Consider the following 51,662-nt stretch of genomic DNA (forward strand, 5'->3'; position numbering starts at 1 on the left):
CGCCCTGCCCCCCCCCGGCCCCCCCCCCCCCCCCCCCCCCGCCCCCCCCCCCCCCCCCCGGGGGGGGGGGGGGGGCCCCCCCGCGCCCCCCCCCCCCCGCCCCCCCCCGCCCCTACGCGCTCTCGAGCCGCACGTAGGACTCCTTGAGGTACTCGTGCACCGCCTGCTGGGGCACCCGGAAGGACCGTCCGACCCGGATGGCCGGCAGCTCTCCGCTGTGCACCAGCCGGTACACCGTCATCTTGGACACCCGCATGACCGCGGCGACCTCCGCCACGGTCAGGAAGACGACTTCCTGAAGGGGGCGCTCGACGGAACTCATGACCATCACCCGACCCTTACCCGTGTGCAAGGCACCGGCTTCCCCTCCGGTGACTCCACCGGCACACGTGTATCCCCAGAGTAGTTATGGGTGGTACCAGTGGGAAGAGGGGAAGTGCAGTCCTCGTACGGTGAGAGATAGGACTGTTGCAGTACGTAGCCGATCGGCCGATGGCACCGCCCGACGTACGCACGGCCCTGCCGGGGCGGCGCCGGGGCGGCGGGTTCAGGCCAGCAGTCCGTGATGGGGGAACACCGCCCGGCGGGTGGCGAGGATGGCCTGATCGAGCCGGTCGGCCGGATCGTAACCCGAATCGAAGTCGCGCCAGGCCGGGCGGGCGCCGTCGGTCATCCGCAGCGGGGCGGGGCGGCGGGTGCGACGGTAGACCTCGGCGCGCCAGGACTCGGGGGTCTCGGTCGCCGGGTCGACGGGCCGGGCGGCGGCGGTGGCGACCAGGTGGGTCCAGGTGCGCGGGACGACGTCCACCACGGCGTAGCCGCCCCCGCCGGTGGCCACCCAGCGGCCGCCGGCGTGCTGGTGGGCGAGGTCGTGCAGCGCCTCGGCGATCAGCCGCTGGGCGTCCACGGTGACGGCGAGGTGGGCGAGCGGGTCCTCCAGGTGGGTGTCGGCGCCGTGCTGGGTGACCAGGACCTGTGGCCGGAACGCGTCGAGCAGTTCGGGCACCAGGGCGTGGAAGGCGCGCAGCCAGCCGGCGTCGCCGGTGCCCGCGGGCAGCGGCAGGTTGGCGGCGGAGCCGGGGGCGTCCTCGCCGCCGGTCTCGATCGACCAGCCGGTCTGCGGGAAGAGCGTGGCGGGGTGCTCGTGCAGCGAGACGGTGAGCACCCGGGGGTCGTTCCAGAACGCCGCCTGGACGCCGTCGCCGTGGTGGACGTCCACGTCGACGTAGGCGACCCGCTCGGCACCGAGTTCGAGCAGCCGGGCGATGGCCAGCGCCGGGTCGTTGTAGACGCAGAAGCCGGAGGCCTTGCCGGGCATCGCGTGGTGCAGCCCCCCGGTGAAGTTGACGGCGTGTGGGGTCTCGCCGCGCCAGACCGCCTCGGCGGCGGCCACGGACTGGCCCGCGATCAGCGCCGAGGCCGAATGGATCGCCGGGAAGGACCAGTTGTCGTCGGTGCCGAGTCCGTGCAGCGGGTCGGAGCGCTCGGGGTGGGCGGCGGCATCGCGGACCGCCTCGACGTAGTCCCGGGTGTGCACCAGCCGGAGGGTGGACTCGCCGGCCGGCGGTGCGGAGCGGACGGTCACCCCGGGCCCGGCGCTCAGCCCGAGGGCCTCGACCAGGCGCATGGTGAGGGCCAGCCGGGTCGGGTCCATGGGGTGGCCGGGGCCGAAGTCGTAGGCGGTGACGGCCTCGTCCCAGAAGAGGTGCAGGCCGCAGGGGGTGTCACGCTCGGCTTCGGGCATGGCCTCCACCGTAGCGGGTGGCGGCGGCCGGACCGCCTCCAGGGCGCGCCGGGGCGCAACGCCCGGGAACGCGCGGACGCCAGGTGCGCGATGAAACTACGGAAGTTGTGGGGCAACTGTGGAGGCGGGTGTTGAGGCGGTACAGACAAACGCGCCGCGACTCCATATCCTCTCCGCCATGAAGCCATTCAGCGTGCAACGCCTTGGGGTAATTCTCGCTGCAATACTGGGTTTTGGCGTGTTCTTCGCTGCCCAGCCGGCCTCCGCCGCGGTCAGCGGCACCACCTTCGCGGTCGACAAGTCGACGGCCAAGGCGGGAGACCAGCTGACCCTGACGCTGTCGCTCACCAACAGTGAGAACAGCCCGATCTACTTCGCCTACGAGGCCGTCCAGCCGACCTGGCCGGCCAACTCGCAGGCCGGAGCGTTCACCGTCGTCAGCTGCACCGGTGACACCTCCGACTGCGCGTTCAGCGGGAACAGCGCCAACTTCCACTTCAACGCGCCGATCGCGCCCGGAGCGACGAAGAGCGTCACGCTCACCGTCAAGATCACCGACACCCCGGCCTGGGGCTCCGCGCCGTACACGCTGAACTGGGCGCCGTACGTCTACTACGAGTTCGGCCAGGTGGGCGGCACCACCACGGCCAAGGACCAGGGCTGGACCTACGGGCTGCCCGAGCTCCAGACCGTGATCAGCTGACCCCACGTCCCGTCCACCGCCCCCGCCGTCACCCGACGGCGGGGGCCGCCGTTCGCGCGGGCTCCGGGGCGAAGCGGTCGGCCAGCGGCAGGACGGCGAGCACCAGCAGCATCGGGGCGAGCAGCGCCCAGCGGTACGAGCTCGCGTCCGCGATCGCCCCGACCAGCGGCGAACCGAGCAGGAAACCCACGTAGTTGAAGAGGTTGAGCCGGGCCACCACCGCGTCCGAGTCGGCCGGGAAGAGCCGGCCGCCGGCCGCGAACACCTGCGGGATGATCGCGCAGATGCCGAAGCCCAGCACGGTGAAGCCGGCGATGCCCGCCCAGGCGGCGGGCGCGACGGCGGCCAGCCCGAAGCCGAGCGCGGCCAGCGCGGCACCGGTGCGGACCACCGGGACGGCGCCGAAACGCTGCACCGCGCGGTCGCCCAGGGCCCGGCCGAGCAGCATCGCGACCATGTAGCCCAGGTAGGAGAGCTTGGCGAGGTCCTCCCGGCTGCCCAGCCCGTCGGTGAGGTACTTGACGCTGTAGTTGGAGACCGAGGCGTCCGCGATGTACGTGAAGGCCATCGCCAGGCAGAGCGGCAGCAGCGGACGCCAGGGGACGGGCCGGGCGGCGGCCCCGGCGGCCTCCCGGGTGGCGTCCCGGACGGCGTCCCGGACGGCGTCGCCGGGTTCGACCGGGCCGGCGGCGGGGATCCCCCCGGCCGAAGGCCGGGGAAGGGTGCCGGCCAGCAGCGCGAGCGGGGCGATCACCGCGGCGGCCGTGCCGAACAGCACCGGCAGCCCGAGGTCGTAGTGGGAGCCGAGGCCCGCCAGGGCCGCGCCGATGATGCCGCCGAGGCTGAACGCGGCATGGAAGCCGATCATGATCGAGCGGCCGTAGCGGTGCTGGAGCCCCACTCCCACCATGTTCATGCTGGCGTCCAGCCCGCCCACCAGCAGCCCGAACGCGCCGAGGGCCAGGGCGAGTTGCCACAGCCCGCCACCCAGCCCGACGGCCGCCAGGCTGAGACAGACGGCGGGCTGGACCACCCGCAGCACGGCCCGCGCGCCGGTGCGCTTCACCAGCTGCTCCGAGACGATCGAACCGACCCCGGCCAGGATCGGCACCGCGGCCAGGAAGACCGGCAGCAGCGCGTCGCTCAGCCCGTACCGGTGCTGGATCTCCGGGATGCAGGTGACCAGCAGGGCGAAGGTGGTGCCCTGGAGCAGGAAGCTGGCGGTGAGCGCGGCCCGCCCCGCGCGCAGGCCGGGCGCCGGGGCGGACGGGACGGACGGGACGGGCCGTGCGGGCGGTGCGGCACTCAAGCGGACCTCCAGGCGGACTCCACACGGACCTCGCCGACCTCGCCGGCCCCACTACCGGCCGGTAGGACGATGTTGGCGAGAGCGTAGGGGGTGCGCCGCGTTTGCGGGAGGGGTCGCGCAGCGGTCGTTCACCGCGGGGCCCGGCTCACTTGCCGCCGGAGGCCAGCTCCCGGGAGCGGTCCCGGGCCGCCTCCAGGGCGCCGAGCAGCGCGGCCCGCACCCCGTGGTTCTCCAGCTCGCGGATCGCCGCGATGGTGGTGCCGGCCGGGGAGGTGACCGCCTCGCGCAGCTTCACCGGGTGCTCGCCGGAATCGCGCAGCATCACCGAGGCGCCGATCGCGGACTGCACGATCAGGTCGTGCGCCACCTGCCGGGGCAGCCCGAGCAGGATGCCGGCGTCGGTCATCGCCTCGACCAGGAAGTAGAAGTAGGCCGGACCGGAGCCGGACAGCGCGGTGGCCGCGTCCTGCTGGGACTCGGGCAGCCGCAGCGCCTTGCCGACCGAGCTGAAGATCTCCTCGGCACGCACCAGGTGCTCCTCCCCCGCGTGCGAACCGGCCGAGATGACGCTCATCCCCTCGTCCACCAGGACCGGGGTGTTGGGCATCACCCGGACCACCGGGGTGCCCGCCGCCAACCGCTCCTCGAACCAGGAGGTGGGGACGCCGGCCGCGGCCGAGATCACCAGCCGGTCCGCGCCGACGTGCGGGGCCAGCTCCTCCAACAGGGTGCCCATGTCCTGCGGCTTGACCGCGAGGATCAGGGTGTCGGCGAGCTTGGCGGCCTCGGCGTTGGAGACGGCCACCACGCCGTAGCGGGCCGCGAGTTCGACCGCCCGCTCCGGACGGCGGGCGGTCACCAGGACGTCGGCCGGGTTCTTGCCGGCCCGCAGCAGACCGGAGAGCAGGGCCTCTCCGATCTTGCCGGTGCCCAGGAAGGCGATCTTCTGTCCGTGCGCCGCGCTGCTGCCCATGGTCCGCTCCTTGCCTCGGTACTGCGGCTATCCTCGCACCGCCCGGCGGCCCGCGCGGGGACCGTCCGCTCCGTGGTCGCCCCGCACCCGAACGACCCTGCCCCTAGGGAGAAAACTCGGGGTTTCCCCTATGGCCTCCCGGCCCCGGCGAGCGCACCGTGGAGGCATGGCACACGACGAAATGTCCCGACGTGAGAACCGGCAACTCGCCGTCGCCTCGGCGACCGTGGGCCCGTGGCGGACCGCCGCGGGGGTCGGTGCGGTGGTGGGGGCGACGGCCCTGGGGATCGAGGCGATCTCCGGGAACTGGTCGCTGAGCATGCTGGCCTCACCGGCCGGCTGGGGTCTGTTCTTCTTCTTCCTGGTCGGCACCGTCGGCGGGCGACTGCGGCGCGACACCACCGACCGGCGGCTGCGCCGCTGGGCGAACGAGCACCCGTGGCAGTCCGCGCTCCCGGCGGCCGGCGGCCTGCTGGCGCTGAACACGCTGGCCCAGCTGTTCCTCGGCGACGCGGGCCTGTTCGGCGCCTTCTTCGTCTCGCTGCTGCCGGCCGGCCTGCTGCTGGCGATCGCCGGGGCGGTCGGGTCGGTCAAGCAGGCCCGCGGCAAGGGCTGAGCTCGGGCTCCGGCTCGGGCTCGGGCTCCGGCTCGGGGGCAGGGCTCGGGGCAGGGCTCGGGCTCGGAGTGCGGGGCTCAGGACGCCGGCGAGGTTCCGGACGAAGCGGGGTGAACCGTCACCCGACTCGCGCGAGTTCACCACCCGGTGTGCCCCCGATCGGCACATCGTCACCCCCCGTCGTCATACTGGCGCGATGCCGATAGCCGAAGATCCGCAACCGCGCCCCTCCGGAGGCGACGAGCCGGGCGGGTCCGACCCGTCCGGAACGGGTGAGAAGGACCCGTTCGCCGGCCTCGTCCTGGACGACGAGTTCGTCCGCGGGGCCACCGTCAAGGAGCAGAGCGGGCGCACCCGCATGCTGTCCGCCCGGTGGAAGCACACTCCGCCGGTCGATCCGGGCGGCCGCCGCTCGGTCAACGACGGCCCGTCCGCGGCCAAGGGCCGGTTCGGCCGCAAGCCGAAGCCCGCCGCGCTCGACCCGTGGGGCAACCCGCGCCCGCGCCGCCGCGGCTGGCGCGCGCCGCTGCTCGTGGTGCTGACCGTCGCGGTGGTGCTCTCCGTCATGAACGTCGACGGGCTGCGCACGTGGTTTTCGGACCACGTCTGGAAGAGCTCCTCGGCCGCCCCCGTCCCGCTCCCCACCGTCGCCCCGGAGACCGCCAAGCCGACCGCGGCGCCACCGGCCACCCCGGACGACCAGCCGACCGTGGACCGCCCCTGGAAGGGCTCTCCCGCCGAGGGCTGGCCGAACGGCCAGGAGGCCTTCGTGCTGCCCGAGGCCAAGGCCGTCGGCGTCTTCTCGGCCGACGAGGTCGCCGACCAACTCCAGTCGGTCAAGACCTACCTGACGGCCGCCAACCTCGACCCCCAGGTGATCGCGGGTGCCCGGCCGGAGGCCTCGCTGGCGATGCTCGACCGCGCGGACCGGGCGAACGCCGGCGCCGCCCTCGACCACCCCACCAAGGAGACCGACCCGACCAGCTGGTTCACCCGTTTCGACCCGCGCGAGGCCGCCCTGGTGGGCACCACCGTCAAGGTCCAGGGCCGGATCAGCTACGAGGGGGACGGGGACGGGGGCGTGCTGGTGCACACCGACTTCACCTTCGTCTACCCGCTGCAGCCGGGCCCGGACGCGGAGAAGCTGGCTTCGTCCCGCCGCCGTACGCCGGGCACCGCGCCGGGCACCGCGCCGGGCGGCACCGCCAAGCCGGCCGGCCTCGCCTCCCGGGCGGCCGCCGCCAACACCGGCGACACCTGGACGACCCGCACCATCGTGCGCAAGGTCGACGACATCCGCTTCTACGACCCGAAGCACTACAAGGTCGACGCGAAGAAGCTGGTGTTCGACAAGACCCAGTGGGACGCCGGCAACAGCGCCTGCGACGTCTACGACGGCTTCCTGCACCCGCAGTTCCAGCAGTTCGAGAGCCACGACCCGGCGCCGACCGGTCCGACCACCGACCCGTACGACCGGAGCAAGGACATCGCCCCGGCCGACCAGTGCGGCAGCGTCAGCCGGACCTAGGTCCGTGCGCGGGAGGCGTCAGCGCTTGCGCTTGGCCCGGCCCGGCGCCTTGGCGTCGGGCCGGCGGCTACGGCTCGCCTGGCGCTTCTCGTGCTGGACGACGGCCCGCTCGTAGGCGGCCCGCTGGACCGCCTCGCCGGGGGCCTCGACCAGGCTCCGGGCGAAATAGGCGAGCAGTGAGCCGGCGCCGCCGATCAACCAGACCGCGCCGAGCGACTTGTCCTCGGCCATCCAGCCGGTCAGCTGGTCCTTGCCCTCGGTGAGCACCTTCCAGGTGCGCCGCACGGCCATCATCGAGCAGACCGCGATGGCGGCGGTCAGCAGCCCGTTGAGGAACGTGCCGCTGTCGGAGAGGGCGATGCCCTCCACGCCGAAGCGCAGCAGCAGCACCACGGCGGCCGCCGCGACCAGGGCGCCGATCGACACGGCGACCCGGCGCAGCCAGTAGCCGTCGTCCCGGTTCAGCCAGCTGGTGCCGAACCAGCGGATCGGCGCCGGCTCGGGGGCGGGGGCGGGGGCGGGGATGGGGGGCTGCTCACTCACGTCGTCGATTATCACCCGGTCGCCCCACACGGCGGAGGAGCCGTCCCGGCCGGTGGGACGGCTCCTCCTCGTCGGGTACGGGCCCGGCGTCGTTCCGTACGGGCCCGGCGTCGTTCCGTACGGGCCCGGCCGCCGTCAGCCGAGCTTGGACACGTCCCGGACGGCGCCCTTGTCGGCGGAGGTGGCCATCGCCGCGTAGGCGCGCAGGGCCTGGCTGACCTGCCGCTCGCGGTTCTTCGGCCGGTAGCCGCCCGCCGCCTCCAGGGCGCGGCGGCGCTCCGCCAGGACCTCGTCCGGCACCTCCAGGGAGATCCGGCGGCCGGGGATGTCGATGGCGATGGTGTCGCCGTCCTCGACCAGCGCGATGGTGCCGCCGGAGGCCGCCTCCGGGGAGGCGTGGCCGATGGACAGGCCCGAGGTGCCACCGGAGAAGCGGCCGTCGGTGACCAGCGCGCAGGCCTTGCCCAGGCCCCGGCCCTTGAGGAACGAGGTCGGGTAGAGCATCTCCTGCATGCCCGGGCCGCCCTTGGGGCCCTCGTAGCGGATGACGACGACGTCGCCCTCCTTGACCCGCTTGGCGAGGATCGCCTCGACCGCGTCCTCCTGGGACTCGACCACGACGGCCGGGCCGCTGAAGGTCCAGATCGACTCGTCCACGCCGGCGGTCTTCACGATGCAGCCGTCCTCGGCGAGGTTGCCGTACAGCACGGCCAGGCCGCCCTCGACCGAGTAGGCGTGCTCGACGCTGCGGATGCAGCCCCTGACGGCGTCGGTGTCCAGCGACTCCCAGCGCTCGGACTGCGAGAAGGCCTCGGCGGAGCGGACGCAGCCGGGGGCGGCGTGCCACAGCTCGACGGCCTCCGCGGAGGGCGAACCGCCGCGCACGTCCCAGGTCTTGAGCCACTCGGCGAGCGAGTCGGCGTGCACGGTGTGGACGTCCTCGTTGAGCAGCCCGCCCCGGTACAGCTCGCCGAGGATGGCCGGGATGCCGCCGGCCCGGTGCACGTCCTCCATGTAGTACGAGCCGTTCGGCGCGACCTTGGACAGGCAGGGCACCTTGCGGGAGATCGCGTCGATGGCCCGCTGGTCGAAGTCCAGCTCGGCCTCCTGGGCGGCGGCGAGCAGGTGCAGGATCGTGTTGGTCGAGCCGCCCATGGCGATGTCCAGGGCCATGGCGTTCTCGAAGGCGGCGCGGGTGGCGATCGCGCGCGGCAGCACGGAGTGGTCGTCCTGGCCGTAGTGGCGGTTGGCGATCTCGACGACGGTCCGGCCGGCGTCCTCGTAGAGGGCCTTGCGGGCGGTGTGGGTGGCGAGCACCGAGCCGTTGCCCGGCAGCGAGAGGCCGATCGCCTCGGTCAGGCAGTTCATAGAGTTGGCGGTGAACATGCCGGAGCACGAGCCGCAGGTGGGGCAGGCGTTCTCCTCGATGATCGCGATGTCCTCGTCGGAGACGTTCTCGTTGACCGCCTGGGAGATCGCGTCGACCAGGTCGAGCTTGCGCACGGTGCCGTCGACCAGGGTGGCCTTGCCGGCCTCCATCGGGCCGCCGGAGACGAAGACGGTCGGGATGTTCAGGCGCAGCGCGGCCATCAGCATGCCCGGGGTGATCTTGTCGCAGTTGGAGATGCAGATCAGGGCGTCGGCGCAGTGCGCGTTCACCATGTACTCGACCGAGTCGGCGATCAGGTCGCGCGAGGGCAGCGAGTAGAGCATGCCGCCGTGGCCCATCGCGATGCCGTCGTCCACGGCGATGGTGTTGAACTCGCGCGGAATGCCGCCCGCCCGCTTGATCGCCTCGGAGACGATCCGGCCGACCGGCTGGAGGTGGGTGTGCCCGGGGACGAACTCGGTGAAGGAGTTGGCGACCGCGATGATCGGCTTGCCGAAGTCCTCGCGGGCTACGCCGGCCGCCCGGAGAAGCGCCCGGGCGCCTGCCATGTTGCGACCGTGGGTGACCGTACGGGACCTCAGCTCGGGCACTGTGCTCCACTCCTTCGGGGCTCTCGCGGGCACCCCGCTGCTGGGAGGGTCCGGGGGCCGCTGTGGGTACCGAGCCTACGCCCGCCGTCCGGCCGGCGGACGGTCCGTCCGCGATGCGGGCAGGCGGCGGGCCCCCCGGTCAGTCCCGCTTGACGGCCACGGTGAGGTCGAGGCTGAACGGCTCGACCACGATGCCGTCCGGGAACGCGGCGACCATGGCCTCCCGTTCGGCGGCCAGCACCGGCGCGCGCTCCTCGGGGCCGAGCGAGGCCAGGTAGGAGCGGGAGGTGAGGTCGGTGAGCACGTGCTCGACGGTGACCCGCCGCTCCCAGTGCAGCACCGTCCGTTCGACCGCGAGGCCGGCCGGGGCGAAGTGGCTGACGTGCCCGCCGATCCCGCCGTAGCCGTGGAAGCGGCCGGGGAGGGCGGCGGCCATCCGCTCGTTCCTGGCCCGGACCCACGGCACGGTCTCGTCGTGCACGTTCCACCAGGCGGCGACGGCACCGCCGGGCCGCAGCACCCGGATCGCCTCGGGGACGGACTTCTCGGGGTACGTCCAGTGGAACGCCTGGGCGTAGGTGACCAGGTCGGCGGAGCGGTCGTGGAAGGGCAGGTCGTCACCGGTGCCGCGGACCAGCGGCAGGACGGGCGAGGAGAGCAGGAACCGGGCGGCCATGCCGGGGCTGGGCTCGACGGCGACGACCTCCGCACCCCGCGCGGCCAGCAGCCGGGTGGCGATGCCGGTGCCGGCGCCGACGTCCAGGACGCGGGCACCGTCCAGGCCTCGGCCCCAGAGCCGCTCCAGCGCGTCGAACAGCTCGCCGGGGTAGCCGGGGCGACCCTGCTCGTACTCGGCGGCGACCCCGCCGAAGCTCACGGCAGCCTCGCGGTAGTCCCGACTCTCCGTCATGCGTCCCCCTCCGTACGGCAGTTCGTGTCGTTCGTGTCCGGGCGGACCCGGCGACTCAGCGTACGCGCGAGGGGGTGGCGAGGTGCAAACGGGTGAAGGCGAGGGCCTCGGCCAGGTCGGCCTCGCGTTCGGCGGGGGAGGCCGAGCGCCGGGTGTTGACCTCCAGCACCACGTGACCGTCGAAGCCGGTGCGGGCGAGGTGCTCCAGCAGCTCGGCGCAGGGCTGCTTGCCACGGCCGGGGATCAGGTGCTCGTCCTTGCCGGAACCGCTGCCGTCGGCCAGGTGGACGTGGGCGAGCCGGTCGCCCATCCGCTCGACCATGGCGAAGGTGTCGATCCGGGAGGTGGCCGCGTGCGAGAGGTCGATCGTGAAGTGCCGGTAGTCCTCGTCGGTGACGTCCCAGCCCGGCGCGTACGCGAGCATCTCGCGGTCGCGGTAGCGCCACGGGTACATGTTCTCGACGGCGAAGCGGACGTCCGTCTCGCCCGCCATCCGGTGGATGCCCTCGACGAACTCCCGGGCGTACTGGCGCTGCCAGCGGAACGGCGGGTGGACGACCACGGCGCTCGCGCCCAGCTTCTCGGCCGCCGCCCGGGCCCGGACCAGCTTGGTCCACGGGTCGGTGGTCCACACCCGCTGGGTGATCAGCAGGCAGGGCGCGTGCACGGCCAGGATGGGCAGCTGGTGGGCGTCGGAGAGGCGGCGCAGGGCGTCGACGTCCTGGCTGACCGGGTCGTTCCAGACCATCACCTCGACGCCGTCGTAGCCGAGCTTGGCGGCCAGCTCGAAGGCGACGGCGGTGCTCGCCGGGTACACCGAGGCGGTGGACAGCACCACCTTGGTGTCGGGGATGTGCAGGGCCGGGTGCCGGGGCAGCACCAGGCGGTCGGTGGTGCGCAGCAGCGGCGGGCGGGCTGCGTCGCGCTTGGCGGCCTTGACCGAGCGGACGGACTGGACGGCGGCCTTGGCGGCGCCGGCGGCCCGGGCGGTGCGGGTCTCCTTGGGGGCGGCGGGCTTGGGGGTGGCGGGGTGCGGGGCGGCGGGCTTGGGGGTGGCGGGGTGCTGCCTGGTCCTCGCCGTCCTCACGGACTTCACCCCGGTCGTCTTCGGCCCGGTCGTCTTCGTTGCCGCCGTCTTCGCGGTCTTGGCTGCGGCCGTCTTCGCTCGGGTCGTCTCCGCGCGGGACGCCTTCGCTCCGGCGGTCTTCGCCGCCGCCGTCTTCGCGGTGCGCTGGGCGGCCTTGACGGCCTTCGCGGCCTGCTTGGCGGCCTGGGCGGCGGTGGCGGCCGTGACCGCCTTGCCGAGCCGGCGGCGCGGGGCGTCCGGCCGCGACTGCCCGTTCCCGGGAGTGCGGCCCTCCTGCGTTCCGTCCTCGCCCGCTGGTTGCACCACGGGAGACAGCGTAAGCGGAGCACGCTGCGAACGGAGCGGGATGACCGGCGCAGTGACCATCGGCACGTTGTCCCGGCGTGGTGTGCCGGGCGGTCGACCGGTGTGGGCCCGGGGCGCCCGGGGCGCCCGGACGGCTCGGACGGCCCGGGGGCCCGGGGGTGCCCGGGGCGCCCGGACGGCTCGGACGGCCCGGGGGCCCGGGGGTGCCCGGGTTACGGGGTGAGCGCCGGGCGGCGACGGTCGGCGGGGCTGTCCATGGTGTCCAGCCGGCGCAGGATGATGCCCTCGCGCAGCGCCCACGGGCAGACGTCCAGCTCCTCCAGGCCGAACAGGTCCATCGCGGCGTCGGCGACCAGCGCGCCGGCCAGCAGCTGCTTGGCCCGGCCCTCGGAGACGCCGGGGATCCGGGCGCGCTCGGCGACGGTCATCGCGGACAGCCGCGGCAGCCAGGACGCCAGCCCGCTGCGGGTGAGCCGGCGGTCGGCGTACGGGCCGGCGTCCGCGGGGGCGGCGCCGGTCATCCGGGCCAGCTGCTTGAAGGTCTTGGAGGTGGCGACCGCGTGCCGCGGCGGGCCGAGCCGGTTGATCTCGCTGACCACGGTGGCGAGCTCGGCCCGGATGTGGCGTCGCAGCTCGCGCAGCCCGTCCGGGTCGGCGACGTCACCCGGCAGCCAGCGGGCGGTGAGCCGGCCGGCGCCCAGCGGCAGAGAGCAGGCGACGTCCGGCTGCTCGTCCAGGCCGCAGGCGATCTCCAGCGAGCCGCCGCCGATGTCCAGGTTGAGCAGCCGGCCCGAGGACCAGCCGAACCAGCGGCGGACGGCCAGGAAGGTGAGCCGGGCCTCGTCCTGCCCGGACAGCACGCGCAGCTCGACGCCGGTCTCGGCGGTCACCCGGCGCAGCACCTCCTCGCCGTTGGCCGCCTCGCGCACGGCGGAGGTGGCGAACGGGAGGATGTCGACGACGCCCTTGTCCTCGGCGACCCGCAGCGAGGAGGCGACGTGGCCGACCAGTCGCTCGACGCCGGCCTCGCTTATCGCGCCGTCCGCGTCCAGCAGCTCGGCCAGGCGCAGCTCGGCCTTGTGCGAGTACGCGGGCAGCGGAGCAGCGCCCGGGTGGGCGTCCACCACGAGGAAGTGGACCGTGTTGGAACCTACGTCGAGCACACCGAGTCGCATAACTCTCCACGCTACGCGATCCGTGCCCTGGCGAGAGGGGGTACGGCGGTATTCCCGCTGGTCCGGGACCGGTCGGCGGGCTCGGCGGTGATCCGGTGGCCCGGGTCGTCCGCGCGAGTACCGACCGGGTGACCAGGGGCCTCGCGGGTTCACCGGTGGCGCGACCGGCGTGCCCGCTGTGCTCCGTGCGCCCGGTGCACTCCGTGTATCCGGTGCGCTCCGTGTGCCTGGTGCGCTCCATGCGCCTGGTGCAACCGGCCGGCCGTCACAGCAGGCCGTCCCAGAGCTGCTCCACGATGACGGCCCACCAGTTCTCCGGGTCGGCGAAGACCGTGCCGTCCGCCTCCGCCAGCGCGCCTTGCAGGGCGGCCACCGCCGCGCCCGCGGCCACCGGGTCGAGCCCGCGCAGAGCGGGCCACCAGCCGGCGAACACCTCCAGGCAGCGGACGAAGGCGCGCAGGCTCGCATTGCCGTGACGGGCGGTCGCGTAGTCCGGGTCCACCGCGCGGACGGCGCCGTCCACCGGGTCGAGGGCCAGCAGCGCCCAGCCGTCCGTCCCCAGCACCAGCTGCCCGGCGAGCGCCAGGCGCTCCCGCTCGGCCGCCCGGGTGCCGCGGCCGGACTCGGCCAGGTGCGCGGCGAGCGGGGGCAGGACAGTGCCCTGGCGGGTGCCGTCGGCGATCGCCTCCGCGCCCGGGTGGTGCAGCGCGAAGAACCCCGGCACGGCCACCGGGACGCCCACCGCCAGCAGCAACGCGGCCGCGTCCCCGGGCAGTTCGGCGCGGGCGACGTCGGCCGGCTCGAACCGCTGGACGCCGGCCGGGCCGAACCGCTCCGCGAGCCGGGCGGCGAGCGCGCTGTCGGGCTCGTCGGGCGCGTTCCGCACCGCACGGGGGAAGGGCACCCGGTTGCGGGCCGGACCGTCCGCCGGCGCGGGCAGCGCCCGCACGGCAGCCGCCCGGTGGTCGAAGCGCGGACCGTACGGGAGCTCGAAGTCGAGCCGGGTGTGGGGCAGTTCGGCGGCCAGCGCGTACGACCAGTAGCCGCCGGGCAGGGCGCTCATCCGCAGGTCGGTCCGGACGGCGAGCACGTCCTCGGCCGCCACGCCCTGCTCGCGCAGCCACCACCAGCCGCGCAGCGCCGGGTGCGGCAGGCCCGCCGCGGAGCGCAGGGCCAACGAGCGCTCCTCGCCGGTCCCCCCGTCCCGGTAGGTCAACTCGGCCCGGGCACCCCGGCCGGTTGCCGGCGGAAGGGTCGGGTCGTAGCCGCCGGCGCCGACGAAGTCCCGGTACAGCCCGACCACTTCGTCCACCGGCACCGAGGGCCACACCGTGAACCGTCCGCTCTCCCGGTCCACCACGGCACAGGCCGCCCCCACCTCCTCGGGCGCCCGCCGCTCCCCCGTCCGCGGGTCGACCACCGCCCGGGCGGGCTTCGCCCACACCACCCAGCCGAGCTCGAACTCGTGGGTGCACACCCGCCGCACCGCCCCGGCGCCCTGCGGCAGATCCCCGTTGATCCACCGGTGCCCCGCCTCCACCGCCTGCGCCCGAGAAATCACCCGGCCACCCCCGTCCCGTCCACTCCCCGCCGCCCGTCCCGGCCCGACCCGCGACCCTACGCCCCCACACCAACCACCAGCACCCACCCACGCCGACTCCCCACGCAACCCCCGCACGCCCCAGAAGCCGCCCCCGCCGACTCCCCACGCAGCCCTCCCCCGGCTGCCGCGCGCCCCTCTCGCACGAAATGTCACCCCCGCCGACTCCCCATGCGCCCAAGCGCCCGGGCTTCCTCCGTTCCGCGCTTCCACAGCTGCCGGGCCCCGTCGCAACTGCGCAGGAAGTCGACTCAGCCGACTTCCCGCGCTCCCCCTCGCGAGAACCGCACACGCCAAAAGTCAGCCCCGCCGACTTTCTGCGCACATGAGGGGAAATTATGTCGGTCGGTCTACTCATTTCCACCCCGGCCCGAGACCCGGCCACCCCGAATCCGCACAGAAAGTCGGACCAGTCGACTTCTCATGCGGACTCCTCCCATTCCGCACGCCCCACCATCGACGGGCAGCACAGGGGCCTGCACAGGAAGTCAACCCAGCCGACTTCCTGTGCAGGCCCCTCACGAGACCCGCACGCACCAAAAGTCGGCGCTTTCGACTTTCCGTGCACCACTGAGGCAAATTATGTCGGTCGGTCTACTTCTTTCCGCCCCAGGCCGGAGCCCAGCAACATCGAATGCGCGCAGGAAGTCGGACGGGCCGACTTCTCGTGCGACACCTCGCGCTTCCGTGCCCTCCGCCGCCGAGGAGCAGCGCAGCGACACGCAGGAAGTCAACCTGGTCGATCTCGTGCGGCTCTCTCCCGCTTCTGCACGCTCCGCGGCTGACGGGCACCGCAGCGGCCCGCGCAGGAAGTCGGACGGGCCGACTTCTCGCGCAGGCCCCTCGCGAACCGAACCCACGCCAGAAATGGCAACCGGCCAGCTCCGCGCGGGCCCAACGCCCAATGCGGCGGTTGGGGGTGAGAAGTCGGATGGGCCGACTTCTCGTGCGGGCTTCTGCCGCTTGCGGGGGCTGCGCGGTTCGGCGTTGAGGGGCCGGGGTCAGGGGGTGGACGCGAGGGGGCGGCCTTCGGGGGTGAGGGTGATGGCCCAGAGGCCTTGGGTGGCGGGGTGGAGGGGGGCGGGGGCTTGGCGGGCGAGTTGGTGGTCGAGGTAGGTGACGGTGTCCTGGTGGTTGACGGCGTTCCAGGCGTGCGGGCGACCGTAGGGGTCGAGGGTGAGGAGCACCGCCTGGGAGCCGTGGCCGGCGCGGCGGAGGTCGTCGGCGAGACGGTCGAAGGCGCGGACGCCGTCGCCCAGGTCCCGGAAGGGGGCGCCGAGTTCGCGTTCGGCGCGGTCCCGGCCGCCGCGTTCGCCGGCGTCGCCCTCGCTGGGGATGCGCGGCGCCGCGCAGGTCGGGCGGCCGGTGTAGGTCTCGACCGCCGAGAGGGCGATCTCCAGGCTGTTGTTGGCCCGGCCCGGTTCGCGGTAGCCGCCGTCGTTGACGGCCTCCGCCCAGCCGCCGGCCGCCGGATCGGGGTGACGGACGGGCAGGCCGTCCTCGTCCCGGGGCGCGCGGCGTTCGAGTTCGGCCTGGTGCTGCGGGTCGACCGGCGCGAGCCCGCCCGGCAGGCCGTACGGACGGCTGTCGGCGATGCTGCGCGGCCGGACCGCCCGATCCTCCGGCCGGGCTCCGCGCCGTGCGCGCAGGGCGAGTTGGAGGGCCATCGCGTGGGCGGTCGCGACCGGGACCGCACCCCAGGCGAGGGTGGGGTCGGCGACGCCCGCCGCGTGCTCCCGCCGCCGGGCCTCCACCGGGTGGGTTTCGGGCCGGCCGATCACCGGGCTGGTCCCGACGATCGGGGGCGCTGCCGGGGGTGGCGGCGCGGCGTGGGCGGGCGGCGGTCCGACGACCGGGTGCGGCGCCGCGCCTGCCGGGGTCCGGGCCGCCGGCGCACCCGGCTGTGACGCACCCGGCTGCGGCGCACCCGACTGCGGCGTACCCGGCTGCGGCGTGCCGACCGCCGACCCACCGCCCACCACGCCGCCCGGACTGCCGGTCGCGCCTGCCCCGACGCCGCTGCCGAACGGCGCCGCCACGTTCACGGGCCCGCCGGCGGCGCCCGCCAACGGCCCGGGCCCGACGGTGCCGACGGGCTGGTACCCGCCGTACCCGCCGCCGTACGCCGGGGTCCCGAACTGCCCGGGCACCGCGACCGGCCGGACCGTCGGCGGAGCGTCCGGCGTCGGGCCGTACCCGGGGCCGCCGGCGGAGGGCGCGGTGACGGGCGTGGTGGCCGGCGCGGCCGGCGCGCTCACCGAGTCCGTCCGCACGGTCACCGGCCCGCCGCCACCGCCGACGCCCGCAGCACCTCCGCCGCCGTGCGAGGAGGCCGCGGGCGCCTGGAGCGGGTAGTCCCCGTCCGACCGGACCGCCGATCCGCCGCCCGGCCGGACCGGCGCGGCCGCGGACGGCGCCGGCGGCGTCCAGTCGCCGCCACCACCGCCGCCACCCGTCGCCCGGTGCTGCCCGGGCGAGCCCCCGGCCGCGGACCCGCCCGCCGACGCCCCGCCCCCCGACGCGCTCGCCGTGACCGCCACGTCCGGCCCACCGACGACCGCCCCCGGATCCGCCACCGCGACCGAGGCCACCGCCACCGCGCCCGGCACCTTCGGGTCCGCCGGCCAGCCGGGCTTGTCACCGCCGGGCTTGTCACCGCCGGGCTTCTCGCCACCAGGCTTGTCGACACCCGGCTTCTCGCCGCCGGGCCCGTCCGCCCCCGCCGTCAGCCCGGCGAGCGGCACCCCGCGGACCGCCTTGCCGTTCTCGTCGGTGAGCTGCGGCTGCCCGTGCTCGTCCAGCCGGACGGCCAGGTCCGCCACCCCGACCACCGGCTTGCCGTCCGGCCCCGGGACGACCAGCAGCCCGGTGGCGTCGGCCACCGGTGTGCCGTCGGCACGGAGGATGACCGGCTGCCCGTCCCGGCCGAGGACGGGCTTGCCGTGCTCGTCCACCTGGACCGTCAGCCCGGGCACGCCGACCAGCGGCTTGCCGTCCTTCCCGGCGAGCAGGACCAGCCCGGAGCCGTCCGCGCCGAGCACGCCCGGTTCGCCGAGGGCGGCGGGCAGCCCGGCGGCGAGCGGGTCGAACGCGCCGCCGCGGTACGAGGCGGCGGTGATCCCCGTCCCCTGCGCGGTGCCGAGCTTCAGCAGGGCGACGGCGGCCGGCTCCTTGAGCACGCCGGACAGGGCGTCCTTCATGGCGCGGCCGAGTTCGGCGAGGAGGCCGCCGATCTTCAGCCCGGCGGCCTCGACGGCGACGGCCGCCATGCCCGCCGCGACCTGCTCGGTGGCGGTGTTCCCCACCTTGGACGCGAGACCGCCGACGGCCTTCCGCAGTCCGCCGACCACCCCGCTCGCCGGGTCGCCGTCGGCCGCCGCGGCGACCTCGGCGGCCGCCCGCTTGGCCTCGGCCGCCTGCTGCTCGGCCTGCCGGAGGTCGGCGGCGAGCTGCTGCAGGGTCGCGATGATCTCGGCCTTGCAGGTGTCCACGGCCCGCGCGGCCGTGTCGAACGCCCCGGCGACCAGCCCGACCGCGCTGTGCGCGTCGTCCAGGTGGCCCTTGCCGCCGCCGCTGAAGCCCTGCCAGTACGTGTCGAAGGCCTCGACCGCGTGGCCGGAGTTGTCGGCGGTGACCCGCCGGACGGACTCGCCGCAGCGACGGGTGAGCCGGTCGGCCTCCTTGCCGAACTCGCGCCAGACGCCGGCGGCCTTGCGCAGGCCCTCCTCGTCGGCCTGCGGCCACTGCTGGCCGGTCCGGGCCAGGACCGGGACCAGTTCCTCGGGCAGTTTCCGGGACACGCGCTTCCCCCTTCGAGCCGGGTCCGTCAGACCGACATGTCCGTGGGGACGGCGGGAGCCGCCCCCGGGGTTGCCCCCGGCGCCGTCGGATTCACGGCGGCGGATGTCCCCGCCGAGGCCCCCGTCACCCCCGGGCCCGCAGGCACCGCCGTCGCCCCGAACCCGCTCGCCGCCGAACTGTCCGCGTCGGCCGTCCGCGCGGCCATGGTGTGCAGCCCGGCCCCGACCCCGGCCACCCGCCCTGCCAACCCCCTCAGCCCGCCGACGAGTTCACCGCGAGCCTGCCCGTACACGGTGGCGAAGCCGCTGCCCGGCTGGTCGGCCCCCCAGGGGGCGCCGAGCGCGGCGAGGCCCTGCTCGAGGGCGATGACGGCCTTCGCCAGCTCGCCGCCGAGCTTCTCGAACTCCTTTGCCTCGCCGTGCAGTTCCCACGGCTTGAGGACGAACTCCCCGCCCGCCTTCCCGCCCGCGCGGCCGGACGCCCCGGTACTGCCGCCTGCCATCCCCGCACCTCCCCGTAGCGGCCCCGTGACGGACCGGCCGCCATCCTAGGCACGCCCCCGGGCCCGCCCGCAGGGCCCGACTGACCTCTTCACCCCGCCTTCACTCCGGTCGACCCCACCGCACCGGCCCCACCGCACCGGCCCCGCCGCACCGGCCCCGCCGCACCGGCCCCGCCACCGCCCCCACCACGTGCCCCGCCACCGACCGACCGACCCGCCACCGACCCCGCCACCGGTCCCGCCGCCGCGCCCCCGCCACCGAAAGCTCTACCCTTGCCGGGTGGCACCAGCAGAAACGTCCAAGAAGAAGGCCAAGGCGAATCCCAAGGCCTCCCCCGCCCCCGTCGACCTCACGATGCCGACCCTGCGGCGCGAGATCCCGCGCGACGAGGTCCCGCTCGACTTCGCCCGCGCCTGGGTCGAGTTCGCCGACCCCGCCGACGAGGAGCAGGTCTTCCGCTGCGACCTCACCTGGCTGACCTCCCGCTGGTCCTGCGTCTTCGGCCAGGGCTGCCACGGCATCCGCGAGGGCCGCGGCGAGTCGGACGGCTGCTGCACGCTGGGCGCGCACTACTCGGACGAGGACGACGAGAAGCGCGTCCTGGGGCACGCGGCCCGGCTGACCCCCGAGCTGTGGCAGAACTTCGCCGAGGGCACCGACGCCAAGGGCCGGATCAGGTCCGACGGCGGCATCACCATGCTCGACGAGGACGGTGACCGCCAGACCCGCCGGGTCAACGGCGCCTGCATCTTCGTGAACAGCCCGGGCTTCGCCGGTGGCGCCGGCTGCGCCCTGCACGCGCTGGCGCTCAAGGAGGGCCGCGAGCCGCTGGAGACCAAGCCGGACGTCTGCTGGCAGCTGCCGATCCGCCGCACCTACGACTGGATCGACCGTCCCGACGACACCCGCTACCTCCAGGTCTCGATCGGCGAGTACGACCGCCGCGGCTGGGGCCCGGGCGGCCACGACCTGCACTGGTGGTGCACCGGCGCCCCGGCGGCCCACCAGGGCGCGGAGCCGGTGTACGTCAGCTACCGCCCCGAGCTCACCGAGCTGATGGGACGGAAGGCGTACGAGGTGCTGGCCCGGCTGTGCGAGGAGCGGATCGCCACCAAGGGCGACCGCAAGGTGGCCCCGCACCCGGCGGACCCGGTCAAGAAGTCCAAGAAGGACTGACCGGGGCCGCACGCGTCGACACCGGCCCGCTCACCTGCACCGGCCCACCCACCCGCACCGGCCCACCCACCCGCACAGGGCCACGAGCCCGCCCAGGTCCACGAGCCCGCACCGGCCTACTTGTCGATGTCCCCGACCACGAAGAACATCGACCCCAGGATCGCCACCATGTCCGCGACCAGCGTCCCCGGCAGCAACTCGGTCAGCGCCTGGATGTTGTTGAAGGACGCCGAGCGCAGCTTGAGCCGCCACGGCGTCTTGTCGCCGCGCGAGACCAGGTAGTAGCCGTTGATCCCGAGCGGGTTCTCGGTCCACGCGTAGGTGCTGCCCTCGGGTGCCTTGAGCACCTTGGGCAGCCGCTGGTTGACCGGGCCGGGCGGCAGCGCGGCGAGCTTGTCGAGGCAGGCGTCGGCGAGGTCCAGCGAGTTGAGGGTCTGCTCCAGCAGGCACTCGAAGCGGGCCAGGCAGTCGCCCTCCTCCCGGGTGACCACGGTGAGCACCTGCCGCAGTTCCTCGGAGCCGTACGCGAGGTACGGCTCGTCGCGGCGCAGGTCGAGGTCGAGGCCGCTGGCCCGGGCGATCGGGCCGCTGACGCCGTACGCCTCGGCCTGCGCCCGGGTGAGGACGCCGACGCCGGCGGTGCGGGCGCGGAAGATCTCGTTGCCGAGGACGAGGTCCTCGAAGACCGGCAGCTGCGAGCGCACGGTGGCGACGGCGGCGCGGACCCGGCCGAGCCAGCCGGCCGGCAGGTCCTCCTTGAGGCCGCCGACCCGGTTGAACATGTAGTGCATCCGGCCGCCGGATGCCTCCTCCAGCACGTGCTGGAGGTCCTCGCGGCCGTTGAAGGCGTGGAAGACCGGGGTGATCCCGCCCAGCTCCAGCGGGTACGAGCCGAGGAACATCAGGTGGTTGAGCACCCGGTTGAGCTCGGCGAGCAGGGTGCGGATCCACACCGCCCGCTCGGGGACCTCCATGCCGAGCATCCGTTCGACGGCCATGACGACGCCGAGCTCGTTGGAGAAGGCGGAGAGCCAGTCGTGCCGGTTGGCCAGCATGATGATCTGCCGGTAGTCGCGGGCCTCGAACAGCTTCTCGGCGCCCCGGTGCATGTAGCCGATCACCGGCTCGGCGCTCACGATGCGCTCACCGTCGAGCAGCATCCGCAGCCGCAGCACGCCGTGGGTGGCCGGGTGCTGCGGGCCGATGTTGAGCACCATGTCGGTGCTGCCCGCCGCGCCGGTGAAGTTCTCGGCTCCCGCCCCGATGCCGACCGTGGTCTCCCTCATGCCCCCAGAGTCTGCCATCCCGGCAGGGCCGCCAAGCTCGCAGGTTCCGACATCCGGACGGCCTGTACCAGCCACCCGAACCCGCCCAGCCCGCCCGGGTCGATCAGTTCGGCCCCCTCCCCGGCCCCGCTCAGCGCCCGCAGGTAGCCGGCCGGGTCGCTGGTGGCCAGCGCGAGCGCCGGGCGTTCGCCGCTCACGCCGAGCGCGCGCAGTGCCTCGCGCTGGGTTGTCCACAGGCTGTGGAGGGCGGGCGCGGCGACGGAGTCCAGTGCGACGTGCGCGGTGACGTCGCAGGAGCCGTCCGGCACCGGGGCCACCTCCCGGCCGTCCCGGAAGCCGGCGAACGTGCCGAACGGCGGCCGCCTCCCGGCGGTGTGCCCGTAGTCGACGGCGACGGCCAGGCCCCGCTCCAGCCCGGCCACGGCCCGCGCCCAGGCGGCGTCCCGGGGGCCGCCGAACTCCACCGCCCCGCCGGGCTCCGCGACCGGCCACCAGCGGGCGGCCCAGGCCGCGTCGGCCTCCGACACCGGCTCGCCGAGCCGCTGCTCGCCCGTCGCGGTGTCCACCTCCACGTAGCGCAGCACCCCGTCCTCGTCGACCTCGCCGGCGTCCAGCGGGACGTTGTCCAGCCACTCGTTGGCGAACAGCAGCCCGGTCACCCCGCGCGGCGGTTCGTCCGTCCACAGGGCTGTGGACGGCAGGCCGGCCGGGCGCCCGGCGATCTCCACGCCGTACGGGCGCAGCCGCGCCAGCACCTCGGCGGGCAGCTCGGCCAGGACGCCGGTGAGCAGTTCGCCCCGCCCGGCCCCCACGTCGACCAGGGCCAGCTCCTCCGGACGACCGAGGGCCGCGTCAACCTCCAGCAGCAGCCGGGCCACCGCACGGGCGAACCTCGGGGAGGCGTGCACGGAGGTGCGGAAGTGCCCGGCGGGGCCCTCCGGCCTGCGGTAGAAGCCCCGCCCGGGCTCGTACAGGGCCTGTTCCATCGCGGGCGCCCACCGCATCCAAGTCATGGGGCGGGACGCTACCCGGCCGCGTCGTGGCCCACCCAATCGGATCAGGTGCTTCTCCGACCTACGGAGTAGGGCGGATCGCCCTACCGGCGGACCTGGGCACACGGAGCGACTGCCTACGCTGGACACGTGCATCGACTCAACGCCTGGCTCCGCCGTCACCCCATGGTGGTCGACGCCGCCTGGGCGTCGATCGTGCTGTTCTTCGGCCTGCTGCCGAACGACGCCTCCCTCGACGAGGGCTGGCTCTTCGACGCCTCGATCCTGATCGCGGTGCTGCTGCCGCTGCTGATGGTCTTCCGGCGGCGCCACCCCGACCTCACGGTGGCCGCCGCGGCCGGCATCGGCGTCGGCCAGGTGGTCGCGGGCGTGTCGCCGGGCGGCTCCTCGATCGCCTACCTGGTCTTCGCCTACACCGGCGCCGCCTTCGGCCAGAAGTGGACCTCCCGGCTGGCCCTGGCGGCCGGCCTCTCCGCCGGGCCGCTGGTGTTCTGGCAGATGAAGCCGGTGAAGACGGTCTTCGACCAGGCGGGCGACCCGCACACCCGCCCGTACACCTTCGGCGAGGCGGCGCTGATCACGCTGCTGATGAGCACGCCGTTCATCCTCTGCTGGGCCTGGGGCCGACTGACCAGGGTGCGCCGCGCCTACCTGACCGAGCTGGAGGACCGCGCCGCCCGGCTGGAGCGCGAGCGGGACGCCCAGTCCAAGGTGGCGGTCGCCGCCGAGCGGGCCCGGATCGCCCGCGAGCTCCACGACGTGGTCGCGCACAACGTCTCGGTGATGATCGTCCAGGCCGACGGCGCCGCGTACGTCCTGGACAACTCCCCGCAGCAGGCGAAGGAGGCGCTCGGCACGATCGCCTCCACCGGCCGCCAGGCCCTGGTCGAGATGCGCCGCCTGCTGGGCGTGCTGCGCACCTCCGACACCAGGGCCGAGGAGTACGTGCCGCAGCCGGGCGTCGAGGAGCTGCCGGAGCTGCTGGAGCAGGTCCGCACCGCCGGGCTCGACGTGGACTACGCCACCTCCGGGCAGCCGCGCGAGCTGCCGCGCGGCGTCGAGCTGACCGTCTACCGGATCGTCCAGGAGGCGCTCACCAACGTCCGCAAGCACGGCGGCCCCGACGTGCACGCCCGGGTCGCGGTCGACTTCGGCGAGCGCGAGCTGGCCGTCCTGGTGGAGGACGACGGACGGGGCAGCACCGACGAGCAGCTGACCGCGGGCGGCGCGGACGGCCTCGGCCACGGCCTGATCGGCATGCGCGAGCGCGTCGGCATGGTCAGCGGCCGGCTCGACGTGGGCCCCCGCCCCGGCGGCGGTTTCCGGATCCGCGCCGTCCTGCCGCTCAAGGCGGCCCACTAGCCCCGTCCGCCGTCCCCCCCTCCAAGGAGTCCCACCTTGACCATCCGCGTGATGCTCGTCGACGACCAGGAACTGCTGCGCACCGGCTTCCGGATGATCCTCCAGTCGCAGGGCGACATCGAGATCGCCGCCGAGGCGGGCGACGGCGCGCAGGCCCTCGAGCTGCTGCGGCGCACCGAGGTGGACGTCATCCTGATGGACGTCCGCATGCCGCGGCTGGACGGCGTGCAGGCGACCCGCCGGATCTGTCTGGCCGAGGACGGCAGCCCGCTGCCGAACGCCCCGCACGTGCTCATCCTGACCACCTTCGACCTGGACGAGTACGCCTTCGCCGCGCTCAAGGCCGGTGCCAGCGGCTTCCTGCTCAAGGACGTCCCGCCGACCGAGCTGGTGGCCGCGATCCGCGCGGTGCACGGCGGGGACGCGGTGGTCGCGCCGACCACCACCCGCCGGATGCTCGACCGCTTCGCCGAGGTGCTGCCCACCCCGCAGAGCGCGCCCGGCTCGGACGTCCTCGGCCCGCTGACCGAGCGCGAGCGGGAGGTGTTCCTGCTCGTCGCCCAGGGGCTGTCGAACGGCGAGATCGCGGCCCGGCTGGTGCTCTCCGAGGCGACCGTGAAGACCCACGTCGGCCGGATCCTGGCCAAGCTGGGCCTGCGCGACCGGGTCCAGGCCGTGGTGCTGGCGTACGAGGCCGGGCTGATCCGGGCCGGGGCCACGGACTGACGGACCGGGGGGCCGGCCGGCGGAGATCCGCCGGGCAGGCGGGGGCGGCGCCCGTACACTGGGGCGGTACGTCCGGTACCCGTCGAGGACTGGAACGGTCATTCAGGACAAGGGTGGACATGGGTTCGTCCGACTTCAGCGAGTTCGCCCCGCTCGGCGACCGGGCCTTCGGTGATCCCGGTGACCCCGGCAACCGTCCGGCCCGGCTGGCCGTCGGCGTGGTCGGCACCGGCCGGGTCGGTCCCGCGCTGGGCGCGGCGCTGCAGCTCGCCGGACACACCGTGGTCGCCGCCTCCGGGGTGTCCGCCACCTCCCGCCGCCGCGCCGAGGCGCTGCTGCCGGGCGTGCGGATCGTCACCCCGCCGCAGGTGCTGGCCGCCGCCGACCTGGTGCTGCTGACCGTCCCGGACGACGCGCTGGCCGACCTGGTGACCGGGCTGGCCGCCACCGGCGCGATCCGCCCCGGCCAGCTGGTCGTGCACACCTCCGGCGCGCACGGCGTCGCCGTCCTGGAGCCCGCCACCCGGGCCGGGGCGCTGCCGCTGGCCCTGCATCCGGCGATGACCTTCACCGGCACCTCGGTGGACCTGGCCCGGCTGGCCGGCTGCCCGTTCGGCGTGACCGCCCCCGAGGAGCTGCGGCCGGTCGCCGAGGCGCTGGTGGTGGAGATGGGCGGCGAGCCCGAGTGGGTGCCCGAGGAGGTCCGCCCGCTCTACCACACCGCCCTCGCCCACGGCTCGAACCACCTGGTCACCCTGGTCGCGCAGGCGATGGACCTGCTGCGCGCGGCCGGCGTCGCCGAGCCCGGCCGGATGCTCGGCCCACTGCTGGGCGCCGCCCTGGACAACAGCCTGCGCTCCGGCGACGCGGCCCTCACCGGCCCGGTCGCCCGGGGCGACGCGGGCACCGTGCGGCGCCACCTGGCGCAGCTCAGTACGGTGTCCCCGGACATCCCGGCGGCCTACCGGGCGATGGCCCGCGCCACCGCGCAGCGGGCGCTCGCCAACGGGACGATCGACGAAACGTCGGCGGCGGCGCTGCTGGACGTACTGAACGAGGAGAAGCGCTAGATGGCACGCGGTAAGCAGTCGAACAAGCCCCAGCGGACGCCGAAGGTCCACCGGGCCGTCATCACCCGCACCGTGGACGAATTCGAGGCCGCGTTCTGGCCGGACGAGCAGCCGGTGGACAACGCCGTCGTGATGACCATGGGCGCGCTGCACGAGGGCCACGCCGCGCTGATCAGGGCCGCCCGCAAGCAGGTCGGCCGGGAGGGCCGGGTCGCGGTGACGGTCTTCGTCAACCCGCTCCAGTTCGGCGCCGGCGAGGACCTGGAGCGCTACCCGCGCACCCTCGACGAGGACGTGCGGCTGGCCGAGGAGAACGGCGCCGACGTGGTCTTCGCGCCGTCCGTCGAGGAGGTCTACCCGAACGGCGAGCCGCAGGTGCGCCTGGTGGCCGGCCCGATGGGCGAGCGCTACGAGGGCGCCACCCGGCCCGGCCACTTCGACGGCGTGCTGACCGTGGTCGCCAAGCTGCTGCACATCACCGACCCGGACTTCGCCTTCTTCGGCGAGAAGGACGCCCAGCAGCTGGCGATCATCCAGCGGATGGTCGCCGACCTGGACTTCGACGTCGAGATCGTCGGCGTGCCGACCGTCCGCGAGGAGGACGGCCTGGCGCTGTCCTCGCGCAACCGCTACCTCTCGGCGCAGGAGCGCGCGCAGGCGCTCGCCCTGTCCGAGGCCCTGTTCGCCGGCCGGGACGCCGCCGCGCAGGGCCCGAAGGCCGTCCGCGAGGCCGCCTCGGCCGCCCTGGACGGTGCCGAGGGCGTCACCCTGGACTACCTCGCCCTGATCGACCCGCACGACTTCTCGGAGGCGGCGGACGACTTCCAGGGCGAGGCGGTGCTGGCCGTCGCCGCGAAGGTGGGCCCGACCCGTCTGATCGACAACGTCCGCATCATCGTTCGCTAGTCCGCCAGTCCGCTCCACCGTCCGCCGGGCCACCGGCGGCACCCCTCTTCCGGCATGCACTCACAGGAGGCGTGACCCGCAATGCTCCGCACCATGCTCAAGTCCAAGATCCACCGGGCCACCGTGACCCAGGCCGACCTGCACTACGTGGGATCCGTCACGGTGGACGAGGACCTGCTCGACGCCGCCGACCTGCTCCCCGGCGAGCTGGTCCACATCGTCGACATCAACAACGGTGCCCGGCTGGAGACCTACACCATCGCCGGCCCGCGCGGTTCCGGCGTGATCGGCATCAACGGCGCCGCCGCCCGCCTGGTCCACCCCGGCGACCTGGTCATACTCATCGCCTACGGGCAGATGGACACGGCCGAGGCCAAGGGCTACGAGCCGAAGATCGTCTTCGTGGACGAGCGGAACCGGATCACCGGCCTGGGCGGGGACCCGGCCGAGGCCCAGGAGGGCACCGGACTGCTCCGCGGGGACAAGGCGTACGGTGACGGCAACGGCGCGGCCGACGCCGCCTCGCGCTGAAGGAGCCACCCACGATGTCCACGCACCGCCTCACCGCCCCGGCCCCCGGCTGGACCGCCACCACCGACGTGGTCGTGGTCGGCTCCGGCGTGGCCGGCCTCACCGTCGCGCTCAACGCCCGCAAGGCCGGCCTGCGGGTCATGGTGGTCACCAAGGCGATGCTGGACGACGGCTCCACCCGCTGGGCCCAGGGCGGCATCGCCGCCGCCCTGGGTGAGGGGGACACCCCCGAACAGCACCTGGACGACACCCTGGTGGCCGGCGCCGGGCTCTGCGACGAGGAGGCCGTGCGCACCCTGGTCACCGAGGGCCCGGACGCCGTGCGCCGGCTGATCGCCACCGGCGCCGCCTTCGACCGCGGCGAGGACGGCCACGTCCTGCTGACCCGCGAGGGCGGCCACCACCGGAACCGGATCGCACACGCCGGCGGGGACGCCACCGGCGCCGAGATATCGCGCGCCCTGGTCGCCGCCGTCCGCACCACAGCGACACGAGCGGCCCTGGCCGCGGGGGAGATCGAGCTGATCGAGCACGCGCTCGTGCTCGACCTGCTGACCGACGCCGAGGGCCACGCCGCCGGGCTCACCCTGCACGTGATGGGCGAGGGCGCGCGCGACGGCGTCGGAGCCGTCCGGGCCCGCGCGGTGGTGCTCGCCACCGGCGGCATGGGCCAGGTCTTCTCGGCCACCACCAATCCGGCGGTCTCCACCGGCGACGGCGTGGCGCTCGCGCTGCGGGCCGGCGCCGCCGTCACCGACCTGGAGTTCGTCCAGTTCCACCCGACCGTGCTCTGGCTCGGCCCGGAGGCCGAGGGCCAGCAGCCGCTGGTCTCCGAGGCCGTGCGCGGCGAGGGCGCCCACCTGGTGGACGCGGACGGCGTCCGGTTCATGGTCGGGCAGCACGAGCTGGCCGAACTGGCCCCGCGCGACATCGTCGCCAAGGCGATCACCCGGCGCATGCAGGAGCAGGGCGCCGAGCACATGCTCCTGGACGGGCGGCACTTCGGCGCCGAGATGTGGGAGCGGCGCTTCCCGACCATCCTCGCCTCCTGCCGCGCGCACGGCATCGACCCGGTCACCGAGCCGATCCCGGTCGCCCCGGCCGCCCACTACGCCTCCGGCGGCGTGCGCACCGACCCGCACGGCCGCACCAGCGTCCCCGGCCTGTACGCCTGCGGCGAGGTCGCCTGCACCGGCGTGCACGGCGCCAACCGGCTGGCCTCCAACTCGCTGCTGGAGGGCCTGGTCTTCGCCGAGCGGATCGCCGAGGACCTCGCCGAGCGGCACCGGGCCGGCGAACTGCCCGAGCGCACGGTGGACGTCGAGGCCGCCCGGTCCGCGCCCGCGGTCCCGCTGCCCGCCTCCGAGGCGCGCGCCGAGATCCAGCGGCTGATGTCGCGCGGCGCGGGCGTGCTGCGCTCGGCCGCCTCGATGGCCGGCACCGCGGCCGGACTCGCCCTGATCTCCGAGTCGGCGTACGCGCACGTCGCCGAGGAGAAGCCGGCCGACCCCCGGGTGGAGACCTGGGAGGCCGCCAACCTGCTGCTGGTCGCCACCGCCCTGGTCGCGGCCGCCGCGCAGCGCGCGGAGACCCGCGGCTGCCACTGGCGCGAGGACTTCCCCGAGCGCGACGACGCCCACTGGCGGCGCCACCTGATCACCACCCTCGCCGCCACCGGCGGCCCGGTCAGCACCCCTGAGGAGCAGTAGAACCATGACCCACTCCCACGAGGAACTCCCGATGGCCGGCGGCTGCGGCGACGGCTGCGCCTGCGGGGACGGCGAGGGCTACGAGACCGGCCTGGACCCGCAGCTGGCCGAGCTGCTGGAGCAGGCCGGGCTGGACCCGGTCGAGGTCGAGGACATCGCCACCCTGGCGCTGGCCGAGGACCTGGCCGGCGGGGAGGACGTCACCTCGGTGGCGACCGTGCCCGCCGAGTCCGTCGCCACCGCCGACTTCACCGCCCGCCAGGCCGGCGTGGTGGCCGGCCTGCGGGTCGCCGAGGCGGTCGTCTCGCTGGTCTGCGAGGAGGAGTTCGAGGTCGAGCGGCACGTCGAGGACGGCGACCGGGTGGAGGCCGGCCAGGTGCTGCTCTCGGTGCGCTCGCGCACCCGCGACCTGCTGACCGCCGAGCGCAGCGCGCTCAACCTGCTCTGCCACCTGTCCGGCATCGCCACCGCGACCCGCGCCTGGGCGGACGCCCTGGAGGGCACCGGCGCGGTGGTCCGGGACACCCGCAAGACCACCCCGGGCCTGCGCGCGCTGGAGAAGTTCGCGGTGCGCTGCGGCGGCGGCGCCAACCACCGGATGGCGCTCTCGGACGCCGCGCTGGTGAAGGACAACCACGTGGTCGCGGCCGGCGGCGTGGCCGAGGCCTTCCGGGCCGTCCGGGCCGCGTACCCGGAGCTGCCGGTCGAGGTCGAGGTGGACACCCTGGAGCAGATCCCGCCGGTGCTGGAGGCCGGGGCGGACCTGATCCTGCTGGACAACTTCACCGTCGGGCAGCTGAAGGAGGCCGTCGCGCTGGTGGCCGGCCGGGCGAAGCTGGAGTCCTCCGGCGGACTGACCCTGGCCACCGCGCGCGAGGTCGCCGAGACTGGTGTCGACTACCTGGCCGTGGGCGCGCTCACCCACTCCTCGCCGATCCTGGACATCGGCCTGGACCTGCGCGCCTGACCGTCAGGTCGAGAACAGACCTGCCCCGACTCGCAGAAAGCGTCCCCGTGCTCCTCACCATCGACGTCGGCAACACCCAGACCACGCTCGGCCTGTTCGACGGCGAGGACGTGGTGGAACACTGGCGGATCTCCACGGATCCGCGCCGCACGGCCGATGAACTGGCGGTGCTGCTGCAAGGGTTGATGGGCAACCACACCGCGGTCCGGGAGGCCGCGGTGGAGGGCCTGGCGATCTGTTCGTCCGTCCCCGCCGTGCTCCACGAGCTCCGTGAGGTGACCCGCCGCTACTACGGCGACGTCCCCGCGGTGATCGTGGAGCCCGGCGTGAAGACCGGGGTGCACGTCCTGATGGACAACCCCAAGGAGGTCGGCGCGGACCGGATCGTCAACGCGCTGGCCGCCAACCACCTGTACGGCGGCCCGTGCATCGTGGTCGACTTCGGCACCGCGACCACCTTCGACGCCGTCAACGCGCGCGGCGACTACGTCGGCGGCGCGATCGCCCCCGGCATCGAGATCTCGGTCGAGGCGCTCGGCGTCCGCGGCGCCCAGCTGCGCAAGATCGAGCTGGCCCGCCCGCGCAACGTGATCGGCAAGAACACCGTCGAGGGCATGCAGTCCGGCATCCTCTACGGCTTCGCCGGCCAGGTCGACGGCCTGGTCGAGCGGATGGCCCGGGAACTCGCGAAGGACCCGGACGACGTCCAGGTGATCGCCACCGGCGGTCTCGCCTCCCTGGTCCTCGGCGAGGCCACCACCATCGACGTGCACGAGCCCTGGCTGACCCTGATCGGGCTGCGCCTGGTGTACGAGCGCAACCGACCCGCCGCGAGCTGAGCGGCGCTCAGCTGCCGGGGGTCGGGAAGCCCGGCAGGGTGGCCGGTCCGGACGACGGGGGCGTCAGGAGGCCCGGCAGGGCGGCCGCCGGACCGGTCGCCGCCCCCTCGGAGGCGGGCGGGGTGTCGATCGCCGCGGACTCCCCCGGCAGGGGCCGGGGAGGGGCCGGCCGCAGGGTCCCCTCGAGCGGCGCCGACGGCGGGAGGGTCGTCAGGCCCTCCGGCACCGGCGGCGGGACGGTGAGCCGGGTCCTTCCGGGCTCCGGCGTCGGCTTCCCCGCGTGCCGGTCCGGAATGGCCGCCATGACCTTGTTCCAGCGCGGGTCCTTCACCACCGCGGCGAGCTGGTCCGGCGTCAGCGGCGGGTCGGTGCGGGTGATCGGCGAGCCGTTCTCCAGCGGCTTGCGGTTCCACTCCTGGAGCATCATCCGGTAGCCGTTCCCGGACCGCACGGCGGACCAGGTCTTCGAGCCGGTCGGCTCGCCGCTGCGGGTGGCGGCCTGGTAGAGGCTCAGGTGGGAGCCGTCCGGGAGGTCGGACTCGGCGCAGGAGTCGCCGCCCGTCGGCACGGCCGGGCAGGACCGGTCCGCGGTGCTCGAGTCACGCATGATCCAGAACAGGTACTGCACCGCACCCTGGCCGTCGTCCAGCACCAGCCGCAGCTGCGGGGTGTCGCTCTCGGTGCCCCGGGCCTCGCCCACCGTCACCGCGCCCTGCGGCAGGAGTTCGGTGAGCATCTGCTGGAACTCCGGCCCGGTGACCGGGGCGGCGGGCGCGGTCGAGGCCCCGCCCGCCGCGCCGACCACCGCCGGGGAACCCTGCCCGGGCAGCAGGCCGCCGAGCGCGGCTCCGCCGACCCCGACCAGGGCCAGTGCGGCGGCGCCCGCCGCGGTGCCGACCCGCCGCCTGCGACGCAGCCGGCGGCCGTACGACCAGCCGGTGTCGACCAGCCGGCCGGCGTCGGCGTCATAGGCCCCGCCGGCGCGGCCGATGGCCTCGGCGAAGGCCTGCTCGAAGCGCTCGTCGGGTCCGTCGTGCTCTGCGGACATGCTGAACCAACCTCTCTACCACGTGGGTCGAAGTGACGTGTCGTGAAGCGCCGGCTCAGCGCCCGGCCAGCTCGTCGAGGCTGCCGCCGAGCAGGGCGCGGATCCGGCCGAGCGCGCGGAAGGACTGGGTCCGGACGGCGCCCGGGGTGAGCTGCAGGACCGCCGCGGTCTCCTCGACGCTGCGGTCCTCCCAGTAGCGCAGGACCAGCACCGCCCGGTCGCGCGGCGCGAGCCGGCCGAGCGCGTCCACCAGGGTCAGCCGCAGCTCCGGGTCGCCCTGCGGGGCCGCGCCGTCCGGCACCGCGTCGACCGGCCGCTCGCCGCTGGAGCGGCGGCCGCGGTGCGAGAGGAAGACCCGCACCAGCACGGTGTGGGCGTACCCCGCCGGGTTGTCGATCCGGCGCCTGCCCCCGAACCAGGAGGTGCGGTGCCACTGGGCGTAGATCCGCCCGAGCGCCTCCTGCACCAGGTCCTCGGCGAGGTGGGTGTCCCCGCCGGTGAGCAGGCAGGCCGACCGGTAGAGCGGTCTGGCCCGGGCGGCCGCGAAGGCCTGGAAGTCCTCGTCCCGCCGCCCCCGGCCGCCGGCCGCCTGTTCCTGATCGCCCGGTCGCATCCTGCCCGGCCCCCTCGCTCGTTCTCCCCTGACACCTGGATGACCAGATGGGCCCCGGGCGGCGTTACAGGTGGCGGCGAAAGGCTTTTTCACCGGGCCGGACGCGGGTGGTTCGGCGCGAGGTTACCGACAAATCGGATATTCCTCACGTACTGTCAGCCCATGCCTACGCCACACGGATCGCGCGGCGGCATGGCCTTCAGCGCCGACGAAGTCCGCGTGCTGCGCCGCGCCCTCGCCCAAGCCCTGCACCCCGCCGTCCCCGTCCACCTCCAGGGGCCCGACCGGCCGGCCCTCGCCGGGCCGGGCGCCGAACTCTGGGCCGAGGACGTCCAGGACGCCCTGCGCCTGACGGAGGCGATCGACGAGGCCGTCCAGGAGGGCGGCCGCCTGCGCGCCTTCCTGCTCGCCGACCTCGGGCGCTACCGCTCCGCCCTTCCCGGCAGCGCCCCCGGCTACCTGGAACGGCTGGAGGAGGCGGTGACCGACGGGTACCTGCCCGGGCCCGAGGACCTCACCGCGCTGCGCGGACTGACCCGCCAGCCCTGCGGCCAGGGCGAACGGGCCCGCCGCTCCCGGCTGGCCGGGCGCTGCCACGCGCTGGCCGAGGCCGCCGTGCGCGAGCGGCTCGCCCTCCACGCCGGGCAGCCCCGCCACCTGGTGGCCGTACCGAGCCCTGCCGCACCGCCGCACTGTCACCCCACCCCTGTAGGAGGACGGACCCCCATGAGCAGCACCGACTCCCGCCCGGAGCAGCCCGCCGCCGCGAAGACCCCGCCCCGTCCGCACCGGATGCCCACCCCCGCCGAGCTGTTCGGCCGCCGCCCCAAGCCCCCGACCCGCCCGGCCCCGCCCGCCGACCGGGCCCCCGAGGAGACCGAGGACGTCGAACTCGCCACCGGCACCGGCTGAGCCGACCCGTCCGCCGCCCCGGAGGGGAGACCGCCACCGCGGTCTCCCCTCCGTCCGTCCGCCGGTCCATGTGTCGACAATGCCGCGGTTCCGTCGGCCGCCGTCGATCACGTCTTCATAACCTTCACCCCGGTGACCAGGCCGTTCGATCCCGACCTGGGCGAATTGGTCGCTGATCAACCGGCTTGACGGCCGCTCAACAATCCCTAGGGTGCGGAGCCTCATCACTCCATTCGCGGGGGATTCACATGTCTTCGACTCGCACGCGCCGGTTCCTCGGCGCGGGCACGGCCACGGTCGTGGCCGCTCTGGCCGCCGGCACCGCGGCCGTCCCGGCGCACGCCGCCGGCACCCAGCTCAGGATCTTCCCGACCGGCACGGTCCAGATCTCGACCCAGCCGGCCCCCCAGCCCCAGTTCGGCGAGAACATCCACCTGCGGATCGGCCGGACCGGCACCGAGGTCGTGACCGGCGCCAAGCTCGCGTTCGACACCACCGGCATCGACGGGCTGGCCACGCTCGGCGTCCCGGGCTGCGCCACCGCGGGCAAGGTGATCACCTGCGACATCTGGCGCCTCGACCTCGAGAACATCAACATCACCAGCCACCCGTGGCTGAGTGCCGTCGCGGGCGTCCGCCCCGGCTCCACCGGGACCGTCCACGCCACCCTCAGCGCACCCGGCGCCGAGACCGCCGAGGCCGACATCCCGGTCGAGATCGGCGGGGCCGGGTTCCGCACCAAGGAGCCCTCCGAGCAGCGCGACGTCAAGGTCGGCAGCACGCTCCCGTCGACCCTCGCGTTCGCCAACCACGGCGAGTCCGCGGCCCGGCGGGCGGTCGTCGAGGTCTACCTGACCCCCGGCCTGGACGTGACCACCTGGCCCTCCAACTGCGAGTACGCGAAGGACGAGGGCGAGTGGGCGGGCCGCGGCTTCGGCTACCCGATGCCCACCGTGCACGGCATCTGCACCATCGACGGCGAGATCGCCCCCGGCCAGGCCGTCCAGCTGAACGGCCTCGACCTCACCGTGGGCACGGACGCCCGTTACGCCTTCGCCGGCTACGCCGTCTTCCCCGCCGAGGGAGCGAGCGGCAGCAGCGCCGCGGACCTGCGCCGGCGGCTGTCGTTCCAGCGCGGCACCGGTGCTCCCGCCACCCTGGTGAAGACCTCCGGCGAGGGGATCCCGGACGGCCTGGACACGAACGCCTACTCCACCGAGCAGGAGGTCCTCGCCGACAACGGCGCGGACTTCGCCGTGAACGGCTCCTGGGCACCGGACGCCTCCGGCACCTCCGGCACCTTCACCCTCGGCGCCGTCAGCAACGGCCCCGCCTCGATCATGGACCGCAGCGGCGGCGAGAGCGCACCCAACGTCACCGTGCAGTTCCCGGAGGGGGTCACCGTCACCGGGCTCCCTTCGACCTGCCACCCGAACGACTACGTCCTCGGCCAGAAGTCCGACAAGCCGCTCAACAAGTTCTCCTGCGACGGACTGGGCGGGTTCTTCATCCCGGCCGGCGCCACCAACTCCCACAAGCTGACCCTGTCGGTCCCCGAGGGCACCGGTGAGCCGACCGCGACGGTCTCGCTGCAGAACATGGCGAGCGAGTACGAGCCGGGCCACCCCAGCGCCGTCATGGGCTGGGACCGCAACCCCGCCAACGACCTGCTGAAGGTCGCCCTGCGGGCCACCCCGGCCACCCCGCCCCCCACCGGAACGCCCACCCCCGTGCCGACCACCGCCCCGACCGCCGCGCCCACCACCGACCCCTCCCCCGCACCGACCTCCGCGGTCGTCCCGGCCGGCCTCGGCGACAAGGACTCCCCGAGCCCCGCCCCGGAGACCGGTACCGGCACCGGCACCGGCACGGGCACGGGCACCGGCGGCCGTGGCTCCGGGACCGTCCGGGGCTCCGACGGCCCGCTGGCCGCCACCGGCAGCTCCGCCGCCCTGCCGCTGGCCGCGACGGGTGCCGCCGCCGTGCTGCTCGGCACCGCCGGTCTGGTCACCGCCCGCCGGCTCCGGGTCCGCCGCGACGGCTGACCCACCCGGGTCCGTTCCCGCGGGCGGCGCCGCCCCGGCGCCGCCCGCGGGAATCCCGGCGCGGAGCACCGTGTGTGGCTGGCTACCCTTGTGGGGTGAGCGATCAGAGCCTTGTTCCCGCGACCGACGACCTTCCCGAGCAGATGCGCGTGCGGCGCGAGAAGCTGGACCGGCTCCGGGCGGCCGGCGTCGACCCGTACCCGGTCGGATTCCCCCGCACCACCACCATCGCGGACCTGCGTGCCAAGCACCCGGACCTGGAGCCGGACACCGCGACCGGCGAGCGGGCCGGTGTCACCGGCCGCGTGATCCTCTCCCGCACCGGCGGCAAGCTCTGCTTCGCCACCCTGCGGGACGGCACCGGCGACCTCCAGGTGATGTTCTCCCTGGACAAGCTGGGCGCGGAGCGGCTGGCGGCCTGGAAGGCCGACATCGACCTCGGCGACCAGGTCGGCGTCGAGGGCGAGGTGATCACCTCCAAGCGCGGCGAGCTGTCCGTGATGGTGGACCGCTGGGAGCTCACCGCCAAGTGCCTGCGCCCGCTGCCGGACAAGCACAAGGGCCTGACCGACCCGGAGGCCCGGGTCCGCCAGCGCTACGTGGACCTGATCGTCAACCCCGAGGCCCGCGAGATCCTGCACCTGCGCAGCAAGGTCGTCCGCTCGATCCGCCGCACCTACGAGGACCGCGGCTACATCGAGGTCGAGACCCCGATGCTCCAGCCGGTGCACGGCGGCGCCAACGCGCGTCCGTTCAAGACGCACATCAACGCGTACGACATCGACCTGTACATGCGCATCGCCCCCGAGCTGTACCTCAAGCGGCTGGTGGTCGGCGGCGCCGAGAAGGTCTTCGAGATCAACCGCAACTTCCGCAACGAGGGCGCGGACTCCACCCACAACCCGGAGTTCACCTCGCTGGAGTCGTACGAGGCGTACGGCGACTACGACACCCAGGCCGAGCTGATCCGCGAGACGATCGTCAACGCGGCCCGGGACGCGCTGGGCACCACGGTGATCAAGGGCGTGGACGCGCACGGCGTCGAGCACGAGATCGACCTGGCCGAGCCGTGGGAGGAGGTCTCGGTCTACCCGGGCATCTCCGCCCGCCTGGGCGCGGAGGTCACCCCGCAGACCGGCGTCGAGGAGCTGCGCAAGCTGGCCGCCGAGCACGGGATCCCGTTCGAGAAGGAGTGGGGCCACGGCCAGATCGTGCTGGAGATGGTCGAGCGCCTGCTGGAGGAGAACGCCGTCCGGCCGACCTTCATCAAGGACTACCCGACCGAGGTCTCCCCGCTGACCCGCCAGCACCGCTCGCAGCCCGGTGTGGCCGAGAAGTGGGACCTGGTGATCTTCGGGACCGAGATCGGCACCGCCTACTCCGAGCTGGTCGACCCGGTCGAGCAGCGCGCCCGCCTCACCGCCCAGTCGCTGCTGGCGGCCGGCGGCGACGTCGAGGCGATGCAGGTGGACGAGGACTTCCTGCGCGCCCTGGAGTACGCGATGCCCCCGACCGGTGGCCTCGGCCTCGGCGTGGACCGCCTGATCATGCTGCTGACCGGCAAGAACATCCGGGAGACGGTGCTCTTCCCGCTGGTGAAGCCGGAGCCGAAGGCTTCCGCCGCGACGGCGGAGAAGACCGAGGAGGAGTGACCTGATGGACTACGTCAGCGCGATCGTGCCGCCGCTGGTCATGGCGATCGGCTTCGGATTCCTGGTGCGGGCCATCGTCCGCAGCCAGGGCGGGGCCCAGCGGGCCAAGGAAGACGTCGACTGATCCCTCGCGGGGCCCCACCGGGCCCCGCGCGGTCCACGAGGACCGACGGGCGGAACCCGCGACCGACGCCGTCAGCCGCCCCGAACGACCACGCGCCGCCATTCCCGATTCCCGGGGGTGGCGGCGCGCCGGTTTGGCGCACTTCACAAGATTTGCCCCATTCACTCCCTATCCTGGCCGCACTATGGTCCGGCAACTCGGCGAACTTGAGAACGCCATCATGACCCGGGTGTGGCAGTGGAACCGACCGGTCACGGTTCGCGAGGTTCTCCTGGATCTGCGGTCGGAACGCGAAATCGCGTACACCACGGTGATGACCGTCCTGGACAAGCTCCACAGAAAGGGCTGGCTGCGCCGGGAGCGGGTCGGCCGGGCCTATCGATATGAACCGGTCTCCTCGCGCGAGGCGTACACGGCGGCTCTGATGAACGACGCCTGGGCCACCAGTGACAATCCGGCGGCGGCCCTGGTGCACTTCTTCGGCCTGATGTCCCCCGAGCAACGCGAAGCGCTCCGGGACGCCTTGCGGGTGGCCGCTCTGTTCCCGTCCGATCCGACCGGGCCTGATTCCCCGGACGACGGACCGGATACCGGCGCGACGGAACCGGGAGCGGCGCGATAACGTCCCGGACCATGGAGGTCACCATCCGCCGGGCGCGGACCACGGACGTTCGGGCAGTGCGCGGGCTCATCGACACCTACTCGCGCGACGGCATTCTGCTGGACAAGCCCACAGTCACACTGTTCGAATCCGTGCAGGAGTTCTGGGTCGCGGAACGCGACGACAACGGCGCGGTGGTGGCCTGCGGCGCACTGCACGTGATGTGGGAGGACCTCGCCGAGGTCCGCACCCTCGCGGTGGATCCGGTCGTCCGGGGCACCGGGATCGGACACCTGCTGCTGGAGAAGCTGGTGCAGACGGCACGCTGGCTGGGCGTCCGTCGGATTTTCTGCTTGACGTTCGAGGTCGCGTTCTTCGCGAAACACGGTTTCGTCGAGATCGGTGAGCTCCAGGAAACCGATGATGGTACGACAGACCCGGCGGCGATCGCTACGGACGTCTATGAAGAACTTCTCCGCTCGTACGATGAAGGCGTCGCCGAGTTCCTCGACCTGGAGCGGGTGAAGCCCAACACACTGGGCAACTCGCGCATGCTGCTGCACCTCTGAGCCGCTCCACCCGGGTCAAGGGTTTGTGTTTTCCGGAGAAAGGCGCTTTCCTTTCCTTAGGCAATGGGTCGTTTAGCGGAAAGGGAAGCCCGTGGCACAGAGGGTGCAGGTCATTCTTGAAGACGATCTCGACGGCGGTTCGGCGGACGAGACGGTGACGTTCGCCCTCGACGGCGTTGCCTACGAGATCGACCTGAAGAGCGCCAACGCGGACAAGCTGCGCGGTCTGCTGGCGCCGTACGTGGAGAAGGGCCGCAAGCAGAGCGGCCGGCTCGCCGGCGCCCGTCGCCCGGGCCGCGGCGGTGCGGCGCGCCCGTCCGGCGGCGGCGCCCCGGACACCGCCAAGATCCGCGCGTGGGCCAAGGAGCAGGGCCTGGAGGTCAACGACCGCGGCCGCGTTCCGAGCAACGTGCGCGAGGCCTACGAGAAGGCCAACGCGGCCTGATCCCGGCACCGCGGACCCGCCGGAGCGGGTGCGGGGCCCCGGCGGCCGAGGACGGCGCCGCCATCACACGCACGGGGCGCGGAGGGGACTCCTCCGCGCCCCGCGGCGCGTGCCCGCCGGGCCGCGCCACCAGCGGCTCCGGGGGCGTGCGGGGCACGGACTCGGGCGGCGGAACAATCACCGGCCGTGCAACGCTGTAGGAGCGAAGCGGTAACGCGGACACCGGGACGGCGCACCCGGCCCCGGCCGCCGTTGAACCGCCGTCACCACGGCCCGACTTCTCGCCAGGCGAACACCGCCACCGCGGAAACTGCGCGAGAACCGCCCCGATACCGGGTATGAATGCAGGTGGACGGGTTCTTCGGCCCATCCAGGGGCAGTATGTGCGACCGGCCGGACGGTTCCGGCCGCGCCCCGGCGGCACGTGTTCGCCGATGGCGTAGCGGAATCCGGTGCATCCGGCCCGCCTGCGGGAACACCGTTTCCCAGCATCAGGTTGGGATTGGTGTCGGCTGGTCGCGCAGCATCTCGCTCCTCTACCGGGGAGTGAATCCGTGGGCCGCGCCGCTGAGCGGGACTAGCATGCGGAAGGACAGGGCGGGGACGGACCCCGAACTGCCCGACCGCTCTGAGGAGCGATAAACGATGTTCGAGAGGTTCACCGACCGCGCGCGGCGGGTTGTCGTCCTGGCTCAGGAAGAAGCCCGGATGCTCAACCACAACTACATCGGCACCGAGCACATCCTCCTGGGTCTGATCCACGAGGGCGAGGGCGTCGCCGCCAAGGCCCTGGAGAGCCTCGGGATTTCTCTTGAGGCCGTTCGCCAGCAGGTCGAGGAGATCATCGGCCAGGGCCAGCAGGCCCCGTCCGGCCACATTCCCTTCACCCCCCGGGCGAAGAAGGTCCTGGAGCTGTCGCTCCGCGAGGCCCTCCAGCTCGGCCACAACTACATCGGCACCGAGCACATCCTGCTCGGCCTGATCCGCGAGGGCGAGGGCGTCGCCGCCCAGGTCCTGGTGAAGCTGGGCGCCGACCTCAACCGGGTGCGCCAGCAGGTCATCCAGCTGCTCTCCGGCTACCAGACCGGCGGCGGCAAGGAGTCGGCCACGGCCGGCGGGCCCGCCGAGGGCACCCCGTCGACCTCGCTGGTCCTGGACCAGTTCGGCCGCAACCTCACCCAGGCCGCCCGCGAGGCCAAGCTCGACCCGGTCATCGGGCGCGAGAAGGAGATCGAGCGGGTCATGCAGGTGCTGTCCCGCCGCACCAAGAACAACCCGGTGCTGATCGGTGAGCCCGGCGTCGGCAAGACCGCCGTGGTCGAGGGCCTGGCCCAGGCGATCGTCAAGGGCGAGGTCCCCGAGACGCTCAAGGACAAGCAGCTCTACACGCTGGACCTGGGCGCCCTGGTGGCCGGCTCGCGCTACCGCGGTGACTTCGAGGAGCGCCTGAAGAAGGTGCTCAAGGAGATCCGCACCCGCGGCGACATCATCCTGTTCATCGACGAGCTGCACACCCTGGTCGGCGCGGGCGCCGCCGAGGGCGCCATCGACGCCGCCAGCATCCTCAAGCCGATGCTGGCCCGCGGCGAGCTGCAGACCATCGGTGCCACCACCCTGGACGAGTACCGCAAGCACCTGGAGAAGGACGCCGCGCTGGAGCGCCGCTTCCAGCCGATCCAGGTCGCCGAGCCGTCGCTGCCCCACACCATCGAGATCCTCAAGGGTCTGCGCGACCGCTACGAGGCCCACCACCGGGTCTCGATCACGGACTCCGCCCTGGTCGCCGCCGCCACCCTGGCCGACCGGTACATCTCGGACCGCTTCCTGCCGGACAAGGCGATCGACCTGATCGACGAGGCCGGCTCCCGGATGCGCATCCGCCGGATGACCGCGCCGCCGGACCTGCGCGAGTTCGACGAGAAGATCGCCGACGTGCGCCGCGAGAAGGAGAGCGCGATCGACGCGCAGGACTTCGAGAAGGCCGCGTCCCTGCGCGACGACGAGAAGCAGCTCCTGCAGGCCAAGGCCAAGCGCGAGAAGGAGTGGAAGGCCGGCGACATGGACGTCGTCGCGGAGGTCAACGAGGAGCTCATCGCCGAGGTCCTGGCCACCGCCACCGGCATCCCGGTCTTCAAGCTGACCGAGGAGGAGACGTCCCGCCTGCTGCGCATGGAGGACGAGCTGCACAAGCGCGTCATCGGCCAGAAGGACGCCATCAAGGCGCTCTCCCAGGCCATCCGGCGCACCCGTGCGGGCCTCAAGGACCCGAAGCGCCCCGGCGGTTCGTTCATCTTCGCCGGCCCGTCCGGTGTCGGTAAGACCGAGCTGTCCAAGACGCTGGCGGAGTTCCTGTTCGGCGACGAGGACGCGCTGATCGCGCTCGACATGTCCGAGTTCTCCGAGAAGCACACCGTCTCCCGGCTGTTCGGCTCCCCGCCCGGCTACGTGGGCTACGAGGAGGGCGGCCAGCTGACGGAGAAGGTCCGCCGCAAGCCGTTCTCGGTCGTCCTCTTCGACGAGGTCGAGAAGGCCCACCCGGACATCTTCAACTCGCTGCTGCAGATCCTGGAGGACGGTCGCCTGACCGACTCCCAGGGCCGCGTGGTCGACTTCAAGAACACCGTCATCATCATGACGACCAACCTCGGCACCCGGGACATCTCGAAGGGCTTCAACCTCGGCTTCGCGGCCGCGGGCGACACCCAGACCGGGTACGAGCGGATGAAGGCGAAGGTCGGCGAGGAGCTCAAGCAGCACTTCCGCCCCGAGTTCCTGAACCGTGTCGACGACATCGTGGTGTTCCACCAGCTGTCCGAGGACGACATCATCCAGATCGTCGACCTCATGATCGCCAAGGTGGACGAGCGGCTCAAGGACAAGGACATGGGCCTGGAGCTCAGCGTCGAGGCCAAGAAGCTGCTGGCCAAGCGCGGCTACGACCCGATCCTGGGTGCCCGGCCGCTGCGCCGCACCATCCAGCGCGAGATCGAGGACCACCTCTCCGAGAAGATCCTCTTCGGTGAGCTGCGGGCCGGCCACATCGTCGTCGTCGACGTCGAGGGCGAGGGCAAGGAGGCCAAGTTCACCTTCCGCGGCGAGGAGAAGTCGGCCGTCGCGGACACCCCTGCCGCGGTCGCCTCGTCCGGTCCCGACCTGACGAAGTAACCCAACTTTTAACAGACAACTTCACAGCCACCGAGCCCCCGGCGTTCACGCCGGGGGCTCGGTGCGTTCCGCTCCCGCAACGGCCGGCGGCGGCGCGGGCCGGAAGGCTGGCTTCCGCGCTGGCTGGTGCGGGTGCGTTCGGTTTCTCACTGACCTTTCACGAACATACGGTTGACATGTGGTCAGGTGATGGGAAGTCGCGGAGCATAGCGCCGTGACCATGTCATGGTCAAGGTCTATCTTTTCCGTGCACGCTTGGATCAAATGACGTCCACCTGTCTTTCATTTTGGTTTGCCGGGCTTTGGCCAGAAGCTGGCCCCGGTCGGGGAGGACGTCACAACGTTGAAGAACACCAGGAGAACCGCTGCAGCCGCCACTGCCGCAGCGGTCATAGTCGCGCTCGGCGCGGGCCTCTTCCCGGGCACCGCCGTCGCCGCCGGCTCGGCCCCGGTCCCGAAGGACCCGGCCGACGCCGTCCAGAACACCGAGCACAACATTCCGGGCCCGCTGACCGCGAAGGTGGAGGCGGAGCAGAAGGCCGCCACCGAGAAGCTGCTCAACGGCACCGCCCAGGTCGAGCAGCACAACGGCAGCACCAGCGTGAAGCTCGGCAAGGACAAGTACGTGGAGCTCGCCCGCGAGCGCACGGACAAGATCTTCACCATCCTGGTCGACTTCGGTGACCAGGTGGACAACACCACCAAGACGGCCGACGGCAAGGTCAAGTACGGCGGTGAGGCCGGCCCGAAGCACAACGAGATCGAGGCGCCGAACCGCGCCACCGACAACTCGACCGCCTGGCAGGCCGACTACAACCAGCAGCACTTCCAGGACCTCTACTTCAGCAAGGACAAGCCCTCGCTGAAGACCTACTACGAGAAGCAGTCCTCGGGCCGCTACTCGGTCGACGGCGTGGTTTCGGACTGGGTCCGCGTCCCGTGGAACGAGGCCCGGTACGGCTCCGACTACTGCGGCTCCAACGTCTGCGCCAGCGCCCAGGACCTGATCCGCGACGCCGTGGACATCTGGTACAAGGACCAGCTGGCCAAGGGTCAGACCGAGGCCCAGATCAAGGCGACCCTGGCCCAGTACGACCAGTGGGACCGCTACGGTTCGCACCACGACGGGAACTTCAACCAGCCCGACGGGTACCTCGACCACTTCCAGATCGTGCACGCCGGCGAGGACAAGTCGGCCGGTGGCGGCAAGCAGGGCACCAAGGCCCTGTGGGCGCACCGCTCGTACGTCTACGGCAACCTGCAGGGCACGGCCGGCCCCGAGGGCAACAAGCTCGGTGGCGTCCAGGTCGGCAGCAGCGGCATCTGGGTCGGCGACTACACGATGCAGCCGGAGAACGGCGGCCTCGGCGTCTTCGCCCACGAGTACGGCCACGACCTCGGTCTGCCGGACCTCTACGACACCGCCGGCAAGGGCATCGACAACTCGGTCGGCTTCTGGTCGCTGATGTCCTCCGGTTCCTGGCTCGGCGAGGGCAAGGACTCGATCGGCGACATGCCGAACGACCTCGACGCCTGGAGCAAGTACTACCTCGGCTGGCTGAAGGTGGACCGTGCCAAGGCCGGCACCGAGTCGACCCACCACATCGGCCCGGCGGAGTACAACAGCAAGCTGCCGCAGGCCCTGATCGTCGACCTGCCGAAGAAGAGCATCACCACCGAGATCAACAAGCCGTTCGGCGGCGCCGGTGAGTGGTGGAGCGGCAGCGCCGACAACCTGAACGTCACGCTCACCCGCGACGTCGACCTGACCGGCAAGACCAAGGCCAGCATCAACGCCAAGGCCTGGTACGAGCTGGAGCAGGACTTCGACTACGCGTTCGGCGAGGTCTCCACCGACGGCGGCAAGACCTGGACCGTCATCGACGGCACCTGGAACGGCACCACGCTGCCGCGCGAGAACGGCCGTCCGGCCCTCAGCGGCCAGGTGGCCGCCTGGGGCGACCTGTCGTTCAACCTGGACGCCTACGCGGGCCAGAAGGTCAAGTTCCGCTACCACCAGACCACCGACGGCGGCCTGCACTTCCGCGGCCTGACGCTGGACAACATCGCGGTCGTCGCCGACGGCGCCGCCGTGTTCAGCGACGACGTCGAGAACGGTGACAACGGCTGGGTGGCCGACGGGTTCTCCCGCTTCGGCGGCTCGTACACCAAGGACTACGCGCAGTACTACATCGCGGAGAACCGGCAGTACGTGTCCTTCGACCAGACCCTGAAGACCGGCCCGTACAACTTCGGCTTCGCCGACAAGCCGAGCTGGGTCGAGCACTACTCGTACCAGCCCGGCCTGCTGGTCTGGTTCTGGGACGAGTCGCAGACCGACAACAACGTCAGCGCCCACCCGGGCCACGGCCTGATCCTGCCGGTCGACTCGCACCCGACCGCGCTGAAGTGGACCGACGGAAGCCTGATGCGTCCGCGCATGCAGGGCTACGACTCCACCTTCGGCTCCCGCCGCACCTCGGGGCTGACCCTGCACAAGGCCGGCGTCGAGACCGTCATCCCGAAGGCCAAGGGCGTCGACGAGTTCAACGACCTGAAGTCCTGGTGGAGCAAGGACAACCAGTACGCCGGTGTCGACGTCCCGAAGACGGGCACCAGCATCGAGGTCGAGAACGAGTCCTCGAACTACCTGGAGACCTGGATCCGGGTCCGCCCGGTCGACAACTGATCGCCCCCCCGGTAGCGATCGGCCTGTGACCAGGCAGCTCTGACAACTCCACGTCCGGCCCGTCCCCGCAGCACGCGGGGGCGGGCCGGACGCTTTGTCGGGACCGGTCGCCCTGTCGGTCCCGGTCGCCCTGTCAGGACCGTTCGGGCGGCAGCCGGTCCAGGAAGGCCGCGGCCGCCACCGCGACGTCGGCGCCGGTCCAGTCGAGGCCGGGAGCGGCGACCGTGACCTCGGTCATCGCCGACCCCGGCGGCCCGCACTCGCGCCAGGCGCCGAACAGCCCGATCCCGGTGTCCTCGGCCAGTCCCAGCCCGGCCTCCTCCAGCTCCCCGGCCCGGTACGGCAACCAGAGCTGGAACTGGTGGGTGTGCGGCGGGGCCGGGTGCACCCGGGCGCCGGGGACGGCGGCGAACGCCCGGGCCAGCGCCCCGGCCACCGTCCGGGCGTGCGCCACGTACGCGGGCAGCCGCGGCAGTTCGCGCTCCAGCCCGGTCAGCGCGGCCAGCGCGAACGGCCACTGCTGGTAGAGCTGCCCGCCGTAGCGGTGCCGCCAGGCCTTGGCGGTGCGGACGAAGCCGGCCCGGCCCGCCAGCGCGGCGCCGCTGATCCCACCGAGCGTCTTGTAGAAGGAGACGTAGACCGAGTCGGCCAGGGCGACGACCTCCGGCAGCGGGCGGCCGAGGGAGACCGCCGACTCCCAGATCCGGGCGCCGTCCAGGTGCAGCGCCGCGCCGTGCTCCTCCCGCACCACCGCTGCCAGCTCCACCAGCTCCGGCCAGCCCGGCAGCACGAACCCGGCGTCGCGCAGCGGCAGCTCCAGGCTGAGCGCCGCGTACGGCTCGTCCAGGGCGCGCAGTTCCTCGGCGGTGGGCTGGCGCGGCCCGGTCGTCGGCCAGAGGCTGCGCAGGCCGGACAGGACGCCGAGCGCGTGCCGCTCGTGCCGGTCGGTGTGGGCCAGCGGGTGGGTGACCACGGTGCGCGGGCCGACCGCCTCGGCGTGGATCCGCAGGGCGATCTGCTGGGCCATGGTGCCGGTCGGGAAGAAGGCCGCGTCCTCGGTGCCGAGCAGCTCGGCGACCCGCTGCTCCAGGGTGCGGACCACGCCGTCGCCGTACTGGTCGGGGCGGCCGTCCAGGTCGGGAACGGTGGACGGACTGCCGGGGCCGTCCGGAGCGGGGGTGGCGTCCGGCCCCGGGGCGCCGGTCGGCTCGGGAGCGGCGGCGGGCTCGGGGGTGGCGTCCGGCTGCGGGCCGGCCAGGTCGGCGAGGCGTTCGCGGATGCTCTGCGGCCGGACGCCGGACAGCAGCCGCTCGCAGCCGCGCAGGGCGGCGAAGCGGCGGTCCGGCAGGCTGGGGCGGTCACTGGCGTCGGGGTCTTCGCTCCTGTTGCCATACATGGCTCGATGGTCCCGCAGGGGGCCGGGCCGGTCAGCGGTGCGCGCGGAAAGCGTCCGAGCTCGTCAAACCGCGGCCGCGCGTGGTACTGGTCACAGGCCTCCGGCCCGGTACGAGCGCCGGTAGTAGCGCGAACGGCGGAGCCGGCGGGTGCCCCGGAGCGGGCGCCGACGATCGGATCTCATGATCGTTACTCCATCGGTTTGAATCTCCGGCGCCACGCTGACTACACGCCGTAGTACGTCACACCGTTTGGGACTCCGCTCGGTGACCGTTACACCTGAGTGGTCCCCCGCTCAGCACGCGCCCGAACGGGCCCTTCGTGCTGCCCTCGTACGACCCGTGAGGTACGGCAAGCGATGTCCACCGTCCCGCCCCTGGGGCCGGCCCTGCGCCGGCTCGCAGCCCGTGCGGCAGACCGTGCGGCGGTCCAGGCCGCCGTCTGGCAGCCCCGGATCGGCCACGCCGTCCGCACCCACGCCGCGCCGCTGCGCGCGCTCCGATCGCCCCGGCACACCACGCTGCCCGGCAGCCGGCAGCGGGCCGAGCACGACCACGGGCTGGTCTCGGCCGGAGCGATCGCCGTGCTGCTCGCCGGTGTGCTGCTGATCGTCGCCCCGGGCTCGGCCTCGGCGCACACCGTGCTGCCCACCACCCCGGGCAGCTCTGCCTTCACCGTGCCGCAGGCGCAGGTGCCGAGCGCGGGGCTGGTCCAGGTGGCCGACCCCAGCGCGTACAAGCTGCCCGACGACAGCGACTCCGCGCAGCAGTCCGTGGCGGTGGCGGACAACCTGCTGCCGCTCGAACCGCCGGCACCGGAGCCGGGACCCGCCGCCGAGCCCGCACCGGCCCCCGCACCCGCACCCGCACCGGCGCCCGAGCCCGAGCCGGCCCCGGCTCCCGGCTGGTCGGCGCCGGTGCCGAACGCGCCGACCAGCAATCCGTACGGGAAGGCCAACCGCAGCTACGCGGCCGGGTACCACACCGGGGTGGACTTCGCGGTCTCCCCGGGCACCCCGCTGCTGGCCGTCGGCGACGCGACCGTGGTGTCGGCCGGCTGGGACGGCGCGTACGGCAAGGAGGTCGTGCTGCGGCTGGCGGACGGGCACTTCGCCCAGTACGCCCACATGTCCTCGGTCGCCGTCTCGGCGGGCGAGCGGGTGTCGGCGGGTGAGCGGGTCGGCCTGTCCGGGAGCACCGGCAACTCGACCGGACCGCACCTGCACTTCGAGATCCGCACCAGCAACCGCTACGGCGCGGTGGTCAACCCGATCGCCTACCTCGCGGGGCACGGCGTCACGAACTTCTGAGCCGCCGCGCCGCCCCTCCCCCGCCCCTCGGCTCTCAGCCGGCGCTGGGGGCGGGGTGGCTGATCCGGGCGCCGATCTCCAACGCGATGTCCCTGGCCGCCCCGATCGCCTCGTCCAGGCCTGCGGGGGGCAGCCGCTCGCCCCACACGTTCGGCGCGTGCTCGCAGTCCGCGTTGTCCTGCTTGACCAGGAACAGCGAGGAGTGGACGGTGAACAGCGCCATCGCGGCCCGCAGCCGGTCGTGGAAGTCCGCGTCCGGCCCGTGCACCAGCTGCATCATGGTGATCATGCGGTCCTTGAAGGCCAGTCCGGCCGGGGACTCGCGCAGCGCGGGCTGGTTCTCGTGGAAGAAGCGCAGCAGCGGGGCCCGCTCGGCCATCCCGTCCGCGAAGCGGCGGATCAGCTCGTCGCGCATCTCCGGGCTCCAGACCTGCTTGCGGCCCCACGCGATGGTCTCGTCGATCGGCGCGGCCATCCGCTCGACGATGCCCAGGACGATGTCGTCCTTGGTCTTGAAGTGGTAGTAGAGCGCGGCCTTGGTGACGCCCAGGCGGTCGGCGATCTCGCGCAGTGAGGTCTGCTCGTAGCCCTGCTCGGAGAAGAGCTCCAGTGACACCTCGATGATGCGCGCCCGGGTGTCGCTACGGGGGCTGTGCGGAGTGCCCATGGCCTGCCTCATGACTGCGTCGGTGACTACTGCGGACCCCGGGGCGGTGATCGCCCCGGACTCATTCTCCCTGCCCGCACGGCCGGCCGGGAAACTGGCTTGACGACCGGCTAGTGGACAACTTACCGTGCCGACGGTCGATAAACTAGCCGGGCGACAAGTAAGTGAGCCGCCGCACGGCGCCACGCTCAGTCCGAACCACCCTCCGGGAGACCCCCTCATGTCACAGCCCAAAACCGCCGGCCCGGCGCCGGAGGACAGGACGGCCGAGGAGGAGCAGCCGCGGTCACCGCGCGAGATCCGCCTCGTCATGGTCGGCCTGGTCGTCACCATGCTGCTGGCCATGCTCGACAACCTGATCGTCGGCACCGCGATGCCGACGATCGTCGGTGAACTGGGCGGCGCCGAGCACCTGTCCTGGGTCGTCACCGCGTACACCCTGGCCACCGCCGCCTCCACCCCGATCTGGGGCAAGCTCGGCGACATGTACGGCCGCAAGGGCAGCTTCCTCACCTCGATCGTGATCTTCCTGGTGGGCTCGGCGCTGTCCGGCCTGGCGCAGAACATGAACGAGCTGATCGGCTTCCGCGCCGTGCAGGGCCTGGGCGCCGGCGGTCTGATGGTCGGCGTCATGTCGATCATGGGTGCGCTCGTCCCGCCGCGCGACCGCGGCAAGTACCAGGGCATGTTCGCCGCGGTGATGGCCCTGGCCACCGTCGGCGGCCCGCTGGTCGGCGGCTTCATCACCGACCACCTGAGCTGGCGCTGGACGTTCTACATCAACCTGCCGCTCGGCGTGATCGCGCTCGCCGTGGTCATCGTGACCCTGAAGCTGCCGAAGGTCCGCAGCTCCGCCAAGATCGACTACCTGGGCGCCGTCCTGCTCACCACCGGCATCACCTCGCTGGTGCTGATCACCACCTGGGGCGGGCAGCAGTACGCCTGGGGCTCCAAGGAGATCCTCGGCCTGGGCGCGCTGGCCGCCGCCTCGCTGATCGCGTTCTGCTACGTGGAGCAGCGGGCCGAGGAGCCGATGCTCCCGCTCAGCCTGTTCCGCAACCTGAACTTCACCCTGGTCTCGATCATCGGCTTCGTCGTCGGTTTCGTGATGTTCGGCTCGACCGTCTTCCTGCCGCTCTACCAGCAGGTCGTCCAGGGCGCCTCGGCCACCAACTCCGGCCTGCTGCTGATGCCGATGATGTTCGGCATGCTGGTGATCTCGCTGGTGGTCGGCCAGGCCGTCACCAAGACCGGCAAGTACCGGATCTACCCGATCATCGGCACCGTCGTGATGGCCGCCGGCCTGATCCTGCTCTCCACGATGGGCACCGGGACCAGCAGCTTCACCTCCGCCTGCTGGATGATCGTGCTCGGCGCCGGCATGGGCTTCCTGATGCAGATCACCATGCTGGTCGCGCAGAACAGCGTCGAGCTCAAGGACATGGGCGTCGCCAGCTCCACCGCCACCCTGTTCCGCACCATCGGCGGTTCCTTCGGTGTCGCGCTGTTCGGCGCGCTGTTCAACAACCGGGTGACCGACACCATGAAGGAGCGGCTCGGCGAGCACGCCGTCGCCGGCGGCGGCGTGCAGGATCCGGGCCAGATGAGCCCGGCCGCGCTGCGCAAGCTGGACCCGGTCATCCAGGACGCCTACCACCACGCGGTGTCCAACGGCATGCACACCGTCTTCCTGTGGGGCGCGGGCGTGGCCGTGATCGCGATCGCCGCGGCGGTGTTCCTGCGCGAGGTGCCGCTGCGCGGGACCGGCAAGGGTGAGAAGCCGGCCGAGTCCTCGCTGGAGGCGGCGGCCGTCTGACGGTTCCGCCCCGTACGACCCGCACGACCCGTACGGCGCCCCCGGGAGGTTCTCCTTCCCGGGGGCGCCGTCGTCGCTCTTGCGGGAGGGGCAGGTGGCGCGGTGGTGCGGTCCGCGGGGAGCCCCTACTGGGGCAGTCGGTAGACGCCCTGCTCGACCGGCTCGACCAGGCCGTCCGCCACCAGGCCGTCCAGCGCCCGGGCCCGCTGCACCGCGTCCGGCCAGACCGCGTCCAGCCGGGCCTGCGGCACCGTCCCGTGCGACTCGCGCAGCACCGCGAGCAGCTTGCCGCGCACCTGGCGGTCCGTCCCCTCGTAGGACTGGCCGCGCCGGGCCGGGCCCTCGTACGGCGGGCGTCCGGCCCGCTGCCAGGCACAGGTGGTGAACAGCGGGCAGTCCCCGCACTCCGGGCCGCGCGCGGTGCAGACCAGCGCGCCCAGCTCCATCACGCCCACCGCCCAGGTGGCGGCCGTCTCGGCGTCGTCCGGCAGCAGCGCGGTGGCGGTGCGGCGCTCGGCGGCGGTGGTGGCCTGGGCCGGGTACTCGACCCCGGTCACCGCGCGGGCGAAGACCCGGCGGACGTTGGTGTCCAGCACCACGTGCCGCTGGCGGAAGGCGAAGGAGGCGACGGCGGCGGCGGTGTACTCCCCGACCCCGGGCAGCGAGAGCAGCGTGGCGTGGTCGTCCGGGACCTCGCCGCCGTGCTCCTCGGTGATCGCCACCGCGGCCGCGTGCAGGCGCAGTGCCCGGCGCGGATAGCCCAGCCGGCCCCACATCCGGACGGCCTCCCCGGACGCCTCGGCGGCCAGGTCGGCCGGGGTCGGCCAGCGGGTGAGCCAGGCCTCCCAGGCGGGCAGCACGCGCTTGACCGGGGTCTGCTGGAGCATGAACTCGCTCACCATGACCGCCCAGGGCGTGGCGTCGGGGGCCCGCCAGGGCAGGTCCCGCTTGCTCGCCTCGTACCAGTCCAGGACGGTCGAGTGGAACAGCGGCAGGGGCATCGGCGGCCGGGCCGCGTCGGTGACGGCGGCAGGGACGGCAGGGGTGGTGATGGCAGTCATGGCCCTTCGATCCTCCCATGCCCGCCGACCGGGCCGAACTGGATCAAGCCACTCCGGATCCTCCCGGGAGAGCTCCGGAAATCGTCCGATTGGAGCTCGCTCGAACGGATCAAATGGCGGATCATGTGAAGGAAGGGGCGACTGTGCGGTGTTGGTGAGTCAATCGCCACACACAGTCTCGTAGAGTTTGATCGTGCCTTCTCTGCGTCAACCCGTCGGACCACTGCCGGCCTCGATCTACTGGCGTCGGCGCATCGTCGTGCTCGTCGCCGCCGCGGCGGTCGTCGCCCTGATCGCCTGGCTGATGATCGACCAGGGCGGGGGCGGTGACGGCGGCTCACAGGGCAAGGCCGCACAGGCCGTTCCGTCCCAGTCCCAGACCCCGGCCCAGGCCATCACGCCCGGCGCCTCCCCCAGCGGCCCCGCGGCGCGCCCCGGCGCCGGCGGCAGCGGCGGCGGCCCGGTGGCGGGCGGCGGCGGCACCGAGGTCAACCTCAGCGGCGGCACCGGCGCCGGCGGTGCCAACCCGGCCCCCGGAGGCGGCGCGGCGCCGGCGACCGGCGGCGGCACGGGCGGCGCCGGAGGCGCGGGCGGCGCGGGCGGCGCGGGTGGCGCTCCGGCGGTGAACACCCCCGAGATCATGGCGCTGCCGGTCTGCGCCTCCTCGCAGGTGGCGCTGGAGCTGGCCGGCACCCAGAACTCGTACCAGCCCAAGGACAAGCCCCGGCTGGCCCTGACGGTCAAGAACTCCTCCGGCACCAACTGCCGGGTGGACCTGGGCCGCACCGCCTCCGTGATCACGGTGAGCGGCAGCACCAACGACCGGGTCTGGTCCTCCGGCGACTGCCCGGCCGACAAGGGCAGCATCTGGGTGCAGCTCGGCGCGAACGGCAGCCAGACCGAGACCTTCACCTGGGACCGCAGCCGCAGCAAGCCGCAGTGCGCGACCGCCGACCAGACGCCGCCGCCGAGCGGCACCTACGTGGTGCTCGCGGAGCTCACCGGACTCTCCGGGGACAAGGTCTCCGCGCGGGCCTCGATCCGGCTGGACGGCTGAGAACCGGTCAACTTCCCCCGGAGCCCCCGACCGCCGTGGCGGTTTCTAGGGGTCGTTGCAACACGTGGTCGGTTGATCAGGCCGCGATGAGTTTATGCAGGCGCTCGGCTGGGGTTTCCCAGCCGAGCGTT

General features: G+C 73.4%; 42 protein-coding genes. 23 read left to right on the plus strand and 19 right to left on the minus strand.

Annotated elements, in window-relative coordinates; all coding sequences use genetic code 11:
• Positions 1-112 precede the first annotated feature (112 nt).
• Together ABZ449_RS30430 and ABZ449_RS30435 are read right to left on the minus strand one after the other, a co-directional pair.
• A complete protein-coding gene (locus ABZ449_RS30430) occupies positions 113-322 on the minus strand; it encodes a helix-turn-helix domain-containing protein (protein WP_045699258.1) in 210 nt (69 codons plus the stop codon).
• Positions 323-547: 225 nt separating this feature from the next.
• Entirely contained in the window at positions 548-1,744 is a 1,197-nt protein-coding gene (locus tag ABZ449_RS30435) for an acetoin utilization protein AcuC (protein WP_360352605.1), read from the minus strand.
• A 238-nt stretch (positions 1,745-1,982) separates the two neighbouring features.
• Here ABZ449_RS30435 and ABZ449_RS30440 point away from each other — a divergent pair, with 238 nt between their 5' ends.
• Positions 1,983-2,447: a hypothetical protein gene (locus ABZ449_RS30440; RefSeq protein WP_360352607.1), complete on the plus strand. Its 465-nt coding sequence runs from the start codon at positions 1,983-1,985 to the stop codon at positions 2,445-2,447.
• A 28-nt stretch (positions 2,448-2,475) separates the two neighbouring features.
• Here ABZ449_RS30440 and ABZ449_RS30445 read toward each other — a convergent pair whose 3' ends face one another.
• Together ABZ449_RS30445 and proC are read right to left on the minus strand one after the other, a co-directional pair.
• Positions 2,476-3,756, minus strand: a complete 1,281-nt coding sequence (locus ABZ449_RS30445; RefSeq protein ID WP_360352609.1) for an MFS transporter — start codon at positions 3,754-3,756, stop codon at positions 2,476-2,478.
• Between the two features lie 145 nt (positions 3,757-3,901).
• On the minus strand, positions 3,902-4,729 hold the full coding sequence (proC, locus tag ABZ449_RS30450; RefSeq protein WP_360352611.1) for a pyrroline-5-carboxylate reductase: 828 nt from the start codon (positions 4,727-4,729) through the stop codon (positions 3,902-3,904).
• Positions 4,730-4,895: 166 nt separating this feature from the next.
• On the opposite strand from proC, the gene ABZ449_RS30455 reads away from it, so the two are divergent.
• Together ABZ449_RS30455 and ABZ449_RS30460 are read left to right on the plus strand one after the other, a co-directional pair.
• Positions 4,896-5,345, plus strand: coding sequence for a hypothetical protein (locus tag ABZ449_RS30455; RefSeq protein WP_360352613.1), 450 nt, complete (start codon positions 4,896-4,898; stop codon positions 5,343-5,345).
• A 196-nt stretch (positions 5,346-5,541) separates the two neighbouring features.
• The gene (locus ABZ449_RS30460) at positions 5,542-6,873 is read left to right on the plus strand and encodes a hypothetical protein (protein ID WP_360352615.1); all 1,332 of its coding nucleotides are present in this window, start codon (positions 5,542-5,544) and stop codon (positions 6,871-6,873) included.
• Between the two features lie 18 nt (positions 6,874-6,891).
• Here the strand turns inward: ABZ449_RS30460 and ABZ449_RS30465 are convergent, their stop codons facing one another.
• The 8 genes from ABZ449_RS30465 to ABZ449_RS30500 all read right to left on the minus strand — a co-directional run bounded on the left by ABZ449_RS30465 (position 6,892) and on the right by ABZ449_RS30500 (position 18,777).
• Positions 6,892-7,416 carry a hypothetical protein gene (locus ABZ449_RS30465; RefSeq protein WP_360352617.1) on the minus strand — a complete coding sequence of 175 codons (525 nt, stop codon included), beginning with the start codon at positions 7,414-7,416 and terminating at the stop codon, positions 6,892-6,894.
• Between the two features lie 135 nt (positions 7,417-7,551).
• Entirely contained in the window at positions 7,552-9,396 is a 1,845-nt protein-coding gene (gene ilvD / locus ABZ449_RS30470) for a dihydroxy-acid dehydratase (protein ID WP_360352619.1), read from the minus strand.
• 139 nt (positions 9,397-9,535) lie between these two features.
• A complete protein-coding gene (locus tag ABZ449_RS30475) occupies positions 9,536-10,306 on the minus strand; it encodes a methyltransferase domain-containing protein (protein ID WP_360352621.1) in 771 nt (256 codons plus the stop codon).
• 55 nt (positions 10,307-10,361) lie between these two features.
• Positions 10,362-11,165, minus strand: a complete 804-nt coding sequence (locus tag ABZ449_RS30480; protein ID WP_360352676.1) for a sugar phosphate isomerase/epimerase — start codon at positions 11,163-11,165, stop codon at positions 10,362-10,364.
• A 746-nt stretch (positions 11,166-11,911) separates the two neighbouring features.
• Positions 11,912-12,874, minus strand: a complete 963-nt coding sequence (locus ABZ449_RS30485; RefSeq protein ID WP_360352623.1) for a Ppx/GppA phosphatase family protein — start codon at positions 12,872-12,874, stop codon at positions 11,912-11,914.
• 265 nt (positions 12,875-13,139) lie between these two features.
• Entirely contained in the window at positions 13,140-14,435 is a 1,296-nt protein-coding gene (locus tag ABZ449_RS30490) for an SUKH-4 family immunity protein (protein ID WP_360352625.1), read from the minus strand.
• A 1,040-nt stretch (positions 14,436-15,475) separates the two neighbouring features.
• Complete coding sequence (locus tag ABZ449_RS30495) at positions 15,476-18,274, minus strand: toxin glutamine deamidase domain-containing protein (protein ID WP_360352627.1); 2,799 nt, start codon at positions 18,272-18,274, stop codon at positions 15,476-15,478.
• 26 nt (positions 18,275-18,300) lie between these two features.
• A complete protein-coding gene (locus ABZ449_RS30500) occupies positions 18,301-18,777 on the minus strand; it encodes a hypothetical protein (protein ID WP_360352629.1) in 477 nt (158 codons plus the stop codon).
• 355 nt (positions 18,778-19,132) lie between these two features.
• Here ABZ449_RS30500 and ABZ449_RS30505 point away from each other — a divergent pair, with 355 nt between their 5' ends.
• Positions 19,133-19,954: a hypothetical protein gene (locus ABZ449_RS30505; protein WP_360352678.1), complete on the plus strand. Its 822-nt coding sequence runs from the start codon at positions 19,133-19,135 to the stop codon at positions 19,952-19,954.
• 116 nt (positions 19,955-20,070) lie between these two features.
• Here ABZ449_RS30505 and ABZ449_RS30510 read toward each other — a convergent pair whose 3' ends face one another.
• Positions 20,071-21,240 carry an NADH-quinone oxidoreductase subunit D gene (locus ABZ449_RS30510; protein WP_360352631.1) on the minus strand — a complete coding sequence of 390 codons (1,170 nt, stop codon included), beginning with the start codon at positions 21,238-21,240 and terminating at the stop codon, positions 20,071-20,073.
• Positions 21,237-22,253, minus strand: coding sequence for an SAM-dependent methyltransferase (locus tag ABZ449_RS30515; protein ID WP_360352633.1), 1,017 nt, complete (start codon positions 22,251-22,253; stop codon positions 21,237-21,239). Before ABZ449_RS30515 ends, ABZ449_RS30510 begins: the two co-directional genes overlap by 4 nt.
• A 129-nt stretch (positions 22,254-22,382) precedes the next feature.
• Between ABZ449_RS30515 and ABZ449_RS30520 the strand changes: the two genes are divergently transcribed.
• From ABZ449_RS30520 to ABZ449_RS30555, 8 genes are all read left to right on the plus strand, one after another.
• Positions 22,383-23,615, plus strand: coding sequence for a sensor histidine kinase (locus ABZ449_RS30520; protein ID WP_360352635.1), 1,233 nt, complete (start codon positions 22,383-22,385; stop codon positions 23,613-23,615).
• A 36-nt stretch (positions 23,616-23,651) separates the two neighbouring features.
• Positions 23,652-24,341 (plus strand): response regulator transcription factor, encoded by a 690-nt coding sequence (locus tag ABZ449_RS30525; protein WP_360352637.1) that lies wholly within the window; start codon positions 23,652-23,654, stop codon positions 24,339-24,341.
• Between the two features lie 119 nt (positions 24,342-24,460).
• Positions 24,461-25,411: a DUF2520 domain-containing protein gene (locus ABZ449_RS30530; RefSeq protein ID WP_360352639.1), complete on the plus strand. Its 951-nt coding sequence runs from the start codon at positions 24,461-24,463 to the stop codon at positions 25,409-25,411.
• On the plus strand, positions 25,412-26,317 hold the full coding sequence (gene panC / locus ABZ449_RS30535) for a pantoate--beta-alanine ligase (protein WP_360352640.1): 906 nt from the start codon (positions 25,412-25,414) through the stop codon (positions 26,315-26,317). It abuts the gene before it with no gap.
• 81 nt (positions 26,318-26,398) lie between these two features.
• The gene (gene panD, locus ABZ449_RS30540) at positions 26,399-26,848 is read left to right on the plus strand and encodes an aspartate 1-decarboxylase (RefSeq protein ID WP_360352642.1); all 450 of its coding nucleotides are present in this window, start codon (positions 26,399-26,401) and stop codon (positions 26,846-26,848) included.
• Positions 26,849-26,862: 14 nt separating this feature from the next.
• Entirely contained in the window at positions 26,863-28,557 is a 1,695-nt protein-coding gene (locus tag ABZ449_RS30545) for an L-aspartate oxidase (protein ID WP_360352644.1), read from the plus strand.
• A 4-nt stretch (positions 28,558-28,561) separates the two neighbouring features.
• Positions 28,562-29,524, plus strand: a complete 963-nt coding sequence (gene nadC, locus ABZ449_RS30550) for a carboxylating nicotinate-nucleotide diphosphorylase (RefSeq protein ID WP_360352646.1) — start codon at positions 28,562-28,564, stop codon at positions 29,522-29,524.
• Between the two features lie 47 nt (positions 29,525-29,571).
• A complete protein-coding gene (locus ABZ449_RS30555) occupies positions 29,572-30,363 on the plus strand; it encodes a type III pantothenate kinase (protein ID WP_360352648.1) in 792 nt (263 codons plus the stop codon).
• A gap of 7 nt (positions 30,364-30,370) precedes the next feature.
• Here the strand turns inward: ABZ449_RS30555 and ABZ449_RS30560 are convergent, their stop codons facing one another.
• The gene (locus tag ABZ449_RS30560) at positions 30,371-31,411 is read right to left on the minus strand and encodes a hypothetical protein (RefSeq protein WP_360352650.1); all 1,041 of its coding nucleotides are present in this window, start codon (positions 31,409-31,411) and stop codon (positions 30,371-30,373) included.
• Positions 31,412-31,466: 55 nt separating this feature from the next.
• The gene (locus ABZ449_RS30565) at positions 31,467-32,024 is read right to left on the minus strand and encodes a SigE family RNA polymerase sigma factor (protein WP_360352652.1); all 558 of its coding nucleotides are present in this window, start codon (positions 32,022-32,024) and stop codon (positions 31,467-31,469) included.
• Between the two features lie 162 nt (positions 32,025-32,186).
• Here ABZ449_RS30565 and ABZ449_RS30570 point away from each other — a divergent pair, with 162 nt between their 5' ends.
• The 8 genes from ABZ449_RS30570 to ABZ449_RS30605 all read left to right on the plus strand — a co-directional run bounded on the left by ABZ449_RS30570 (position 32,187) and on the right by ABZ449_RS30605 (position 44,226).
• A complete protein-coding gene (locus ABZ449_RS30570) occupies positions 32,187-32,936 on the plus strand; it encodes a hypothetical protein (RefSeq protein ID WP_360352654.1) in 750 nt (249 codons plus the stop codon).
• A 248-nt stretch (positions 32,937-33,184) separates the two neighbouring features.
• The gene (locus tag ABZ449_RS30575) at positions 33,185-34,981 is read left to right on the plus strand and encodes a hypothetical protein (RefSeq protein ID WP_360352655.1); all 1,797 of its coding nucleotides are present in this window, start codon (positions 33,185-33,187) and stop codon (positions 34,979-34,981) included.
• Positions 34,982-35,076: 95 nt separating this feature from the next.
• On the plus strand, positions 35,077-36,633 hold the full coding sequence (gene lysX, locus ABZ449_RS30580; RefSeq protein ID WP_360352657.1) for a bifunctional lysylphosphatidylglycerol synthetase/lysine--tRNA ligase LysX: 1,557 nt from the start codon (positions 35,077-35,079) through the stop codon (positions 36,631-36,633).
• A 308-nt stretch (positions 36,634-36,941) separates the two neighbouring features.
• On the plus strand, positions 36,942-37,379 hold the full coding sequence (locus tag ABZ449_RS30585) for a BlaI/MecI/CopY family transcriptional regulator (protein WP_360352659.1): 438 nt from the start codon (positions 36,942-36,944) through the stop codon (positions 37,377-37,379).
• A gap of 11 nt (positions 37,380-37,390) precedes the next feature.
• Positions 37,391-37,927 (plus strand): amino-acid N-acetyltransferase, encoded by a 537-nt coding sequence (locus tag ABZ449_RS30590; protein ID WP_360352661.1) that lies wholly within the window; start codon positions 37,391-37,393, stop codon positions 37,925-37,927.
• 91 nt (positions 37,928-38,018) lie between these two features.
• Positions 38,019-38,372, plus strand: coding sequence for an Lsr2 family protein (locus ABZ449_RS30595; protein ID WP_360352662.1), 354 nt, complete (start codon positions 38,019-38,021; stop codon positions 38,370-38,372).
• A 645-nt stretch (positions 38,373-39,017) separates the two neighbouring features.
• Positions 39,018-41,537 carry an ATP-dependent Clp protease ATP-binding subunit gene (locus tag ABZ449_RS30600; protein WP_360352663.1) on the plus strand — a complete coding sequence of 840 codons (2,520 nt, stop codon included), beginning with the start codon at positions 39,018-39,020 and terminating at the stop codon, positions 41,535-41,537.
• Between the two features lie 343 nt (positions 41,538-41,880).
• The gene (locus ABZ449_RS30605) at positions 41,881-44,226 is read left to right on the plus strand and encodes an immune inhibitor A domain-containing protein (RefSeq protein WP_360352665.1); all 2,346 of its coding nucleotides are present in this window, start codon (positions 41,881-41,883) and stop codon (positions 44,224-44,226) included.
• Positions 44,227-44,359: 133 nt separating this feature from the next.
• On the opposite strand, the gene ABZ449_RS30610 is transcribed toward ABZ449_RS30605, so the two are convergent.
• A complete protein-coding gene (locus tag ABZ449_RS30610; RefSeq protein WP_360352667.1) occupies positions 44,360-45,622 on the minus strand; it encodes a beta-eliminating lyase-related protein in 1,263 nt (420 codons plus the stop codon).
• Between the two features lie 357 nt (positions 45,623-45,979).
• Here ABZ449_RS30610 and ABZ449_RS30615 point away from each other — a divergent pair, with 357 nt between their 5' ends.
• Complete coding sequence (locus tag ABZ449_RS30615; RefSeq protein WP_360352669.1) at positions 45,980-46,930, plus strand: M23 family metallopeptidase; 951 nt, start codon at positions 45,980-45,982, stop codon at positions 46,928-46,930.
• A 34-nt stretch (positions 46,931-46,964) separates the two neighbouring features.
• On the opposite strand, the gene ABZ449_RS30620 is transcribed toward ABZ449_RS30615, so the two are convergent.
• Positions 46,965-47,597 (minus strand): helix-turn-helix domain-containing protein, encoded by a 633-nt coding sequence (locus tag ABZ449_RS30620; RefSeq protein ID WP_360352670.1) that lies wholly within the window; start codon positions 47,595-47,597, stop codon positions 46,965-46,967.
• A gap of 220 nt (positions 47,598-47,817) precedes the next feature.
• On the opposite strand from ABZ449_RS30620, the gene ABZ449_RS30625 reads away from it, so the two are divergent.
• On the plus strand, positions 47,818-49,413 hold the full coding sequence (locus tag ABZ449_RS30625) for an MDR family MFS transporter (RefSeq protein WP_360352672.1): 1,596 nt from the start codon (positions 47,818-47,820) through the stop codon (positions 49,411-49,413).
• Positions 49,414-49,538: 125 nt separating this feature from the next.
• Here the strand turns inward: ABZ449_RS30625 and ABZ449_RS30630 are convergent, their stop codons facing one another.
• The gene (locus ABZ449_RS30630) at positions 49,539-50,414 is read right to left on the minus strand and encodes an A/G-specific adenine glycosylase (protein ID WP_360352680.1); all 876 of its coding nucleotides are present in this window, start codon (positions 50,412-50,414) and stop codon (positions 49,539-49,541) included.
• A 253-nt stretch (positions 50,415-50,667) separates the two neighbouring features.
• Here ABZ449_RS30630 and ABZ449_RS30635 point away from each other — a divergent pair, with 253 nt between their 5' ends.
• Entirely contained in the window at positions 50,668-51,531 is an 864-nt protein-coding gene (locus ABZ449_RS30635) for a hypothetical protein (RefSeq protein WP_360352674.1), read from the plus strand.
• The last annotated feature ends 131 nt before the right edge of the window (positions 51,532-51,662 follow it).

The organism is Kitasatospora sp. NPDC005856 (assembly GCF_040629945.1).
In the GTDB taxonomy this organism is placed as follows: domain Bacteria; phylum Actinomycetota; class Actinomycetes; order Streptomycetales; family Streptomycetaceae; genus Kitasatospora.

Bases quoted from the DNA above. Each gene is read 5' to 3' on its own strand.
- ABZ449_RS30565 (WP_360352652.1), bottom strand. From the start codon at position 32,024: ATGCGACCGGGCGATCAGGAACAGGCGGCCGGCGGCCGGGGGCGGCGG.
- ABZ449_RS30570 (WP_360352654.1), top strand. From the start codon at position 32,187: ATGCCTACGCCACACGGATCGCGCGGCGGCATGGCCTTCAGCGCCGAC.
- nadC (WP_360352646.1), top strand. From the start codon at position 28,562: ATGACCCACTCCCACGAGGAACTCCCGATGGCCGGCGGCTGCGGCGAC.
- ABZ449_RS30455 (WP_360352613.1), top strand. From the start codon at position 4,896: ATGGCACACGACGAAATGTCCCGACGTGAGAACCGGCAACTCGCCGTC.
- ABZ449_RS30625 (WP_360352672.1), top strand. From the start codon at position 47,818: ATGTCACAGCCCAAAACCGCCGGCCCGGCGCCGGAGGACAGGACGGCC.
- ABZ449_RS30505 (WP_360352678.1), top strand. From the start codon at position 19,133: ATGCCGACCCTGCGGCGCGAGATCCCGCGCGACGAGGTCCCGCTCGAC.
- ABZ449_RS30610 (WP_360352667.1), bottom strand. From the start codon at position 45,622: ATGTATGGCAACAGGAGCGAAGACCCCGACGCCAGTGACCGCCCCAGC.
- ABZ449_RS30615 (WP_360352669.1), top strand. From the start codon at position 45,980: ATGTCCACCGTCCCGCCCCTGGGGCCGGCCCTGCGCCGGCTCGCAGCC.
- ABZ449_RS30435 (WP_360352605.1), bottom strand. From the start codon at position 1,744: ATGCCCGAAGCCGAGCGTGACACCCCCTGCGGCCTGCACCTCTTCTGG.
- ABZ449_RS30500 (WP_360352629.1), bottom strand. From the start codon at position 18,777: ATGGCAGGCGGCAGTACCGGGGCGTCCGGCCGCGCGGGCGGGAAGGCG.
- ABZ449_RS30600 (WP_360352663.1), top strand. From the start codon at position 39,018: ATGTTCGAGAGGTTCACCGACCGCGCGCGGCGGGTTGTCGTCCTGGCT.
- ABZ449_RS30590 (WP_360352661.1), top strand. From the start codon at position 37,391: ATGGAGGTCACCATCCGCCGGGCGCGGACCACGGACGTTCGGGCAGTG.
- ABZ449_RS30560 (WP_360352650.1), bottom strand. From the start codon at position 31,411: ATGTCCGCAGAGCACGACGGACCCGACGAGCGCTTCGAGCAGGCCTTC.
- ABZ449_RS30545 (WP_360352644.1), top strand. From the start codon at position 26,863: ATGTCCACGCACCGCCTCACCGCCCCGGCCCCCGGCTGGACCGCCACC.
- proC (WP_360352611.1), bottom strand. From the start codon at position 4,729: ATGGGCAGCAGCGCGGCGCACGGACAGAAGATCGCCTTCCTGGGCACC.
- ABZ449_RS30475 (WP_360352621.1), bottom strand. From the start codon at position 10,306: ATGACGGAGAGTCGGGACTACCGCGAGGCTGCCGTGAGCTTCGGCGGG.
- ABZ449_RS30530 (WP_360352639.1), top strand. From the start codon at position 24,461: ATGGGTTCGTCCGACTTCAGCGAGTTCGCCCCGCTCGGCGACCGGGCC.
- ABZ449_RS30430 (WP_045699258.1), bottom strand. From the start codon at position 322: ATGAGTTCCGTCGAGCGCCCCCTTCAGGAAGTCGTCTTCCTGACCGTG.
- panC (WP_360352640.1), top strand. From the start codon at position 25,412: ATGGCACGCGGTAAGCAGTCGAACAAGCCCCAGCGGACGCCGAAGGTC.
- ABZ449_RS30620 (WP_360352670.1), bottom strand. From the start codon at position 47,597: ATGGGCACTCCGCACAGCCCCCGTAGCGACACCCGGGCGCGCATCATC.
- ABZ449_RS30630 (WP_360352680.1), bottom strand. From the start codon at position 50,414: ATGCCCCTGCCGCTGTTCCACTCGACCGTCCTGGACTGGTACGAGGCG.
- ABZ449_RS30485 (WP_360352623.1), bottom strand. From the start codon at position 12,874: ATGCGACTCGGTGTGCTCGACGTAGGTTCCAACACGGTCCACTTCCTC.
- ABZ449_RS30585 (WP_360352659.1), top strand. From the start codon at position 36,942: ATGGTCCGGCAACTCGGCGAACTTGAGAACGCCATCATGACCCGGGTG.
- ABZ449_RS30510 (WP_360352631.1), bottom strand. From the start codon at position 21,240: ATGAGGGAGACCACGGTCGGCATCGGGGCGGGAGCCGAGAACTTCACC.
- ABZ449_RS30515 (WP_360352633.1), bottom strand. From the start codon at position 22,253: ATGACTTGGATGCGGTGGGCGCCCGCGATGGAACAGGCCCTGTACGAG.
- panD (WP_360352642.1), top strand. From the start codon at position 26,399: ATGCTCCGCACCATGCTCAAGTCCAAGATCCACCGGGCCACCGTGACC.
- ABZ449_RS30575 (WP_360352655.1), top strand. From the start codon at position 33,185: ATGTCTTCGACTCGCACGCGCCGGTTCCTCGGCGCGGGCACGGCCACG.
- ABZ449_RS30460 (WP_360352615.1), top strand. From the start codon at position 5,542: ATGCCGATAGCCGAAGATCCGCAACCGCGCCCCTCCGGAGGCGACGAG.